Source organism: Sphingobacterium alkalisoli, from assembly GCF_005049105.1.
In the GTDB taxonomy this organism is placed as follows: Bacteria; Bacteroidota; Bacteroidia; order Sphingobacteriales; family Sphingobacteriaceae; genus Sphingobacterium; species Sphingobacterium alkalisoli.
The window spans coordinates 230,685-288,355 of the sequence record NZ_SUKA01000006.1 but is presented as its reverse complement, the minus strand read 5'-3'; the positions used below and the strand labels follow the sequence as shown (position 1 = coordinate 288,355).

The window sequence follows — 57,671 nt, the reverse complement described above, 5'->3', positions numbered from 1 at the left end:
ATAGACGATAATGTACGGGAGATGCCGCTTTGAAAAATATCATCGTCCAGTCTTGGTTCAGTAAAATATCCGTAGATCATCTCAAAAGCAGTTTTCAATCCTTCTTTATCTGACGATCCACTTATGCCTTCGCTTCGTTCTGAAATATAAGGAGAAACATTCACATTTTTACCGGTTAGATACTTTCTAAGCTCGATGGCATTTAGCTGCCCTAATCCACTACCATTTACAAAACTAGCCGCATTAGAAGCTGTCATATATTCAGCATCGGAATATAAAGAGGTTCCGCCTGGACTGAAACTAGAAATCAAGATTTGATCATTTTTAAATGTCGTCGGTTTCAAGATTACTTTCACTCCATTACTCAATACAAGTTCTTTCGCATCGATACCTTCAATATTTTTAGTAGCCGCGACAGCACCTTTAACAGGCTCTTTCGCTAAAAGGGGTAATTTAGAAACCTTGTCCTCATATGCATGGATTTCCTCTTTTTTAACCTCAGAAATCCATGCATTAACGGCATCCTCATCCGGCACCAATGCCTTATCTTTTTCGGGAGCCATGATGATTACATCTCTATTCACATCTGCATAGAATTTCTTACCCACACTTTCCACCTCTTTTAACGTCAAGGTTGGTAAGAGACGCTTCGTCAATTGATAACGGTCTTCATTACTTAGTGCAGGAGCATCATCAATGAAATTTCTCAAATAACTCTCTACATAAGCATCGGATTTCTTCTTATCACGCTCTATATAAGAGGTTTCATTCCCCTTAGCAAGAGACGATATGGCACGTTGAAATTCCGTCTCCGTAAAGCCATATTTTTCAAAACGTTCCATTTCGCGGATTAAGGTCTTTAGTCCCAGATCAAACTTACCTGGATTTGCCACAAATAGCAAAGACATATTATCCAAACCACCGAAAAGTGAGCCAATACCAACCTGCCCCTGTAAGAAAGGCGGATTAGCTTGTTGACTCAATTCACGAAGTCGCGAGTTGATTAGTTGATTAAACACGTTCTTTAACAACGCACTTCTATAATCACCTACCGTTTTTATCTTCTCTTCAGGGTGCTTGATAATAATCTGTCCAACAGTATATTGCATCTCTGGATCGGTCACCGCGATAAACTGATTTTTATTCAATAAGTCAACCTTATATTCCTTGCGTTCTTCTGGTTTTGCTGGTAAGGTCATGTCCGAAAAAAGGCGGATAACTTCCTGCTCCATTTGTACGACATCGATATCCCCTACTATAATAAGGGATTGTAAGTCGGGTCTATACCACTTCTTATGGAAATTACGGATTACTTCAGGTTTAAAGGTGGTGACTATTTCTTCTGTACCAATGGGTAAACGCTTGGAATACAAGGAACCATTTAACAGGACGGGAAGATATTTATCTTGCATACGTTGATTGGCACCTCGACTACCACGCATTTCCTCCATGATAATTCCACGTTCTTTATCAATCTCGTCTGCATCTAAAAGTGCATCTTGCGCCCAATCACGCATTACCAGGAGTCCATTCTTCAATAATTCTGGATCATCTGAAGGAATTGGAAGCTTATATACTGTTTCATCAAAGCCAGTGTGTGCATTTAAATCACTTCCAAAACGCACACCAGCTTTTTGTAAATAATCAACAAGTTCATTTTTTGGAAAATGCTTTAAACCGTTGAAATTCATGTGCTCCAAAAAATGAGCTAATCCTTGCTCTTCGTCTGTTTCCAAGATTGATCCGACCTTCATACCGAGGTACATTGTTACTCTTTTCTCCGGTTCCACATTTCTACGGATATAGTATTTGAAACCGTTCTTCAACTTGCCTACCAGTACTTCATCGTCAAACGGCAGTACCTCATCGAGAGAGATAATACTATCTTGAGATAATACCGTTCTCGCGGCCGGACTCATTTGGGAAATATAGCCTATATTGGCATCAACAGAAACAAAAGTAGCAGGTAACAAGAACGCAACTGCTAATGGTTTTAATAATCTCATACAATGTAAAGTTAATGCCGCCAATTTAGGATTAATTATTTACAAAGATTAGAACCAGATAATAAATTTACATTTTTTAACTTCGTAGCATATGGACTGGCAGACAACTAAAAAGGATTTTAAACGCTATTTGGAATTTGAACGTAACCTGAGCGGTAATTCTGTTCACGCCTATTTAAATGATGTACGTAAATTAGAAGTGTATTGTGAAGATAAAAACCTAGAGATCGAAAAGTTAACAGCACAGCATATCCAACAGTTTCTATTATGGATTAATGAATTTGCTGTATCCCCTTTTACCCAAGCCCGCCTTCTATCGGGATTAAAAACTTTTTTCAACTTCTTGCAAATAGAATATGAGCTCCCGACGAACCCGTGCGAACTGATTGAAACACCCCGATTATCCCGGAAGATGCCTTCAGTACTCAATATTGATGAAATCGATTCATTAATCAATGCGATAGATCTTTCCAAATCTGAAGGCATGCGTAATAAAGCTATAATAGAAGTCTTGTACGGTTGTGGGTTGCGTGTATCGGAACTAATCAATTTAAAAATTTCAAATCTTTTTCTTGATGTCGAGTTTATTAAAGTCGAAGGCAAAGGCAACAAAGAAAGACTGATTCCTATTGGGCAACAGGCTATCAAATATTTAAAAATCTATATGGCTGAAGTACGGGCACATCAATTTATAAAATCAGGAAAGGAAGATTTTGTGTTTTTGAATCGTCGCGGTTCTCCGTTGTCCAGAGTTATGGTATTTATTATCATTAAAGATCTGGCCCAAAAAATTGGCTTAAAAAAAGAAATAAGTCCTCATACATTCAGACATAGCTTTGCTTCTCATCTGGTAGAAGGCGGCGCGGATCTCAGGGCAGTACAGGATATGCTAGGGCACGAAAGCATCACTACCACCGAAATCTACACACATATTGATAAAGATTACTTACAATCTGTTATCACCCAATTTCATCCGAGATCTTAAAACATATTTTAACTTGCACCATTGTTGCATTTAATGTATCTTTGCCCTATTGAAAGCACTAAAAACATATTCAGCTTTAGTATTGATTTGGGCATTCTTATGCGCAAACCTATTTCAACACAACCATACCCATCACGAAGAGCACCACAGCTGCGACAGCAAGTCGCATCACGAGCACAGCCCAGACAATTGCGCCATCTGTTATCAGATTCACTTTTCGCAAGCCACAGCACCTCTTTGTAATTTTATTTATTTATCACCCATAGAGATTTGCTACAAACGTGTTTTTCAAGCGGTGAATTATGATTTACGATTAGTCGGATACGCTCTTCCTAATAGCAATAAAGGCCCTCCTTTTACAACTTCTTAATTACCAAATAGTCGTAAAATCGTGAAATAAGAAGAATTCTGTAATGAATAAAGTAGCATTAGCTTGCCTCTTTGTATTTGTTTCCGTACTACTTCATGCGCAGCAAAAGAATTGTAATATTCAATTGAGCGGGCAAATTGTAGACAAAACGGGCAACAAAGCAATAGATGGAGCCATCATATCCATATCTAAAAACCAAGGTATATCCAAAGATAAAGGAATCTTTAGTTTAAAAAACCTGTGCCTTGGATATAATAAGATACGGATAGAACATATCAGCTATCAGCCGCTAGAAATGGAAATATATCTGGAGCGTGATACCAGCATTACCTTTACACTGGAAATCGAACACATCCATATGGAGGACATCAAGATCGTTGGCTATAAATCTACCACTTTGACAAGTAGCACACACAGTTTGACTGCGCAGCAACTTGCTGAATCAAAAGGCAAAGTACTTGCAGACGCGCTTGCTGAAATTGCGGGAGTCACCACCTTAGCTACCGGAAGTAATATCGTCAAACCTGTAATCAATGGCTTACATAGCAACCGTATCCTCCTTCTAAATAATGGTGTACGGCAAGAGGGGCAGCAATGGGGCGTAGAACACGCACCGGAAATTGATCCGTTTATGTCAGATAAGATTGAGGTAATAAAGGGTGCCCAGGGGGTTCGATACGGTGCTGATGCATTGGCTGGCGTGGTATTAACTAGCCCGGCTCCTATTGACTATGAAAAAGTAATCGGAGGCCGTATAAACTTGATAGGCAATAGCAATGGCAAAGGACTATCAGGGCATGCTAGATTGGAGGGACATGCTAATAAGTTAGGATGGAGAATCTCGGCGTCTAGCAAGATACGCGGTAATACCAAAACAGCAGGCTATTACCTCGGCAATACAGGTGCGAAAGAACTAAACTATGACGGATATATAGAGTACATCTTATCTCGGGGGAAGTTCTCCGCATACGCAAGTCATTTCGGAACTGATTTGGGAATCTTTTCAGGTGCACATATCGGTACCATTGAGGATATATATGCTCGGATAGAAAACGGTAAACCTTTTGAAAGTTATGATTTCTCTTATCACATTAATTCTCCCAGGCAGCAAGTAACGCATGATCTCGCCAAACTAAACTGGTCTCATCAGGTGAACAATGGAGGTGAATTGGACTTGCAATATAGCTTCCAACGCAATCATCGGCAAGAATTCGATTTACGCCGAATAGAAAGTGATGATACGCCTATGGCAGATATGGTATTGACAACCCAATCTTTTGATGCCGCTTACACGCACCATGAGTCAACCGTTGGAATAAATGCAAACCTACAGGTGCACAACAACACAGCGGGTACTGGCACTACACCGATTATTCCTAATTTTGACAATTACACGTTGGGCATTTTTGGTATACAACAGTTTCATTTAGCAAACTATCATTTCGAAATAGGTTTGCGCTACGACTACAGGTATTTTGATGTGGCAGGCTACCGTTATGATTATAAAAACCCGAATGCGAATGGTTCGTTAAATCAATACTTACTGGAAGATACGAAGTATTTTCACAACCTCTCTGGAACGGTGGGACTATTGTATCATTTCCTGCCAAACTTAAATTGGAAAAGTAATATTGGCCTAGCGTGGCGAGCCCCATCAGCCAATGAACTTTATAGCGATGGGGTACATCATGGAAGCGGCACCTACGAAGTAGGAAATGTAAACCTGCAAAGTGAAAAAGGATTGAAATGGGTAAACTCATTATTATATAAGGACAAAGCGGAGAAAATTGACATCAGTTTAGATGTATTCGGGCAATACATCACAGACTACATCTACGCCAACCCCAATCCAGACTCTGTAAGGCAAACCATTAGGGGTACATTTCCTTTATATGCGTACAGGCAAGATGATGTCTTTTTCTATGGGGCCGACCTTAAACTGGAATATCATATCACCAAAGCAATCGACTATGGTCTCTCCGCATCAATTGTGAAAGCGATCAATACTGACACGAAGGAGTACTTGCCTTACATTCCTTCAGATAGGTTAGCACATTATCTTCAACATCAGTTCAAAGATGCGCAAGCACTGAGATCTTCTTATATTAAATTAAACCATCGGTTTGTGGCGCGACAGTCTCGATATGAAGTAAATTCGGACTACACACCTCCCCCTGCGGCTTATCATTTGCTGGATTTTACGGCAGGAACTCAACTTCATTTGAAGTCGAATACTATCGGTATTATTTTTAGTATCGATAATTTAACAAACAAACTATACAAAGACTATATGGATAGATTTCGCTATTATGCTCATCAGCTCGGTAGAAATTATTCCATTAAACTAGCTTACAATTTTTAAAAATATAAAAACACACAATCATGAAAAAAATATATTTAGTCTTACTTGCTATTCCATTGTTATTTCAAGCTTGCACAAAAGACGATCCAACTCCCGAAATAGATCAAGAAGAAGTTAGAGGCCTTACAATTACATTTACCGAAGTAGAAGGGGAAATTCATGGCGATCATTACGATTACCATGATATTGATAATCCAGAAACAGAAAGCATAGAATTTACAGGAACGGACCTGATTCCCCCCGTCGGTGCTCACGTTCATCTTGAAGTCGGAAAGTCTTATCGGTTTAACATTAAAATGCTTGATGCACACGGTAGAGAAACACAACAAACATTTGTGGACCGTGATGATATTCACTACGCTTTCATTTTAGGAGTGCCAACGGAATCACTGTATGTCGAATATGCAGATACCAAAACGGATGGCACGGAAGCAAACGTAGGTGTACAAGGTTATTTTACCGTGTTAAAGCCAACATCAACTTTTGAGATGAATTACGTGATGAGACATCTCAATGCAGGAGTAAAAGCAAACATCAATACAAGTACAGATTGGTCAGCGACTGATTACAGAAAATTCACCGGCGCAAATGACGTAGATATAAAATTTGACATGCATTTCGTTGAGGATCATAACGATGACGATCATTAATAACTAAATTATTAAATTTTAGTTTAGCTTTCGCATAAAAGTTATATTTTTGCGAAACGGTCTTCGTAGTTTAATGGATAGAATTTCAGATTCCGGTTCTGAAGATGTGGGTTCGACTCCCGCCGAGGACACATTACAAACTAAAAAGGAACTAGCTAACGAGCTGGTTCCTTTTTTTATGTCGTGGCAATAAACCTTACCTAGTTCCGTCAATCTCAATTAAAAAAACGACAAAGATATTTTCTAACGCCAGCAGTATCAAGCATGCAATCATTGGCTCTGTTCATGTTAAGCGCACGCCCTTTACTACCATAATATTTAAATTAGATCTTGATAACAAGCAAAAAAAGTCTGTTTAAATAAAAAAGCTTGGAATAATCGGGCGATCTTCCAAGCTTATAAATACCTCTTGAATGAGGTAATCAACCTAAACCTATGGCAAATATAATGATATTATTACTTAGTATCCAAATGTTAAATGAATAAATGCAAGATTATTTACTTATAAGAAAGTAAAGTTTTGATTATCAGGAAAATAAAAATAAAAAAAAGGTCTTCAAACGGGGAGAATGAAAACCTTTACTAACCAATTATAAACCTAAATTATGATGACACAAAGATAGTGTACATCCTACACTATTGCAAATATTTTTTTATTTTTTTTTAAAAGAGGCAGTAACTTTTATCTAAGTTTGTAGAAAATCCGTTTAAAATTTATGTTTACAGGTATTATTGAGACATTAGGCGTCGTTAAAAAAATCGAAAAGGAACAGACCAATATTCACTTATACATCGAATCTTCTATTTCTCAGGAGCTAAAAATAGATCAAAGTGTGGCGCACAATGGCATCTGCCTAACCGTAGTTGCTTTAGACAATTCAACACACAAAGTAACCGCTATCGACGAAACATTGAGCAAGACAAATCTAAATACTGTCAAAGAAGGAGACCTGATGAATATCGAAAGATGTACACAAGCGAACGGTCGTTTTGACGGACATATTGTACAAGGGCACGTCGATCAAACCGCTACTTGCATTGAAAAAGAAGATCAGAACGGAAGTTGGTTATTTACTTTTCGATACGATCCTTCCAAAAATAACATTACTGTAGAAAAAGGGTCTGTCACGGTAAATGGCATTAGCCTTACCGTTGTAAATTCAAGAGTTGATCGATTTTCTGTCGCGATCATTCCCTTTACGATAGAACACACAAACCTTAAACAGGTGGAAGTAGGATCGGAAGTTAACATCGAGTTTGATATCGTTGGAAAATATGTTTCAAAAATAATGGCGCTCAGAAACTAAGCGCCATCACTATTTAATTGACTATTCTAAATAGTGTCCCTGCCGTACCAACAACGCTCTGTACTTATTAAAAACAGAAGACTTAGAAACAAAACCTAGGTAGTGATTATCACTATCGGTTACGGGAAGAATCCATACATCATCTCTATTCATTTTAGACATTACAATTTCCATATTCTCATCACCTCTAATGATGTCATTAGGTTTTTGAGCGATCTGTTCGAATTTCCGACTACTATCCCCTTCCTCTCCTAATAATATCGAAAACAGACGTTCACTATAAATAACCCCCAACAACTTACCGTTTAAATCTACAATAGGAAAAATATTACGCTTTGAATGAATAATTTCTGATTGTCTGTCCTTCGGTGTCTCATCCGGACGAAGAATAACGAAATTGGTCTCTATCAGATACCTGAGCTTCATCATACTCAGCACGGTCCTGTCTTTATCTTCATACGACAGTAAATCGCCCGAATCAGCTAGGGCTTTTGTGTAAATAGAGTGCTTCATTACGGACCGGTTAATAAGATAGGAAATAGAAGCCACCAGCATCAAAGGAACCATCAAGGTATACCCTCCTGTTATCTCGGCTATCAAAAACATACCTGTCAACGGTGCATGCATGACACCACTTAACGCAGCTGCCATTCCCGCCATGACAAAGTTAGGCACATTCAGCTGCACTAGGCCTGTAAGATTCATACCATAGGCAAATGCAAATCCAATAAGACCTCCCATGACCAGACTCGGACCGAAAACGCCACCATTGCCACCTCCATTTAAGGTAAATAGAACAGCAAAGGACTTCGCAAATAGCGTAAGCACTGTATAACAGATGACAATCCAGCCAATATTTTTATAATCCGCAAACAAACTGTTCTTAACGATAGCATCAAACTGCCCATCCAAAATTTGTTGAATTGTTAAGTAGCCTTCACCATATAGTGCGGGAAACAAAAAAATCATTAACCCTAATGAAATACCGCTAAACCAAACTTTGTTATATGGGTTCGTAATAGACGAAAACCACTTTTTTACGATTTGACTAATGCGCGAAAAATAGATGGAGTAAACACCGACTATTACAGCGAGTAGAATATAAAAAAACAAAGCCTGTACTTCCCACTCCGTTACCGCAGTATGGAACAATGGTTCGCTATAGAGCAATCTTGAAACAACCGCCGCCAAAGCAGCAGAAATTAATAAAGGGATAAAAGCGGGTATGGAAAATTCCGGCAATAATATTTCAATGGCAAAAATCATCCCCGCAACAGGACTATTGAATGCTCCAGAAATACCTGCTGCGGCACCGCACGCTAGTAGCATCGTCAACTCTTTATAACTAAGCCCAAAGAATCTACCTGTGCTGGAACCAATAGCTGCTCCACTATAAGCAATAGGAGCTTCTAATCCAGAAGATCCCCCAAACCCGACCGTAATCGCGCTTGTAATGATTTGCGAATAGATATTATGCGATTCAACTTTACTCGATTTGCGTGAAATGGCATAAATAATCGGGGTAATACCATGTTCAAAATTCTTTCCTTTTAGAAATTTACGAACGTACAACACGCTCAAAAGAATACCAATCAATGGCAAAATAAGATAAAAAGAATACTTATAATGCCAATCGATGTCATCTTGTAAGGTAGAGGCTATAAAATGGGTCATTCCTTTCAACAAAGCAGCTGCAAGACCACCTATAATACCCACCACAAAAGCCAGTAATACCAAAAAATTCCGATTGGAAATTTTTCGCATACGCCATTTATTAACGCGATCGAGCTTGCGTAAAAATTTTTGTTTCATCATACAATCAGATTAGAGATCAAAACCCATTACTTCCTTTCGCTTCTTCGATTTAAATCGCTCGGGCACAATAGCTAATATTTCATTCTTTAACGCGTTGACAGCTTGCTTCTTTACAAAATTCTGAGTAGTCACTACACTAATTTCCCTCACCGGTTCAGGCGCTTTAAAATACCGTACGTGATTCAGTTGGTCCTCATCGTAATTCAATATACTTAGCTCGGGCAGGATGGTTATTCCCGCATTGATATCGACCATCCGTTTTAATGTCTCCACACTTCCTGTGTTGTATTCAAAGGTGCCTGTTGAAGACTGATTGTGCTTGTAATTACAAATATTAAGTACCTGACCTCGCATACAATGTCCTTCATTTAATAACCATAACTTCTCCTGCGCAATATCTTCCACACTAACCATCTTATTTAAATACAAATGACTTTTCTCCGATACATACGCCACAAAGGTCTCATAAAATAGAGGTGCTTCTTGAATGGCATGTTCAGATAGTGGTGTAGACAGAATTCCGCAGTCCAAGGATCCGTTCTTGAGCTCCTGAACAATCCGTTCGGTCGTATATTCCCAGATCTGAAGTTGGAGTTTTGGATATTTCTTTAAAAAAATGGTAATAACATCAGGAAGCAGGTAAGGTGCTACTGTTGGAATTACACCTATTTTAAGTTGCCCTTCCAATTCTCCCTTCTCCTCTTGTAGGATCTCATTGATCTTTTTACTTTCTGTAAGCACGACACGTGCTTGCTGAATCACCTTTATCCCTATCTCTGTAGGAATTACTGGCTGTCGACTCCGATCAAATATTTTGACACCTAGCGATTCTTCTAGCTTTTGAATCTGCATACTCAACGTCGGTTGTGTCACAAAGCATTTCTCAGCAGCAGCCACAAAACTTCTATAGGTATCTACCGCCACGACATATTCTAACTGGACAAGTGTCATGATATAAATTTTAATTATACAAAGGTATGAAATATATAAGCGCGTCCAAACCTTTAAGACAATGACAACGGGATTTCGATTCTTATTTATGAAGTTCAGTCCTAAAAGATTTTGTATTTTTGAGCATTAAACAAATGACTATGCACGTAAACTGGAAATCCGCTATACTCTGTACCTTTCTCTTTGGAATAGGAATTTTTAATTATTCAGCTTCTATTCCGGACGAGGGAATGTATCCACTTAGTGACCTGAATAGAGCGGGATTAAAAAAGGCTGGCCTGAAGATCAATGAAAAAGACATTTATAATCCCGGCCATATCGGACTGGTAGATGCACTCGTACAGGTCAGTGGCTGTACTGGTTCATTTGTATCAGCAAATGGATTAATCATAACCAATCATCATTGCGCCTTTAGTGCCGTCCAACTTGCTTCTACACCGCAGGCTAATTATTTAGAAAATGGATTTGTGGCTAATGCCTTGGAACAGGAGATCGAGGCTAAAGGACTAACGATTCGTATTACAGATTCCTATGAAGATGTGTCAAAGCAGGTGCTTGAAGCAGCTGCTACAGTCATAGATCCCGTTCAACGGATCAATCTTATTAGTGAAAAAAGAGCGGAACTCGCTAGACAAGCCGAAGCCCTAGATCCGACGATCAAAGCTGAAGTGTCTGAGATGTTTATTGGAAAAAGTTATGTTCTTTTTCGGTATAAGACCATAGAGGATGTACGCTTGGTTTACATTCCGCGTCAGGATATTGGTGAATTTGGTGGCGAGACGGATAATTGGGTATGGCCGCGACATACAGGAGATTTTTCATTTCTGCGCGCGTACGTGGCACCAGATGGTTCATCAGCCAAATATTCCAAAACAAATATACCTTACACACCAAAGAAACATCTTAAGATCAATCCTAAGGGTGTCAATGAGAATGATTTCGTATTTATCCTGGGATACCCGGGACGCACCTTCCGGCACCGACCGGCTCAATACATCGAATACCAACAGAAATATTTATTACCTTATACAGCCGCACTGTATGATTTTCAAAATCAACAGATGATTGTGGCAGGGAAAGACGATAAAGCGACTGAGCTCGCATTAGCGACCCGCATTAAACGTAATGCCAATGTAATGAAGAATTACCGTGGGAAATTGAAGGGGTTACGTAATATTGATTTGATCAATACAAAAAAACAGGAAGATAAAGCCCTGACTGATTTTATCCATTCAAAACCTGAATTAACATCCAAATACGCATCATTAATGCAGGATATTGAGAAACATTACCAGCTCGTATTTAGCGATGCCGACCGGGAGTTATGGTTTAACAACATCTATAGTGGAGTTCGTTCACTTCAAGTTTCAAGTATTCTGAATGCTTTCAAGCAGGCTATAGCCAAACAAGGTACACCTCAAACGCAGCAACAGGTTTTCGATTTAAATATAGATAAAGTTAAAGCACAGCTTGATGGCTACTATAACAGTTATCATACATCTGTAGATAAAAATATTGCCGGCCATTTATTTGCCGAAGCGTATAGGCTAAACGGGAAAAACACGATACAGTTTATAGCTACTAAGAATTTTAAATCAGCAGACGAATCCACTAAATTTATTCAAAATGCGATAACCGATTCCAAATTAAACAACAAAGAATCCGTAATAAATGAGGTACTAAAAGATGCCAAATCGATACTTGGTTATAGCGATGACCTGTTACGAACAGAAAGGGAATTGGAAAATGAATTAGAACCATTTTACACCGAGCAAAAACGAAGAGAAGGTGTGCTAAATAAACTGATGGGAGATTATGTAGCGGTAAAAGAACTTTATCAAAACAAAAATTTTATCCCGGATGCCAACTCTACGTTACGCTTGACTTTCGGAAACATTCGGGGTTACCATCCAGTAGATGCTACTTATTTAGCGCCTTTCACAACAGTAAAAGGATTGATTGAAAAAGGAAACTCCGGTAATGAGGAATTTATGTATCCAACAGCGATTAAAGAGGCTTGGCTGGCCAAGAATTTTGGAGCCTATTTCAAAAAGGAACTAAATGACGTACCCGTTAACATCTTATACAATATGGATACCACGGGTGGAAATTCGGGGTCTCCAATTATGAATGCTTACGGCGAGCTTATCGGTGTTAATTTCGACCGTTCGTACGACGCTACCATTAATGATTTTGCGTGGAATGAGAGCTACAGTCGCTCAATCGGTGTGGATATTCGATATGTACTTTGGGTAGCTGACAAGATCGATAATGCCAAATTCATCTTAAAAGAAATGGGGATATAACCATCATGAATACAACTGTATTAACCATAGCGGCCATATTTGGTATAACCGCGATAGTATTAGGAGCTTTTGGCGCACATGCCTTTAAGAAGTTGATCTCTTCGGAGAAGTTGACATCGTTTGAAGTGGGTGTACGTTATCAAATGTATAGCGCCCTAGTGCTGCTAATGATCGGATTCCAATTGGATTTCTCACATTATTCAGAAAGATTAGCCATCTACGGTATTATTAGCGGAACATTATTATTTTCAGGAAGTATATATTTTCTTTCTTTTTCGGAATATTGGAAGACTAATCTTAAGTTCTTAGGACCTATCACCCCACTAGGTGGTTTATTAATGATTATCGGATGGACATCCCTCTTGATTTCATTCTTATAAAAACCGATACGAATGTCTACACTTTGGTCGCGGGTTTACTCACATGGATTGATTAAATGGTCGACGATAATTATAGCGACGGGAATTTCTGTAGGAATTATTTCTGCGGTATTTTTATTCGCATTGAATTACGTAAGCAATTTAAGGGAACAAAATAATTGGATAGTGTTATTTTTACCACTGGCGGGATTGCTTATTGTATACTTATATAAAAATTATGGCGACCGAGCTAGTAAGGGAAATAATTTAATATTAGAGGAATACTATCATCCTTCGACGCCAATTCCATGGATAATGGCTCCATTAGTTATTCTCACCACTTTGCTTACTCACTTATTTGGAGGTTCTGCAGGACGAGAAGGTACTGCTGTTCAATATGGTGCGACTGTCGGGGAGCAGCTATCCATGCGCCTTCAACTTTCAAAAAAAGAAAGACGAATTGTTTTGTGTTGTGGTGTAGCGGCAGGGTTTGCCTCTTTATTCGGAACACCTTTAGCAGCAACGATTTTTGCGGTGGAAGTATTTCGTGTTGGACGCAAAAGATACAAAACGCTCCTCCCCGTAGTAATCACTGCCTATCTGGCGCACGGTATCTGCCTGATCTTAAAGGCACCCCATAGCCATTACCCCCAAGTTATCATTACGGATTTCATAAGTTTTGATGTCTTGTGGATCGTGGGACTAGGCTTACTCTGCGGGATAATCTCACGACTATTTATTTATTCTGGAGATCTATTTAGTCAACTATTCAAGCGTCTTCCCAATGCGTATCTGCGCATAGCAATAGGTAGTATGGTAATAATTATTTTTACAATTTGCTTGGGAACCACAAAGTATACCGGTCTTGGACTGCCAACAATAGCTGCTGCATTTCAACAACCTCAAGCACTTTATGATTTTTTCCTAAAAATACTGCTGACTACCCTAACATTGAGTATTGGCTTTAAAGGCGGAGAAGTGACCCCTTTATTTTTTATTGGGGCAACATTTGCCAGTGCCTTATCCTTATATATCCCTGTTGATATAATGCTTTTAACTGCAGTTGGCTTTGTCTCCGTATTTGCAGGTTCTACTAAAACTCCCCTAGCCTGTGCGATTATGGCGATGGAATTATTCGGTATCCCGGTAGGGATATATGCTGTAATAGGTTGCTTTTCGGCAGTTATGGTTTCTGGCCGAAAAGGTATCTATAGTAGTCAGCGGAATATTAAATTTTGAAGTAAGTCTGAAAGGTAAAGAAAAACCTTCCTCTATATAACACCTTTACAGCGTCTGATACAATTCCAGGTATTTCTGAATGGCTTCCCTTTTTTTAGGTGTTAAATGAAAATCCAACTTCTCGGTGAGATAAGATGAATAATCAAAGTTATCATACACCGGCAATCCCTTAATGACATCTTGTGGATGTGAAATTCCGTCCGCCAAGGCCTGATTAAATTCCGCAACAAAATCGGCAGGTAATTCTTTGTTGGCTACCCATACGGCAAAAGCGAAAGGCAAGCCTGTAAACGCTTTCCAATAATACCCCAGGTCGTATACATACGGTATCGTCTCCTTTTTCCCAAATGTGCGGTCACCAATCAGTACAAAAGCATCCGCTTCTCCCTCCGTTACAACGTCAACATCTACTTTCCAGTGGTATTTTAATAGAATTTGAGCTAATCCATTTGAAGTACGCGATTGATCATCTAAATGAATGGTCTTGACTTCATGAATTGGCTTCTGAGAGAATATAAATACCGAATCTACTTCGCCATCCGATCCAATGCAGTAATCGCCTATAATACGATAATAAGGCAGACTCAATAGTGCAGCTATAGGAATAATACCCATATCCACCTCATTATCGATCACCCGCTGGGCACATCGACTGGGATGATCCAGACTTAAATCAATCCGATCCATTACGGGTGAAGCCTTTATTCCTTGTAAAAATGGTAACGTATTGGTATAACTTACCGCAGAAATCTTAATCTTACTCATTTTCTAAACGCTCTAAATGTTTAGTATTGTAATAATCGACAACGCTAAAGCGTCCATTTTCATAGTCTAGAATATATAAGGCGGTATTTGTATGGGGGAATTCGTCCATCTGACAAAGCGGAAAATCAGTGAGATGGCAAAGTAAAATACGCATTGCACGACCATGCATACATACAAGAATAGTTTCTTCATCCGGTTGGGATAACATATAAGCGATCGCTTCTTTCTGCCGTGCTACAAGCTGATTAGGAGATTCACCATTTTCGATACTCAGATCCAGCTCATTGTTTCTCCAAGATGCGATCACCTTCTCAAACCCTGTCATGGTATCCTCATCTTGTTCTTTTCCTTCGTAAATACCCCAGCTTATCTCATCTAATCCTTCAATCTCTTCTACTGGAATTCCAAGTTCGAGAAAATCTGCTACTGTTTGTTTGGTTCTTAGCAGCGTAGACGTATAAATTTTATCAAATGGAACCTCTTTATAGGCTTCGAAAAATGCCTGTGCCTGTCGAAAGCCATTTACATTGAGTGGAGAATTGACTCCCCTTCCCTGCACTATTCCACGTAAATTAAGATCTGTTTGTCCGTGTCTTATGAAGTAAAATTTTTTCCTCAACTTATATTATGAATTTATTACCGGTAATGAATAATATTTCTTCTTTGTATCATCTTCAAATACGTAATCACTGTAATCTGTTACGACATTATACAATGTATCACGTTCGATAGGGTGCCTTCCTACATTCTTAATCAATTGCACCAATTCCTTTGTGCTCATCGCAGGTATCTGCTCCTCCGCTCCGGCCATACTATAGATTTTGGTTGTGTCGTCTAAAGTTCCATCAATATCATCGACTCCATAAGCCAGCGACAGCTGTGCGGTTTCGCGCGAAATCATTGCCCAATAGGCTTTTATATGGGAAAAATTATCCAAATAAATTCTCGCAATCGCATAGTTACGCAAATCCTCAATAACAGAAACCTCTGAAACATGTTCCATCTGGTTATCCTTGTTTCTGAACTTTAATGGGATAAAGGTCTGAAATCCACTTGTTTTATCTTGCAACTGGCGCAGACGTTCCATATGATCCACACGATGCCAAAATTCTTCAATATGACCATAAAGCATGGTCGCATTGGTATGCATACCTAACTTATGAGCCTGCCCGTGTATATCTAGCCATTGATCGGCTGTGCATTTATCATGGGCTATCTTCTCGCGTATCTCCGGGTGAAATATTTCCGCGCCACCACCCGGCATGGAATCTAATCCACACTCCTTAAGATACTTCATCCCTTCATAATGGGACAATTTTGCTTTTTTGAAAATATAATAATATTCTACGGGGGTTAGCCCTTTGATATGCAATTCGGGCCGGTGTTCTTTGCAGCGTTTAAAGAACTCCGCATAAAATGCCAAATTTTGTTTTGGAACAACACCTCCGGTAATATGAACTTCGGTAACGGGCTCGTTGTCATATTTTTTCACCACATCCATCATTGCATCTACATCCATTTCCCATCCCTCTTCACGTTCTTTTATCATCCGTGAATACGAACAGAATTTACAATCGTAAACACAGACGTTCGTCGGCTCGATATGAAAGTTTCTGTTGAAATACGTGTGGTTACCATGTTTTCTTTCGCGGATATAGTTCGCTAATACGCCTAAATAACTTACTTCTCCTTTTTCATATAGCATCACGCCTTCTTCAAAGGTAATACGTTGGTCAGCGCGCACCTTTTCGGCAATATGTCTTAAATCTGAATCTAAATTTTTGTTACTGATCAAAAAATTTAGTTTTTGTGTAGCATCCATTAATCTTTCCTTACTATACAAACTTAGCTAAAATTCCAGCCAAAAAACATGCTAAAATGCTATTTTAGTATACCTTCAACTAGTCTGCAAATTGCTGCATATCTATTAATCTCTTATACAAGCCATTGCGCTGGATCAGTTCCTGATGTGATCCGGACTCTATAATCTGACCAGATTCCAGCACCACAATCTTATCTGCATTTTGAATCGTACTCAAACGGTGTGCAATGACGACAGTTGTACGGTTTTCCATCAATTTATACAATGCATCCTGCACTAAACGTTCCGATTCGGTATCTAGGGCAGATGTCGCTTCGTCCAGCAACATAATCGGTGGATTCTTCAGCACAGCCCGTGCAATACAAATACGTTGACGTTGACCTCCAGATAATTTTGCCCCCCTGTCCCCTATATTCGTGTGGTATCCCTTTTCGGTCTTGGTAATAAACTCATGCGCATTGGCAATACGAGCCGCAGCTTCTACTTGCTCTTGTGTAGCAGCAGTATTGGCAAAAGCAATATTATTAAAAATCGTATCATTAAAGAGGATAGATTCTTGATTTACTACACCGATTAATGCACGAAGCGAGTCCTGCGTAAGATCCGTTAAATTAATCCCGTCGAATGTAACAGCTCCTGTATTTACGTCCATAAAACGTGGAATTAAATCCACCAGTGTTGATTTACCACCTCCCGAAGGCCCAACTAAAGCAACTGTTTGTCCTTTACGAATCGTAAAATTAATATCTTTTAATATCGGTTTTTCGCCGTAAGAGAAATTTACATTGGTGAATGTAATCTCTTCATTAAACTTGCTGATTTCAATCGCGTCCGGTCTATCAAGCAACTCATTTTTCTCATCGATCAATTCCAATACCCGCTCACCAGCTGCAATACCACTGTGAATATTACTGAATGAGTCGGTCAAAGCCTTAGCCGGTCGCATTACCTGCGAAAATAAAGCGATATAAGCAATAAATTCTGAAGCGGTTAATTCCCCTTCGCCCGTCAACACCAAATGTCCGCCATAAAGCAATATGATAGCCACCATCACGACCCCTAACAATTCGGAGACGGGAGAGCCCAGCTGTTGACGACGTACCATTCTTCGCATAATAGTGGCGTATCTACTGTTTTCCCCATTAAATCTATCCTTCACAAACGGTGCAGCATTAAATGCTTTTATAATCCGCACTCCCGAAAGGGCCTCGTCAAGATAGGATATCATATTTGCATACGACTCCTGACCAGCAATAGCTTGGGATTTCAAAGATTTTACGATTCGCGATATTAAAAAAGCGGACACCGGGATAACAGCTATCGCAAATAAAGTAAGGTTAGTCGAAAGAGCGAACAATACATATACATAAGCAATCAGTTGCAGTGGCTCTTTAAAAACAACCTGCAACGTGCTCGTCACGGAATATTGAACCACCTGTACATCTGAAGATATTTTTGAAATGACATCACCTTTACGTTGGTTAGTAAAATACCCCAATGGTAAGTCCATCACGTTGTTAAAAACAATTTTCCGAAGGTTCAATAACGTATGAATACGTAGGTTTTCCATTATCCGCTGCGAAAAATAGCGGAACAGGTTAGTGATAAATACAGATATAATAATACCGATACAAACATACTTTAATGCATCATAGGCACCGAACTGACTATGTAATGTATCTGCATAGTACGTAAACCATTCCGGAAGATCAAAGAAACTATCTGGCTTTACTGCCGGCTGCGTCACGGCAGATAGGCTTTCATCCGTACCGTCAAATAACACTTGCAGCAGCGGCGCAAGTAATGCTAAATTCAATGTGCCGAAAACCACCGTAATAATAGTACAGATGATATAAGGAATAGCATACTTTTCAATTGGCTTTGCGAACGATAAAAGTCGAAAATACGTTTTCATTTAAAGATATAAGCAACAAAAATAGCAAATTTGTATGTATATACAGCAAAGCACTATGTTATTGAATAAATATGGCAAAGAATTGATAAATTATTTATTCTAAAAATAGGGTACAATTCATGTCTAAATTCTTAATTTAGGCCCGTTAATATAAATAAAAATGCAAATTGAAGTTGCCAAAAGGCTGCAGCATACGGAAGAATATTATTTTTCAAAAAAATTGAGAGAAATTGACGAATTGAATAAAGCCGGTGCCAAAGTCATCAATCTAGGAATCGGGAGTCCCGATCTTCCACCTCACCCTGATGTAATCCAAACATTGCAGGAGCAAGCTGCTCTACCTACCACACACGGATATCAGAACTACAAAGGTGTACCTGTCTTACGCGATGCGATGTCTAATTGGTATACCCGATATTATGGTGTACAGTTAAATCCCAATACGGAAATACTTCCCCTTATTGGTTCGAAAGAAGGAATCGTTCATATTTGCATGACCTATCTCCAAGAAGGAGATGAAGCGCTCATTCCCAACCCGGGCTACCCCACTTATGCATCGGCGGTACGGTTAAGTGGCGCAACTGCGAGACCATATACACTTTCTGAAGAGCACGGCTGGCTGCCCAATTTAACAGAACTCGAAAAGCAAGATCTTTCGAAGGTAAAAATAATGTGGGTAAATTACCCACATATGCCTACTGGAGCTTCGGCCACTGAAGCTTTTTTTAATGATTTGGTTGCATTTGCACAAAGGAACAGTATCTTGATCTGTCATGACAACCCATATAGCTTTATCCTAAATGAAACCCCGCAAAGTCTGTTGGCAATAGCGGGCGCTAAGGAGGTGGCCATCGAACTGAATTCGCTCAGTAAATCATCCAATATGGCAGGATGGCGTATTGGGATGCTCGTTGCAGCAGAAGAACGCATCAATGAAATCCTCCGTTTTAAGAGCAATATGGACTCGGGTATGTTTTTACCAATGCAGCTAGCTGCAGCAAAAGCCCTCTCCTTAGAAACATCCTGGTATGATAAGCTAAATGAAAGCTATCGTAAAAGACGGGAAAAGGTGTACGAAATTATGGATATGTTGGGTTGCATCTACAGTAAAAAGCAGGTTGGACTTTTTGTTTGGGCGAAAATTCCGGATACATTTGAATCCGCTTATCAGCTTAGTGACAGCATACTCGAACGTGCAAAAGTATTTATTACGCCGGGTGGAATTTTTGGTACAGCAGGAAATCAATATATTCGCATCAGTCTTTGCGCCAAAGAGGATGTGTTAGAAGAAGCTACTGCAAGAATAAAGGAAGTCAAGCATAAAGATTAAAGAACAATGAGTTTGTATGGAGTTCCTAATACTCAATACTCAATACTCAATACTCAATACTGAACAATGAACATAGCTATTGTCGGAATTGGACTTATCGGAGGATCGGTAGGTATCCGACTTAAACAAACGAAATTCTGTAATAAGATTATTGGTGTGGATAAGAATGAATCCAACCAGAAAAAAGCCTTGGAACTGGGTTTAGTAGATGAAATTGCTACGCTGGATGAAGCTTTAGAAAACGCTAAAGTTATCGTCCTGACTGTTCCCGTAGATGCCATTATGCAGCTTACGCCATACATCCTAGATCGGATCAACGATCAAGTTGTCATCGATATGGGATCCACCAAGATCAATATCCTCAATAAAATAGTCGATCATCCTAAACGTGGGCGTTATGTTGCTGCTCACCCAATGGCGGGTACGGAGTATTCCGGACCAGAGGCTGCCGTACCAAATTTGTTCAAGGACAAGAACATGGTGTATGTAGAAGCCTTCAAATCAGACGAAGATGCCTTTGATCTCGCAGATGCCATTACGGATCAGCTAGAGATGAAATCCACATTTATGAATGCCGAAGAACATGATATGCATACCGCCTATGTATCGCATATTTCGCATTTAACTTCTTTTGCCTTGGCGCTGACCGTATTAGAGAAAGAAAAATCCCAAGGTCGCATCTTTGAATTAGCCGGCTCAGGTTTCGAATCTACCGTGCGTTTGGCAAAGTCATCTCCCGACATGTGGACGCCTATCTTTAAACAAAATAGAGAAAATGTATTGGAAGTTCTGGCTGAGCATATCAAACAGTTGAAAAAACTTCATGATAAAATCGACCAGGAAGATTACGACGGTTTGCATAAATTGATTAAAAAATCAAATAAGATTAAACGTATTATCAAGTAACATGATACCTCGGATTCCCTTATCAAATGAATTGATTGAATTAGTACCTCTTGAAAAAAGGGATTTTGATTTATTATATTTAGTAGCTTCAGACGAAGAAATTTGGGCACAACATCCTGATTTCAACAGGTACACACCCGTCGGGTTTACCCAGTATTTTAAAAAGCTCTTAGATACCAATTTACCCTACCTTATTATTGATAAAAAGATACAGCATGTAATAGGTGCTACGTCCTTTTACCAATATAATGAAGCAGAAAGATCAATCGCTATTGGATACACTTTTTTGGCCAAAGCGTACTGGGGAGGTACGTACAATCAGTCTGTTAAGCAGTTGATGATACACAACGCGCTCGAGCTTGTTGATAAGATTATTTTTCATGTCCGCGAGAAAAACTTTCGTTCCCAAGCCGCATTAGCGAAAATCGGCGCAGTTAAGGAGAAAGAATATACTGCTTCTGCCGATACCGACGCATTACAATTCGAGTATGCAATCTATAGAAATGGTTAATTGGCATAAGCGTATTTATTAATAAATTTAAGGAAGGTTTTTTTAGTCCATTTTTTTTGCCCTCATCGGCGGGCGGCTCTCCTTCTTTTGCTTGGTCAAAAGAAGCAAAAACCAAGACTTGGTCAATGTTAAGCTAAAAGCTTTTGGATTTACTAAACAGCTCTGAGACGTTGCACTTCGTAGATCTGTTCTTAACGCAAATTCAAAAGCTTTCTTAACGCTACACCGACCTAGGTCGTCCTTTAAATTCAGCTGAAGTTTAAAGGTTATATTAAAAATGCACAATCCTCACAAATCCGAAAAATGTCGCCTTAGCGGATCGACAATTGCAGGAATGGTGAACCGTCGTGTCGAGCCGGTACAGCGACGAGTTTTTGCTTCTTTTTGAGGTAAAAAGAAGGCTCCCGTCGCGGGCCAAGCGACAAAAGTACTGATGAAGAAAAACGTTCTTTTACGCTAACACATTAATCAACCATTACTCCGCTCCATTAACACTAAAAGCATTAAACTGAGCACAAAACGTTCGTCATCTACTTCCTGTTCTGTTATTTTTTCCTGTTCTGTTATTTTGTGTACGCTGAATTTTCTTCCAAAGAAAGACGGTTCTTTTTTTATCTCGAACATCTCCTCTCCGGCATCATTCCGCAAGATATAAGACGGATTGAACAAATAACCGGACAACATACCTATAAGAGGGATTTCTCCAAAGAGTCCATCCCAAAATTTAGTCCATGGGTTCTTTTCCTTAATACTATGATCTATGGAATCATTGGGATCCATCAAATTAAAGGTTGATCGCCAAAGCGACTTTAAGGTTTTTCTTCTCACCTTGCCGATCACCCGCCCTGCTCCATCCGTTATCGTAAAAGTTTGCTGAAAATCAATTAATTTATTGGAGGTTAATTCGTACAACAATTCAGATTTTGATTGATCTCGATATACTTTAATACGGTCTCTCCAAGAAAACATCTTCTCCCTGACATAATAAATTGTGTCACCAAAAGCATCAGTCGCCACAAAATCATTGGCAAGTGTAGTAACACGAAATTGAAAATGAAGGGGATAATTCAATTGCTCCATAATAACAAATTAATATTTTATTTTCAGTTTATCAAACACTTTAGACCAGAGCCAAATCGGGCCCACGGTTAATAACTTAATAAAATCATTGCCGCTAATAGGTTTGGATTCTCTTTTGGCCAATACCCAAAGAACCGATAAGCTAATAATGCTGATCATCGTACAAACCAGTACAACGCTCGGTCCGCCATCGCGTTCCACATATTCCAATTGCACAATAAAAAAGCTCATGGCAGCTATAGAAAATAAAATCGCATAAGATAAAGTCGGCGATAGCTTTAAATAGAGATATATGGCTATAGCAATAAAAAATGAACCCCAATTGAGAAAGGTGTGCATATTTAGTTTAACCAGGAAATCAAACTGCGGGAAAGGGATCATCCATATCAATCCCATGATGCCAAAAAATGCGAAGGCTAGACATACCGCATACAAACTTTTGCTTCCTCCTCCGAAAGTAGCATCTAATTCATAAAAATATTTTTCGACGGGCCGGGAAAACTCGGGTTGCTTTGTGCCTTTAGTATTCTTTTTGTTCATCTGTATATAGTTATTCATTAATATGTGCTTTCAACAGCATTATTCATTCATGATCATTTTCAAAGGAATTCATGAGCGCTTCGTGGTTACTTTGTAAGCTCACAAGACAGTCATCACTATGGCTAAGTTCATGCTGCGTTGGCGGTATGAGTGTTAGATTTCAATGGTATAGATTCGGTTATTATTAAATATTCTGCAATTGCCTTTGATACGGCTTTAGCTTAAATTCCTTAGCACGTTCAGCAGCAAGATGCAGATTATATTTTGTTTGCATATTTGCCCAAATCTCGGCAGTACCTCCAAATACCTGCGCAATCCGAAACGCCATATCTGGCGTGATATCGGATTTCTCATGGATAATATTATTTAACATTTGCCTTGAAATCCCTAATAATTTTGCTGCTTCACCAGTTTTAAGTTCGTAAGCATTGATAATATCTTCCCTTAACAATTCGCCAGGATGGATAATACGCATTTTCCTTTTCATTTCCTCTCCTCCTTAATTAATGATAATCCAAATAATCAACATCGTATACATGTTGCTCGTCAAATCGAAAGATAATGCGGTAATTCTTGTTTACCTTAACACTCCAATAATCTTTCAGATCTCCTGATAGTTTGTTAATATTCCAATTTGGAAACACGTCAAAGTCATCAGGTACTTTCGCAGCTCTATCGATCACTTCAAGCATACGTTCAATACGGGAAACCAATTCCGCGGGAAGCTTGCTTGTCTTCCCTTCCTCCCAAAGCAACCGTAACCCTTTATGCTTAAAGCTTTTTATCATATCTGGATTGTAAAATGTAAATTTACACTTGTCAATTTAGAAATACAAATATTTTTCCGAAATAGTAGAACCAAGTGTAAAAAAGCAACAAAACGATACCAATATGGTAACAAATTTTAGTATATTTGCATATGAGGGTAATAGCCATCAAGACGTTGAAGGAATACTGGAGCGAATTTCCGCAGGCGGAGCAGGCGTTACTGTCCTGGCATGAGGAGACAGATGCCGCGAACTGGAATAACCCCAACGAGCTAAAAGCTCAATATCGGAATGCTTCCATATTGACAGATAAGAGGGTTGTTTTCAATATACATGGCAATACCTACCGATTGGTCGTGGATATAGAATACCGATTGAAAATTGTTTTTGTTGTCTGGTTTGGATCCCATAAGGAGTATGATAAAATAGATGTTAAAAAAGTAAGTTATGTTAAGACCGATAAAAAATGAACAGCAATATGAAAATACCCTTGAACGGATATATATGCTGATGCAAAAAGAGATCAAAGTAGATTCCAAGGAGTCTGACGAATTGGAAATTCTTTCTATTCTGACTAAGGAATATGAAAACGAGCACTATCCGGTTCCTTCACCCAATCCACTGGAAGCAATCAAATTTAGATTGGATCAAATGAATATGTCCGAGGCCGAGCTATCAGAAATATTGGGCGGGCGCTCACGCAAGTCGGAAATCCTTTCCGGCAAAAGAAAGCTTAGTCTTTCCATGATACGCAAATTAGCTGAAAAACTGAATATCCCAGCCGGAGTACTGATACAGGCATATTAACTTTTCAATACAACCGCACACCAAAACCGGTGGAAAATCGAACATCCTACTAAAATTTTTGCTTGATCAGATCTACGAAGTCATCCACATGAACAGTCGTATCCCAAACGGCCTCTGCCGAACCATACTCGACACCCTCCAATAATTGGCGGTGCCGTACTTTTTCACTCGGCACATAGATACTGATCGAATCCGAAGGCCCATCGCATGGTTCTGAAAACGCATGGCTATAGAACCACAGATTATCTGCAATGTACGGCCGATCTGCCCTGACCCGAATAGTAAAATAGGCTACCGATATAACGAATATAATAGCAATTATTAGCGGTATAACTCTCTTCTTCTCCATGGCTTCTGTTTATAAAGAGTGACAATATCATCAAATGATAGTATAAAGATAAGAACTATATCAACCCTTGCCAAGAGCAAATCGGTATACTTGGAGAATATTTAATTCTGCCACAAACTTCACATGATGAACTTTCAAACCTAGCCATCTCTAAACGGGTATTGTATAAGGTATAATCAATTGAACTATATTTTCAGCTGACACCTTTTTGTTCATGAGTTTAACAGGTCTGCAATCCATATTTAAGCCTTCAAAATAACTTTTGTAAACTTCGTAAGTGCTAAAAAGTTCATCATACACCCAATGTAATCCACCCAATCCACCTGAGCCTAAAATCGGCTGTTTCTTTAATAAAAAGTCAGCCTTCTGCTCACCATATATACCGCACTCTTTACAACTATCATAATAAGTTGATTCTAAAAACGAGGGGTTTTGCGGTTCTGGGTATGCAAAGGCCTTAGCTCCTACAAAGTGTAAAATTTCGGCGTTATAAACCTCTTGCTTTGAGAACTCAGTACCAATTACAGAATCGTGCCACCCATTTTTAGTTATAATCTCTCTAACTTGCTTATATTCTTGAGACTTCTCATCAACATCCTTTATAAAATAACCCCATTCAAAAGATGAGTTAAAAATTTTCTCAATAATATCTTTACTGTCCTTGGTATCTAAATTCCCAAAGATCTTTCTAATAACTTTCATATTATTATCTTTATAATTCAAGCTGATATAATCGCAAGTTCAACTTCCCCTTTTATGGCCTAAGTGACAATATCAAACCCAGGCATGGTTTTACGGTTTTTCGTCTTGCCTGTTAATGGTAGTTCTGTTTTTAGATCACCTCCACCACAGCGGCACTTGCACGTTTTAGCGTGGCACGGACATTGCCGAGATGATCCGTCAGGTTATAACGGTACGAAGAGAGATTATCATCGGGATTGCGCTGCAGATAATCTTCTTTCCGTATAAACCATCTGGATGCTGTTCGATGCACTTCCGGGCTTACGGTACTCGATGCCGGTTACGTAGTCCCGCAGTGCGTACTGCCACCGATAGTAACTATCCCGTACAGTTTCGATCCCGTCGCCTCGTACAGGTAAGACGTGCTTATCCCTGTCTTCTAGGCATCATGACCATCACTTAAGGACTTCAAGACGTCCAACAATTTCCCCCTTTCAAAAGGCTTTACCTCCAAAGGGTCATGTGTAATTACAAAGACGTTACTGTCCTTATCTATCCCAACAAAATCCCCATCTTCCAGCTCTTTTAAATGAAAATATTCTTTCCCCTCAATCTTTGAAATATAGATATCTCCGGAATTCACGTAAAGCTCTTCTTCTTTGGTTAAAAGTTCTAGCACTTGCAGGCCTTCTGTATCCCCCCACATGGCAATTTTTATCCCACTCAGATCAATATTCTTATAATCGAACTCAAATTTACTCCTTGCCAAACTGGTGGAGTATGCTAGAAAAATATTACTTGCGAAATATAGAGTAATAAACATCGATTCCTTATTTTTCAAGTTATGTACTTTAATATTTTCTATCTTAAAATTTGTATCAAGTCTGTTTTCAAAATCTTTGTAAAACGAAACTGGGTAAATCAAGCTATAAAAACACGACTTGCTAGTCTCATCCATTTTAATCTTTTGGGTATATTGCATCTGTTTACTAAAAGTAGCGAATTCAACGCCCAGGTCTTCAAATATTTTTTTAAATGTTTGCTTTTCCCAATCTTGTACAAACTTGCTTTTATTCTTTAAAAATCGAAACATATTAGCAGTAGATTTACCTGATATTTAACTTTATAAATCAAATTAGGAGAGGCTTAAGCTGTTCAAAATGGCCTTTATTGATTTTTCATCACGCTCTACATCTCTCAATATCTTTGTAATCCTGTCCGTATCTTTTTCTATGATAGCCTGCACGAAATCGTCCACAAAATCTGAAACATACACCCGTTCTTTAACATTAAATCCCAAATATTTATTTTCCGAAAGACTCCTGGACACGAAGCTATCAGAAGAAGAAGCTTCTTCCAAAGTATCTTCTCTGATTTCATATGGGCAAACAAGATTAACAATAACAGATTTCCTTACCTGATTATCTAGTGTCTCCCATGATTCTATATTACTCAAATGGTATTTAATTGCATTTAACTCTTCGGGACTATCTTCGATATACCCATACTTTAACACTCCACCTCTCTTTTCTATAAGCGGAGCAAAATCCTCAATTACTCTATTAAACAGTTCTGTGGTAATAGGACTTACTGCTAACTCACTTGTCCTATCATCAATAATCTTGTATTTTATGATTGAGAATATTTTTGTAAGAATATTCAATTCATGTTCTTTATTTATTTCCATAGTTTTTACTGAATGTATTTGGTCCAATATAAAGTAAATTCCCTTCATACATTCTCTCTAATGGAGAATTTAAGTTAACTTTTGAATTTGCTTCCTGATAATTTATTAGTTTAAAAATCACCATATAGTAACCTCTAACCTTTATGAGTGGGTTGGTGTATAAATAGGGAATTAAATGCATCAGCTGGAGTAAAAATTAGTGGGGTGAAATACGCTATTCCTTTTTTATTTGCCGCAATTACTTGGGTCGAAGAAAAAGTCTCCGATTTAAAGTACCAATTCCACTGGGAAAGCTGCGCCCATTCAGGATCTCGACAGCGAAACAAAGGCACACGTATTCGCTACAATCGATGCGTTTATAAAAGCAGCAAAGCTTAAGAGCATTGTCGCTTTGTAGATATACAACAAAGCCCAATCCGATAAAGATCGGGCTTTTGTTATAATATAAACAAAAGCTATTTCAATTTTAACATTAGTGTATCCGTTCTTGGTTTCATTTGCACAGTATTAATCATCCTTAGTTCCAACGATGTATCAGACACCAAATAAGATACTAGTGAATCGTATCTTTCAAAGTTTTCAAGAACATCCTCTTTATTGCTTTTAAATTTCCTAATCTGAATATAATCAAGGCTTGTAGCATTTGATGGGACATGATATACCCTCAATTTGTATTCCTGTCCAGGAACATCAAACTCTACTAGACGTTTTACCTCACTATCAAATAAGGTGAAAGTTGACATTTTATAAATAACGAAAGCAACTGCAACAAATACAATTGTCAAGAGAACCAAACCTAATCTATTTTTTCTTTTCATAATATCTGAAGCCTGCTTTAATCCATTTTTGATCTCTTGGGTCATCACCATAAGGAGTTATCAAGGATTTTTGAACAACTACGCCACCAGAACCATCTGTTATAATTCTTCTCGTGGATTTTTGCCACTGAACTTGGGATGTACCAGCTGCCATTTGAGCATCTCCAGCCTGTCTAAGCATGAGTTCATCAGAGAATAATCCGTATGCTTTTCCGACAGCGCCAAAATGGTGATTACCTATATCTTGGGATTCCATCTTGATGCCTTGATACACAAATTGGGTTTTCCCATCATTGCCCAAACCAAAAATAGTTCCTTTGTTCGATTTAAAATCCCAAACGCCCCTATTTCTAACTCTATCTCTAAATTCAAACGGACTTATAATATCATTTGCCTCAGAGGTATTTTTATCCAAAACATTAGCGTAAATTTCATCTACATTAATCTCTCCACCTATTTCTCCAATCTTTTTACCTCCTGCTGAGGTATTTGTTAACCGATCATAGTCTTTCATCCATCCCCCTTGAAGAAAACCGTCCAAAGTCTTAGCTGCTTCATGTACATAAACACCATCATCTCCATCATCAAAATTCCCAAGTACATTTCCATACTTATCTAAATGTATAGACTCTGGCCCCATACCATCTGGATCAATGAAACGTAGAGGATTATTAAAACTATAATTGTAAGGCGAATGCCTTCTCATCTCTTCAGCCAGGGGATCCAGCACGCTCCACCTACCTATCTCCGCATCGTAAAAACGCGCTCCGAAGTCAAGCTGGTCCAGTCCTATCTCCGTCTGCTTTTCTTTCCCACTGTACTTGTAAAGGTTTATCGCTGAATTCAGGCCTGCGCCCGTATTCATCTCCATACCGAAGGCATAGTAATCCTGGATCTGCTTAACCGCCCCCGTGTGGTCTATGATGGCACGTGTGTTGCCCAGATGATCCTTGAGGAAATACTCATAAATAAAAGAACTGCCATTGGGAAGGATACGCCCTTCCTCCGTCTGAATGAACTCAAGAACACCGTTCTTATACTGGATCCCATCCACATATTGTGTCACGCCAGTGCCCAGCTGCTTGGTCAGTTTCCTGCCCGTGGCATCGTAGGTGTATAGAAGCTGTTGGGCTCCCTTAACGAACTTCCTGGGTAAATTTAGATAATTATATTCGATATTCGTAATACCCAGCCGGCTATTTGTGACCGCATTGCCATTGGCATCATAGGTAAACGTATTACTCCTTGCTGCTGTCCCGGCATCGGCCACGCCGTTTAATCTATTACCGGTGTAACTGTACTTAAAGTGGTTGTGCCAGCCTGTACTGCCGCTGCTGCGCCGTAGTGTATCGATATTGCCCATATCGGACTACTCTCCCAAAGGCGAAGGTACACGCATTATCTGGAAGAAGAAAAATGCGCCAAAAGGCAGCACCCGAAAAACCAACAAAGATTTGCTCGATCTGTTGAAACGGCGGATCAATGACGGATATTTCGAACAAAGAAGATACTATGCAGCACGCGACACGCAATGCTTGAAAAGGAATCCATTGACGAGGTGCTGAAATATTGGAGAAAAGTATAATTTTTATTCTAAAATAGCGAATCGACATTGATAACGCTTCTACATTTGTTCCTATTTTTCTTTACTCGGCTTTGCATGGCACAAATTGATGATATTTAGCCATCTTATGTTGAATCATTTGTTGCATCATTTCGTTACTAACCAAAATCCTATGAGAAGCAGAATGCCCACTGCCAAAAAATTCATTAGTTTTAGTAATATGAAAGGAATTTCCTTTTGGCAATGGAAAAAAACCATGTATACTTGGAGAATATTTAATTCTGCCACAAACTTCACATGATGAACTTTCAAACCTAGCCATCTCTAAACTAGTATTGTGTAAAGGTATAATCAATTGAACTATATTTTCAGCTGACACCTTTTTGTTCATGAGTTTAACAGGTCTGAAATCCATATTTAAACCTTCAAAATAATTTTTGTAGACTTCGTAAGTGCTAAAAAGTTCATCATATACCCAGTGTAATGTGCCCAATCCGCCAGAACCTAAAATCGGCTGTTTCTTTATTGCAAAGTCAGCCTTCTGCTCACCATATATACCACACTCTTTACAACTATCGAAATAAGTTGATTCTAAAAACGAGGGACTTTGCGGCTCTGGATATGAAAATGCCCTAGCTCCTACAAAGTATAAAATTTCCGCGTTATAAACCTCTTGCTTTGAGAACTCAGTACCAATTACAGAATCGTGCCAACCATTTTTAGTTATAACCTCTCTAACTTGCTTATATTCTTGAGACTTCTCATCAACATCCTTTATAAAATAACCCCATTCAAAAGAGGTATTAAAAATTTTCTCTATAAAATCTTTATTGTCCTTGGTATCTAAATTTCCAAAGATCCTTCTAATAACTTTCATATTATTATCTTTATAATTCAAGCTGATATAATCCGCAAGTTCAGCTTCCCCTTTTATGGCCTAAATGACAATATCAAACCCAGGCATGGTTTTACGGTTTTTCGTCTTGCCCGTTAATGGTAGTTCTGTTTTTAGATCATCTCCCCTACGCGCCACTTGCACGTTTTAGCATGGCACGGACATTGCCGAGATGATCCGTCAGGTTATAACGGTACAAAGAGAGATTATCAGTGGGATTGCGCTGCAGATAATCTTCTTTCCGTATAAACCATCTGGATGCTGTTCGATGCACTTCCGGGCTTACGGTACTCGATGCCGGCTACGTAGTCCCGCTATGCGTACTGCCACCGATAGTAGCTATCCTGTACAGTTTCGATCCCGTCGCCTCGTACAGGTAAGACGTGCTTACCCCTGTCCTAGGCATCATGACCATCACTTGAGGACTTCAAGACGTCCAACAATTTCCCCCTTTCAAAAGGCTTTACCTCCAAAGGGTCATGTGTAATTACAAAGACGTTACTGTCCTTATCTATCCCAACAAAATCCCCATCTTCCAGCTCTTTTAAATGAAAATATTCTTTCCCCTCAATCTTTGAAATATAGATATCTCCGGAATTCACGTAATGCTCTTCTTCTTTGGTTAAAAGTTCTAGCACTTGCAGGCCTTCTGTATCCCCCCACATGGCAATTTTTATCCCACTCAGATCAATATTCTTATAATCAAACTCAAATTTACTCCTTGCCAAACTGGTGGAGTATGCTAGAAAAATATTACTTGCGAAATATAGAATAATAAACATCGATTCCTTATTTTTCAAGTTATGTACTTTAATATTTTCTATCTTAAAATTTGTATCAAGTCTGTTTTCAAAATCTTTGTAAAACGAAACTGGGTAAATCAAGCTATAAAAACAAGACTTGCTAGTCTCATCCATTTTAATCTTTTGGGTATATTGCATCTGTTTACTAAAAGTATCGAATTCAACGCCCAGGTCTTCAAATATTTTTTTAAATGTTTGCTTTTCCCAATCTTGTACAAACTTGCTTTTATTCTTTAAAAATCGAAACATATTAGCAGTAGATTTAAGCCGTAAACTTACTTTATGGATTCATTTATGAATATCTTTCGAATAGGCTTTATTCCCCTTCCTAGAATACCAACATCCTCCATTAAGTCAATTAATCGAATCATTTCATTTTCAAACTCTTTTTTAGCGCCCTTATTGTCTATATAAACTTCCCACACAGCTCCCGACCCGCCCCACATTTCAATCCCATTTATACGCTTAATAAACTCTTTATCGTCTTTTATACATAATGCCTTAGCAATATTACTAACTATCTCCGCATGTTGTAACAAATCGGCCTCTTCTAGAATTTTAGCAGTATTAGCCAAAATGATTGCAAATGACTCCCTTCTATTTTCCTCCAATTTGTCTTTATTTTTTCTCCAAAAGTTAAACATATTAAAATACTTTTTTAAGTATTATATTCGAAGGTCTTCGCAACTGATTAAAGTTTTGATAGAACTCAAACGGTAAGCCCCCCTTCTTCTACCGTCCAGAGGTGCAGCAAACCACCTTCCAACCTTGATATCTTTCAACGGAACGTGCCCCTTTCGAAGATACTTTCTTTTATTAAAGTGTCTCCTCCCGATCCTTTTATGTACGCTACATCTGAAAATCCGCTTCCTAAGAAATTCCTCAATTATATAGAGGTTTTCGCTATTAAACAGATTCATCGAATCATGCTCGATGCTCATTAGTTCAGGAATATCTATTAAACTTTCTTTGCGAAAGCAACTAAAAATAATTTCCTGTCCGAAGGTAAACTCACCTCCTAAGAATTCCTTAAAAAAGATAATATTATTTCTATTCGTTAGATCTGAATCCAAATGAACTATTAGATTTCTAAAAATCAGTAACAAGCAAATTTCATAAAATAATTTTGCTGAAATATTTTATCGTATAAGTTTCTAGGACGAATTACCCTACGTGTTGCCCAATGTTGTGTGCACGACTATGGAACAAAATCTGAAAAAATTGGGATCCATTTTAATCAACTAAGTTTCCTCCCTCGAATATCAATCGGTATTTTTGAATATAGAGGCATGGCTAATATTATTGGCAACCAATTACTAACAGAATTTCTTATCATTTCGTCATCAAAGCGTACCATTGTAGGATCTGATTTTAAAACCATAAAACCAATGTCAAGATACTCTTCAGTTGTTAAATTTGTTGTCCCTAGATCTACATTCGTCTTCAATAGTTCAAAGACCACCCTCAAACGAAGGATATTCTCCGCATATATTTCAATCCCTTCAAGATGCTTGACGTAGTCATATTGTGATTTTATACCTGCTAAAATATGGTAATTTCCTTTATCCATATAAAACCATTTACCTTCATTAGAGTAAATATCTCTGGGACTATATTTTAAATCAGGCAAATCTTCCGCCGAAAGTTCTATATTAAATTTCTTGACTTTGATACACTTTAATTGCCCTCGCGTTGGCAAACTATATGAAACAACTCCACCATATAACAGTTCTCGTGTCAATAAGTCTACATTGTCTATATCATTATCAAACACATTATACACATCAACAAGAAATGTATCTAGTTTCATGAAATCTCTTATTGAAATTGCACTACAACAAATATATCTGTGATCAAATGATTCAAGAGATTTTATATCGCAAAAAGGAATATTAAACAGTGGTAATTTATATATATATTTCTCTAACAACATATCATTCTAATAAATCTTTCCAATTAGGATAGATTGAAGAGGGTAAACTTCGGCAGCAAGAACAGCAAACAGCCCGTTAAAAGCCCCTACTTCTAAGTTGAAATTCCATTCTATGTTTGGTCAAAACACTCCAAGCGGCTCTGCTCAAAATATTTCGATGCAGGCATAATTTCTAACCCCATTAATACTCCATTCTTCCCAAACAGTAAACCTATTTCATCTTTTAACTCTGTTGGCCAAATCTCTTTTTCAAAATTACCCTTCTCCTCTTCAATATCCTCCACAAACCAGATATATAGTCCGTCAACCTCTTTATCATATTCGTATTTCATAACTCTTATATTTTACGGTAAGTAAAAACCCTTTTCAGGTCTTATGCTCATTATTACTTTCGCGGTCTCATCTACAGCTACTTTTATTCCATTATGGTTAAACACTTTTATTACGTGTCCAGCAAATTGACCTGTTCCAACTTCCGGCACAACAGTACCAGCCTTTTTCGCCCCATCAATCACCCCACTAATTAATTCTTCTGTAGCCCCTCTACCTAAACCACTTTTTCTCCACGCATGATTAGAAACCTTGAATCCTTGTATAACAGATTGTTTTGTAAGTGCAGTACCTACAGTTTTAGTTGCAGTAAGAAAGTTTTTAATACTATTTACTATCTGGAGCACATCTTTAGGGCTGGCTTTCATCATGCCAGGGCTCGGTGCTATCCCTGCAATTGGAACAACGCCGGTTGAATTCCCTTGTCGATCATACATGTATCCATCATGGGAATTCCCTCCTAATAAGTAATAGTCGACATTACCCCAAAATCCCGAAACAGGATCCCGCTTCGGCCCTGCTAAATCAATAGGTTCAAGGTCAATGGAGTAATCTATCTGATTACCATTGCCGTTAGGAACACTTGTTCTACTTCTAGTGCTAAACAGATTCGTAAATTTCTTCCACAAGTCTGGAAGATCGGGCCACATACCGTCAGGATCTGTATAAAGTATCGGATTATTAAAGGCATAGGTATAGGAAGATATCTCAAAACCCGCTTCCGCCAGGGGATCCAGCACGCTCCACCTACCTATCTCCGCATCGTAAAAACGCACTCCGAAGTCAAGCTGGTCCAGTCCTATCTCCGTCTGCTTTTCTTTCCCACTGTACTTATAAAGGTTTATCGCTGAATTCAGGCCTGCGCCCGTATTCATCTCCATACCGAAGGCATAGTAATCCTGGATCTGCTTAACCGCCCCCGTGTGGTCTATGATGGCACGTGTGTTGCCCAGATGATCCTTGAGAAAATACTCATAAATAAAAGAACTGCCATTGGGAAGGATGCGCCCTTCCTCCGTCTGAATGAACTCAAGAACACCGTTCTTATACTGGATCCCATCCACATATTGTGTCACGCCAGTGCCCAGCTGCTTGGTCAGTTTCCTGCCCGTGGCATCGTAGGTGTATAGCAGCTGCTGGGCTCCCTTAACGAACTTCCTGGGTAAATTTAGATAATTATATTCGATATTCGTAATACCCAGCCGGCTATTCGTGATCGCACTGCCATTGGCATCATAGGTAAACGTATTACCCCTTGCTGCTGTCCCGGCATCGGCCACGCCGTTTAATCTATTACCGGTGTAACTGTACTTAAAGTGGTTGTACCAGCCTGTACTACCGCTGCTGCGCCGTAGTGTATCGATGTTGCCCATACTGTCATAGGCCAGCTCTTCGTTGAAGAAATTATTCTTGCCCGTGGCGCTGTAGGCGGCTTTCTTTAGCCTGTTGAGCGGATCATATGTATAGATATAGCTCTGCAACGGGGTCTGCGTTTGCGTGGTTGTTACCTTGGTGTTCCACACGATGGAACCGATGTTACCGTTGTACGCCTGTGGATTGTTGGCATAGTTGAGCTGCATCGCAAAGCGGCGTTTGTCCGTAAGCACATTCGGATTGTTGATCCCTGTGGTCCAGCCCCGCTCATTGTAGGTATAATATATTTCCTGCTGGTTGGTCGCTCCGTTTACATGCAGGTTCTTCTGCTTCAGCTGTCCGATCTCGTTGTACACCAGCTGGCTCTGCACGATCTCCGTCTGCGTGTTCACCTTCTTTCTGGTCTCCTTCAATCTGCCGACGTGGTCGTAGCTATTGGTCGTGACGATGGTCGTCGCAGTTCCGGATGCCGATGGTCTATGTACACGTGTGCTGGTCAGCAGTTCTCCGGGAAAATTGTAGGTATTGGTAATATAATCGGTACCTCCGGTAAACTGGTTCTGCCCGGCCGACTGGATCAACCGTCCCTGGTCGTCATAATAATTTACTGTCAGCAGCGGGGATGTTCCATCGTCCTTATACACCTTCGTCCCTGTGAGCAATGTTTTGACCTTACCGCTCCCGGAGATGCCCGATGCGGGAAGCTTATAGGCGCCCTCAAAGCCATAGTTATCGTAATAGCTGACCAGATGTGGTACGTATCCCGTAGTGGGAAAGGCTGTGTTGCTGTAGACCGAATCCTGACGGGATTCCCATTTCAGGGTTACACCTTCAACTGCAGACTGGGCGAGTTCCCGTGTACTCAATGCCGGATTCGTATAGATGCCCGTGGATACTTCGCGGCCGAGTACATCGTACTTCCGATAGGTCCATCTCCCACTGCTACGCTGCAGGGCATCCTGTGTCAGTACGACCTGATCATTTGTATTGTATACGATCCATTCCCAACCCTTGCCCGGTATCTTTTTTGCCACAAGGCGGTTCAGCCCGTCATATCTGTACGCATAGACATATTCCCGGAAAGCAACATCATGGGGATCTCCGCTAAAGTCTTCCGAAACCAGCGTACCGGTCACGCCGGGAGGGATCACATAGATCAGGTTGCCCGACCGATCGTACAGATAATAGGTATCCAGAGATTGCGCGCTGCTCTGCCATATCCGCCGAAGCACCACCCGGTTCTCAAGATTACGGAATTCCTCAATGGATCCTGCTCTGATCCTCTGGGGATTGTTCTCATCATAGCTTGTCGTCTTGATAAGTCTTCCCGGCGGATAGTCGCCGGACGTTGCCACACCTGAACTGCCATACATACTCCAGAGCCCCACCTCACCGGTACCGTTGAAGCTGTACTCCATGCCCACCGTATGGCCGGAACCCGCGATGGTATCCGACAGCGGCTGCCAGATCTGCCCCGGAAACCCGGTCTGTACCGACCGGTCCAACGGGCTATTTTCAAAGACTGTCCTGGTATATGGATATGCGGTCTTCTTCACGTGCGTATCCCAGCTCCCGCTACCGGCATAATAGGCTGCCTGTCTATTCCCGGCCGCCGCCACAAAGGAAGCATTGTTGGCAGTCTGCTCGCTATAGGGTAAATATTTTTTACTCTCACGGCCGTTGGCATCGTATTCTATGTGCTGTACAATATCCTTCTTTGCCGTACTGCCCTGCCACTGTATCTCCTGCAGGGGGCGGCCGATACCGTCATAGTAGCGGACCATCCGGTTCACCGAATCCACGGGCTTGCCCGTTAGGGATGCCGCGCTGCTATAGGGACGCCGTGTGACGGTCTCCACGGTATAATTTTGATTGCTGGTCTGTCCCTGTGTACCATTCCACAAAAATACGGATACGGTGGCCAGCAGAAGGGAAAGGATTCTGTCGATCTTCATAGCTGAATAGTCTTATCGGTTTGCATGTTGTTCTTCATCGCCCTGTACTAAAAATTGGTAAGCCAGAGTTCGTATGAATTCCCCGTTGCGAAAGTATAGCTGCTCCCGTGCTGGACGACCGATGAACTGCTCGTTGTCCTGTTGTCTATCTCAAAGTTCGCGAAGAAGCCGTCCTCATATTTGGTGGACGGATCGACCCGGAAACTCAGCGTATACGTACCGGCCGGTACGCGCAAGGTCAAGCTGCTGATCGGATAATCATAAACATCATTGAAGAACAGCTTCCGCGACACCACCACATGTCCATTCTGGACAAGATCCACATAGGCGTATTTTGGATAGTCGTAGTAATAGGAATGGAATACATTGACGAATTCTATCTCCACAAATGGATTGCCCGGGGATTCCTTGATATACAGCGTAGTGTCGGAATAATCGAGGTTATAATAAGAGGCGTTCAATAATTCTTCCCTAGCTTGTGCAGTCGCCGACTCAATATTGCTCGAAAACGTTTTTCCTCCGTAGAACACCGAATTGTACAGGTGCCATACCGTCCCTTGCCATCCGATGGATTCCATTACCGGGCGGCTAAAGGATGGGATCCCCCCGGTGGAGGTCCAGTTGAAGAAACTGTATTCATGGGTCTTTATTATACGGTTTTCGTGATCCCTCACTTCCCTGAGCCTATCTAGACCGTCGTAGGAATAGTGTGAGGTCAGTAGTTTTTCATCTGTGAGCGTCATGAGGTTGCCGTTAAAGTCGTAGGTGAAGTATTTCACATAACTGTTTTGTCCGTACATCGTTCCGTGGTTTGAAACCAGGAAATTATGCAGTGCAGAATGGGAGGCCGGATTGTTTATGGTGGCATGTGTACGGTATGGATTTGTTGAATAATGTGCATTTCGGGCCATGATCACCGGCCGGGTATTGTTGTACCCCCATACGACGCTTACCGGAATGCTGTCCCTCCCGCGATATTCCAGTATATTTCCATAGGCGTCATACAGTTCATAGGCCCCCACCGTACGATAAGCCCCGCCGTTACTGGATTCCCATATCCGCTTGGGTGCATAAAACGTATTCAGCATATTGTGTTCACCGTATTCCACTTTGGTCCTAAGGATTTCTTCATTATCTATACGCTTTAAAGTTTCGATGACGGGATCCAGTATATTTCTGTTCTTTAAGGCGAGATTCAGCGGATCGTTGAAATCATAGCTATACCAGCTATTTGTAAGCACCGTACGCCCTTCGCTATCCGTCGTCTGCACCGAAGATGGTTTCATATAGGGCAGCATGGCATAGCCATAACTTTTTTCTGTGGATACCGAATCGCCCAGCTCATCATAGCTGGTCTCGGCTTCCCACTCCAGCAGCATTCGCCCCGAATGGATATTGTACTGCGCACGATAAAAAAGGTCATACGGATATCCCGGCCCCAGACCAGATGCCGGGTTATACGGATCGTAATTATAAACATCATCGCTATAGGGCGCATTGCTATCCAGCGCACGGAAAATATACTTGGGACGCGCCAGCGCCGTTCTTATGACCAGGCCGTTCTGATACTTGGTATAGGCATACCGTTTCTGGTTTAATTTTCTAAATCGCTGTGCTGCATCGGTATGCCTACCGAATACTGTTACGGACTTCAGCAGGCCCATCGTGTAGGGAATCTTCAGATATCCCACGTCGAAGCCGGGCACTTTGTACTCGGCAAAAAGCGCACGTTCGTAAGGATCCATGTAATGGTCCGGGGGATAATATTCATATACCGTCTTACCGTTGCCCTGTCCGTAATCCTGCACATACCTTGTTACATGGTTGTAATGCACCGGAGAACCATTGGGCATCGTGTAGTTATGATAGTTTCCGCTCCGGTAACGATACACGGTATCCATCGTGATATATACACCATATGCATTTGGAGGGGTATGCATATTCCTACTGTAATACACCTGGTAGGTCGGATCGGATATGATGCCCACAAAGTTCATCGCCCGATGGGCCTTGGAACGGGGCGGTTTAACAAGCGCCACGCCGGTCCCATCTTCATGGAGACCGTAAACATAATTCTCCTGCTTGATGAACCTGTTACCGTTGAGGTCGCCGTAATTGATGGTACGGATACGGAGTCCTCCCGCTTCAACGGCGACGGATTGAGATACATATTCTTTCGAATAATTTTCCCGGTACTGATGGGGTTCATAATCGAATTCGGTAAAAAGCCCTGTGGGATATACAATAAACTTTAACATTCCTTTTAGCAGACCTGTGCGGTCCGGGTGCAAAAGATGCTGTGAAGAATGATGTCCTATGGGGACAGTGGTATTGGTAACCATGACCTGATTTGCATTATTCAGGTAACTGCCGACAGGAAGCTGTTGACGGGGAATGGTACCGAGATTGTATTGATAATACCCTGCGGCATCAAACGTTACATCATTTACAAATCCCCACATATCTGTCCCCTTCATATAGCTTCCAAACACAAACTTGCTGTAATATTGGAGGCCATAACGCTCTTTGGCCAGTGTGTCTGCCCCGTAAGTGTGGAGCGAATCAAGGTATCGGGTGGGCATCGGGTAGCCTTCGCTATAACTAGAAGCCGATGAGGCAAAGAGATCCACGGTCTTGATTAATGTGCCATTGGATCTTTTGCGTAATATTTTGGTCATTTCATCCGCTCCCAGAAATTCTATAAATTCTGTTCTGGTTATTATCTTCCGGAGTGAAAGTCCCCTGATCTGCGAATGTGAATAGTTGTTTTCCGTTTGATCATCGACGGCCTTGAAATCAAGATTTCCCGTCGTATAATTATAATACGGTATCTTATAAACAACATGATCGGAATATCCGCCGTACCTTTCTTCGATTAGTGGCTTGGAAAGATGTCCTATTTTATAATCCTTTGCCGGCAGTATCTGATACCAGTCTGTCCAGGGAGAAATGTTCATATTGTTCCCTTCAAACCAGTCCTGGTTTGAAGGATGGTACGATTCGTTCTTGTACACCACCACTTCATCATCCGAATTTCCGGCATACTCGACCTGTTTGTTCTCATACTGGAATGTAATCTCGTTGAATCCTTTTGCCGATATTATCTTATGGCACTTCCAGGTCGTGATACTCCCTCCGGTCAGTTCGATCAGATGCTGGAGCACACTTTCGTCACTCACATTCAGCGGCCCCACTTCACTGTTCTTTCTGCCAAATTTATAAACCGTACCATCTGTATCCACGACCGTAAACTCGCCGTCACTGAAACTGATCTTCATATTGTCATACGGGATGGTCACAAATTCGTATCCTGTGCCATAGAAATCTTTCTGCGCCACAAAAGTCCCTGATTTACCTAATAGGCTATAGCTGAATTTATCCGGGCTTCCGTCCATATCTTGAAAATACATCTGGTATAGGTTACCGTTAATATAAGAATTATCGGCCGGAAAGTCGTTCAAATAACCTTCCGCCCCTTTGATCAACTCATTGTTGACATACCCTTTTACACCAAAATCATCCTTATCGTTGATGACACGGCTAATTTGCAGATCACAGCTCATGCTCCAGCCCAGCCCTACACGGGTCGCCCGTTCGTCTTTCCGGAATCCGCCCGCATGGTAGCTGAGCGCAACTGGTACGACCAGGTCTCCGATCCCCATCTCCATAAGGGGGATACTGATGTTGACCAGACCCCGGCTGAGATCGACCGGATATTCGGTCTGCTTGATAAGCGCAGAGGCTTCGGGGCTTACCGGAACCTTAACAAAATCCTGGCACAGTGCTATATGCGCAAACGATAGGAAAACAGAAAATAATAATGCGTATCTTTTCATATTAGGGTATTGATAATGGTTTAATATGAGAAATGGAGATGCCCCAACATCACTTTATCGACTCCTGCCTAGCAATACCACTCTGTAAATGTATTCGGATAAAATGGAAATTGGCGACCATCTGACAACTCGTGCTCAATCCCCTTAGGTTAATAGCATAATATATTACTAATATAGTGTTTTTTTAAATAAAAAAGAAAAAATATTAATAATTATATATTGGCATATAGTGTAATATGTTATAAATACAATCTGAAGGAGATAGTATAACACCTCGTATTCTTATAATTGTGCGAAGCAAGTGCTTCTGATGCATGGACATGGAAATCGCCTTATCAAATTAATTTCGAAAATATGGGTATAGTAGACCTAAATGTGAGGCAGGAAATAGACGCTAAAGACAAGAAAGCCACCTGATCGGTGGCTTTCTCGTTTACTTTGTGAAAGTAGTGGTAGTTTTATTTACTTCCCCTCCTTCAATTTTTTGACCTCATGGGCTAGATCCAATACGGCTTTGCTTAATTCGGCAATAGACTGAGTTTTGACACGGTCCTCTTCAATAAACTTCTCCAATAGTGCTACCAGTTTATCTGCCCCGTCGTTATGAATTGTTGGTTGATTATACTGTTGATTACTTGAACTGGTATCCTGATTAGTCTGTATATTATAGATTACGTTCTCATCTTTAAAATTTTGCACAAATTCGGGAGTCACGCCCAGTGCGGCAGCTAGCTCTTCCAAAAGAGGCTCGTCCAGAGCAACCATATTTTCGAAATCTGAAATGCGTTGTTGCGAATACCTGTTACGGCAAAGTTGGCCGAAGGCTTCCTGTTTAATACCCTGGATTTCACGGATGCGCTTGATGTTATGACCGATATGCATGGTGTCGTTTTTTTCTTTAAAAATAGTATTCATAACCGATGAAAATTACCGTTTGGTTTTTTACCGGTAAATCGGTACAATACCAAACCAAAAAATAAAATATAATCAAATAACTTTGGCTTAAAGTTACGGATTATTGTAACGAACAGCAATAGCTGAATGTTCTTTGACGTATTGGTATTGAAAATTAAAAAATCAAAAGGAAAAAGCCAAAAGCATTTTTGACTGTATAATGAGGCTGCTTGTGAAGCCGTGGGGTGAGGACAAAAGTCACTCACTAAATATCCTTTGTTTTTGGGAGTTCGCAATGTTCTTCGTCGTGCCACTCATTAAATTTAACGAAGGTATGCGCAACAGTCTCGTTCACAAAATTTTACACTTTATTAAGAAGAGAAAATACTATAAAAGAAAATATAGAGGCTACTTGTGACGCCATAAGGTGAGGATAAAGGTCACTCACCAAATACTTTTTGAGATATACAATGTGCTTGGTCGTTCCGATTGACAATATTTAAAAAACACTTTTTTTACATAGGGTATTAAAAAGAATACACAATAACCTCGTAACGAAATCTGAGATCTTGTCGTATTCTAGCTGGCAATCAGAAAGTTTACACAATTAAGGCGTGAGAACTTCAATAGGCACAACAAAACCGCTAATTTCCCATCTAACATAAATTTTTCTAAACTATTTCAATGAGATAGGTATACACAACGCGTCCGCTTACTCGTTTAGAACAATTTACACAACAAGCCGTCAATTTCCCTAGAAAAAATTATGATATCCTAAGCGAATTTTTCGGGCTAAAACGCATGGATATGATCAAACTGAATACACAAAGGATGGCTCCCTGTTGATAAAATTATTAAATTAAATAACATTGAGGCTGCTTGTGACGCCGTAGGGTGAGGACAAAAGTCACTCACTAAATACTATTAATTGCAACAGAGCGATAGATTACAGCTCGGGTATACGCAAAGGGTGGGTCTTATTGTGATATGCTTGTACTTGTATAGTTTATTGTACGCAAAGGGCTGCTGTAAATCCGAAATTTAGGTACACAATCTAGTCACCTTCAGGTCACCTTATTTGTAGGGAAAATAGTTTACACAACTAGTTTCTCACGCGCTGAGCCCCAATACATGTATATGCGATAGAGGTGGGCTTACTCTTTATTGATAACAACAGATATTTTATACACAACTGGGCTCTCTCCGCGTTCGAGTGGTTACTTACTAATATGTATTCAACCAAGAAAGTATTCACAACGAGGTCGGTTTTTGATTAATATGAAAGGTATGTGTAACAATCACCAATCAATACCAATACATCAACGTTCTATGCAGCTTTAAAATAAGCCTATCACAAGATCTCGGTTGCCGCAAAAATCCGTCAGGCCGGCCGAGATCTATGTAGGTGTTTAACCAAAACGTTGATTATGAATAAAACTTTACAACAACATCAAACCGAAAAACATGTATCCCTACTTCAACAAGGAGACGAACGGGGGTTGAATTTTTTCTACAAGCGCTTTTACGGGTATCTTTTTGCAAGAACATTTCGCGCTACGCAAGATGACTGTGCGGCTAAAAGTATAGCACAGGAAGTACTATTGCGATTATGGTTATTCCGCAGACATGCTAAGGATACAGAAGGTATCCTAATCTTTTTAAAAACGCAGGTTAAATTAGCTATACATGCATTCTTCAACAAAACACAAAATAGATTCCACCGGAGCCTGTTGCAGTTGGATAGCATAGAAGATTATCAAGAGTTTCTGCTCGGCTATGAAATAGAAGAAGAGGAGGAAGAAGAAGAGGACCTGATCTATTTGGAGAAACTCGAGGAAGAAAAACAGCAACGGCTTGACAAACTCAACAAGGTATTGCCTATCCTTAACCAACAGCAGCAGCTGTTCATCAAACTCTGTTTAAAATACAGCTTTAACTATGAACGTATTGCCTATTATCTGGGTGGTATATCCGACTACGAGGTGAGCTTACAGGTGGAGAAAACGATAGACACACTTCGTTCGGTATTCAACAGTTCGCAGAAAATGGAACTGCTGAATAGCCCGTCAAAGATTATTCTCCAAGGTGAGTTCAATGACCAACAGGCAGAGATCTTTCACATGCGCTATGAACTGCAGTTATCTTTTGGACAAATTTCGGAAGCACTGCAGTTGAACCCGTCTATGGTCAAGCAACTGTTTGTACAAGCGCATGCGAAAATCAAATCCGCAAAGAAAACAGCATAATAAGAGAGAGTATTATGGAAAAAGATACCATCATTTTAACAAGGAAAATCCAAATTTACTTAGATTGCGAAGATAAAGAGCAACGTTCGGAGTATTACAAAAAGCTATTCGAATGGCAGGATATGGTTTATCGTGGATCCAATATGGTTTTGACACATCAGTATATACAGGAACAGATTAAAGACTTGATCTACTTGCGGGACGACATCAAGGTAAAATTGGCTGATTTCAAAAAAGATCCGGACGGCATATTCACTTCTTCGAAAATGAATACGACATACCGCATACTATCGCTATATTTTAAAGGAAAACTACCGTCAAATATTATTTCCGCAATGAACATGACCTTGAACAGGCTGTTTAGTGCAGAACGATCGGCATACTGGAAGGGCGAAAAGTCTTTAAGAAACTATAAGAAGGATATGCCAATCCCTTTTTCCGGGGATCAGGTAAAACTGAATAATGACGAGAAAGGACGGGAGTTTAAACTGACACTCTTCAAGATGCCGTTTCGCACCTATTTGGGAAAAGATCGATCGGATAAAAGAGTACTGCTACAGAGAGCACTGGTCGGCCAAATCAAAATCTGTACTAGCTCCATAAAGATTGTAAAGGGAAAAATCTTTTTGCTATTAGCTCTTGAGCTACCAAAACAGCAACACGAACTAAAAGAACATATCATTGCTGAAGCATCGCTATCCGTAGAACATCCAATTACTATATCTATTGATAAGGACAGCTACCAAATCGGAAATAAAGAGGAGTTTCTATACCGTCGTATGGCCATTCAGGCTGCAAGGCACCGTATACAAAAAGCTGCCGCCTTCAACAAAGGTGGTCATGGCCGCAAGAAAAAGCTGAAAAGTCTGGAGCATTTCAGCGAGAAGGAAAAACGCTACGTAGATAGTCGTCTGCATCTCTATAGTCGCAGGCTGATAGATATATGTGTAAAATCCGAAGCAGGCACCCTACTATTGGTTAACCAAACAAATAAAGAGGAAGTAGCTAAGGAGGATGAATTCCTGTTGCGCAACTGGAGTTATTACGGTTTGATCGAAAAGATAAAGTATAAAGCGAGCATGGCTGGTATAAATGTGATCGTAGAATAAGTACCAACTGAGGCATCCTCCATCCTGATCGTACTAAACTACATCACGAATACGACAAACGGTATACCGATTGAGACATCCTCCATCACCTTCGAGGTATTTTTATTCAATTTTCTTTTGTCGCTTGGACCGCGACGGGTCTACACTTTTGACCGCAAAAGTGTCCAAAACTCGTCGCTGTACCGGCTCGCCATAACGGATCACTATTCCTACTATTGGCGACCCGCCAAGGCGACATTTGTCGGGTATGTAACGATAGTGCTTTATCTTAAATATTACTTTATGCTTCTGCTGAATTGAAAAAATATGGCCTTAGCGGATTTGGACGAGTAGGCAGCAGATGATGTGATGCAGAAAGATTCGAGTTTGTACTTTCCAAACAGGTCTCAGCCTTTGGCTTGGGACAAAGCGATGGAGGCCTAAGAGCTGCGCGCTGCATCATTGCGTCGCCGAAACGACAAATACGATACTGCCCTGATTTTTGCTTCTTTTCATCAAAGGAAAAGAAGTCGCTCTGCGCCGGCGAAAGAGGCGAAAAGAAATTTGTTTAAGAAAACCCTTCATTTTTATTAACATCATAACCTAAACATAATCATATAAAAAAAGGGGATCTCCTATGACAAACATAGAAGATCCCCTCTTAAATAACGTATAAAAGCAAATTACTTCGCGTACGAAACCGATCTCGTTTCACGGATGACCGTCACTTTGATCTGACCTGGATAAGTCATTTCCGTCTGTATACGGTTAGAGATATCGGCAGCTAGTACTTCTGCCGCTGCATCACTGATACGTTCCGACTCTACCACGACACGCAACTCGCGGCCAGCTTGGATGGCGAAAGTTTTCTCTACACCGGGATACGATAAGGCTAGTGCTTCTAGTTCCTTCAAACGCTTGATGTAACTTTCAACGACTTCGCGACGTGCACCCGGGCGAGCACCAGAAATAGCATCACAGGCCTGTACAACAGGAGAAATCATGGATGTCATTTCTATTTCATCGTGATGGGCTCCAATAGCATTACAAACATCTGGGTGTTCCTTATATTTTTCGGCCAATTGCATACCCAATATCGCATGCGGCAGTTCTGGATTATCATCAGGCACTTTACCAATATCGTGTAAAAGACCTGCACGCTTAGCCATTTTCACATTTAACCCTAGCTCCGCCGCCATAGTTGCAGCAAAATTTGCTACCTCGCGCGAGTGTTGCAACAGATTCTGACCGTAAGAAGAACGGTAACGCATACGCCCTACCATACGAATTAATTCGGGATGCAAGCCGTGGATACCCAAATCGATGACCGTACGCTCCCCAATTTCAACAATTTCATCCTCGATCTGCGTACGCGTCTTAGCCACTACCTCTTCGATACGAGCTGGGTGAATACGACCATCCGTAACCAGTCTATGCAACGATAAACGGGCGATTTCCCGACGTACCGGATCAAATCCCGACAAAATAATAGCTTCAGGTGTATCATCTACAATAATCTCAACCCCGGTTGCGGCTTCGAGGGCACGTATATTACGACCTTCCCGACCGATAATACGTCCTTTGATTTCGTCATTTTCGATGTTAAAAATAGAAACGGTATTTTCAATTGCAGATTCCGTAGCTGTACGTTGAATAGTTTGTATAACTACTTTTTTAGCTTCTTTAGATGCCGTTAGTTTTGCCTCGTCTACAATGTCTTTAATTTGCATAATAGCCTGCGAGCGGGCTTCCTCTCGTAGTGAAGACACCAATTGCTCTTTAGCTTCGTCGGCAGTCAGCCCTGCAATTGTTTCCAATTGTTGGATATGTTGATTCTTCAATTGATCAACCTCTTCACTTTTCTTTTCATTCACCTCAATGAGTTGTTCCAATTTTTTACTTTTGACATCCAACTCCTGTTTTTCTCGATTTAAAGTTTCTAGTTTTTGGTTTATAGACTGCTCTTTTTGACGGATGCTGTTTTCCTTCTGCGCTACCGTATTATTACGTTGATTAACCTCTTTTTCGTGCTCTGCCTTAAGTTGAAGAAACTTTTCCTTAGCTTCCAATTGACGTTGTTTCTTGGTATGTTCGGCATGTTTTTCAGCCTCATTAATAATACTTTCCGCTTTCAGATTGGCAGCTTGTTCTTGCTTCTTGAACAGTAATTGTAAAAAATACCGTCCAATAACAACGCCAATAAGAAGTGAAATTATTATTGAAATTGTCGTTGATAACTCCATTTTATTTATTGTATATATTTAGTTTTTAATAATTTTTCAGCAAAAAAAAACCGCAATTAAATTTTAACAGGCTCCATGTATTATTAAACTTCGATTACACATGATTTGAGCGTATGATTATGACCTAGATGGCTTTCGCAAAATGGCCTATATCTTTGTATTGCTCGTGATATTGAAGCGTTAAGTTTAAAATAGTGACAACCCGAATTTAATTGCGGCAAATTCGTCGTTAAACAGCTCTTATAAAGAACGATCTTATTTTTTAAAGAAATCTGTCAATAAATTATCCAATTCATGAACTGTTTGCTCTAAGCCTATGTCTTGATTCTGTGAATTACGCTCGGCTTTAATCATACCTGTAGCATATTGTAATACACACATAGACAGCAAATCCTGCTTATCACGAACTGCATAATTGTCTTGCAATTCCTTAATTTTTTCATTTATCAATTTCGCAGCGTGTCGTATCACCTCTTCCTCATCTGTTTCTACACGCAACGGATACACGCGATCTGCGATATTTATTTTTATGGAAATATCTCCCATTTTCTTGAGCTTAATAACGTAATAAACCTCTACCCTTAGTCATCTTACCTATCCCACTATTTCAGTAAGTTTATACATTTGTCTATTTCTCGCACAAAATCGTTAATTTTTTGCTTTGTGTCAAGTATTTTTTCATTTACAGCATCTTTATCTACATCAGACTCATCCAAGGATTTTGCTACCGTCATCACTTTTAGCTTTTCCTCAAGCTGTTGAACTTTACCTGAACTCGTCTCAAAAGCGACTTGAACAGATTGAAGCTCTAATTTTAGTAGGTCATTCTCCTCTTGTAAGGCTTCGCACAACTGAATTAAATTTTTCGTTTTCTCAACGATAACATTCATTTGTGATGATAATGACGCCATATATTACTTCGCAATTACTATTTATATCTTCCGACTAACGCACTACTGCGCCAGTCTCTTTCTCAAAGTTAAGAATTAATTTTTTAATTATACTATCAATTTGTTTGTCATTAAGCGTTTTTTCTTCATCCTGAATGGTAAAACTCAGTGCGTAAGACTTTTTGCCTTCTGGCAATTTCTCTCCCTTATACACATCAAATATGTTTACTTCCTTCAAAAGTTTGCGTTCCGATTTAACAGCAATACTTTTAAGCTGCTCGAAAGTGACCTCTTCATTTACCAATAGTGCTAGGTCCCTTCGTACGGTTGGAAATTTAGAAACTTCTCTATACGTAATTGTATTTTTGCGAATAGTCTTCATAACTAGATCCCAATCAAAATCCGCAAAGAAAACAGCACCATCAACATCAACTTTATTCAACGTTTGTACCGAAACAGCTCCGAATGATACCAGTACTTTTTGTCCCTTTAAATAATCTAGTCCGTAAGCTAAATGGGGATTGACCGTTTCTACAGGTTGAAGATTCTCTATTTTCAATCGCTTCAAAATAATGTCTACTGCCGCTTTCAGATTATAGAAATTGTTAACTTTTGTGTCATTGTTCCACTGCTCAAGTGATTTTTTACCAGCGATCCCCAGCACCATATGCTGCTTTTCTTTATACCCTTCTTCCAACAGATGGTAGGTCTTTCCGTATTCAAAGAACTTAACATCGACAGATTTGCGTTTCTGGTTGTATTCTACCGCCGTTAAAACGGAAAAAATCATATTCTGACGCATGGTATCTAAGTCTGTACTCAAAGGATTAAGCAGTTTCACAGCCGAGTGCTCGTCATCCGAATACGCTCCTTTAGTCAATGAGTTGGACAGGATCTCTTGATAACCGTTTGCGATCAATAGATCGGCAACCTGATTCAAGACGACCTCTTTATCCGGCTTTTCGGAAGTATTCAATGAAGCCTTAATCTGCGATTTCAACTCAATGTTATTGTAGCCATAAATGCGCAATACCTCCTCAATTACATCTACCTCGCGAGTTACGTCCACTTTATAGGCTGGCACGTGCACCGTGAAGGTATTGTCACTTTCTTTAGAAATATCGATGCCTAATGCCAATATAATCTCCTTAATTTCCTTGGTGGGAATATCCTTACCGATCAAGCGTTGTACATTTTTGTAGTTTACCTCAAAAGAGAATGCATCAACCTTAGATAGATAAATATCCGTAACTGGGGCGTCAATCTGTCCGCCAGCAACTTCCTGTATTAATAAAGCAGCACGCTGAAGCGCATATACCGTTATATTCGGATCTGTACCACGTTCGTATCGGAATGAGGAGTCCGTTTTTAAACTATGGCGTTTTGCTGTCTTGCGGATGGATACGGAATTAAAATAGGCCGATTCCAAGAAGATATCAGTTGTGTCTTCAGTTACTCCAGAATGTGCTCCACCAAAAACCCCTGCCAGGCACATGGCTTTCTGTGTATCCGCTATTACTAGATCCTCCGAAGACAACTTACGTTCTACGCCGTCCAACGTCGTGAACAGTTCGCCTTCGTGTGCTAATCGGACAACGACTTTATTACCACCTATTTTATCTTTATCAAATGCATGTAGCGGTTGTCCCAAATCGTGCAACACATAATTGGTAACATCCACAATATTATTGATCGAACGGATGCCTATCACGTTTAACTTCTCTTTTAGCCATTCAGGGGATTCACCTACTGTTACGCCAGAGATATTTATACCCGAATAGCGCGGGCATGCTGCGCTATCTGCTACGACAACTACCGTGGCATCTGGATTTTCTTTTTCCTTGAATGCACTTACATCAGGCAGTGTATATGTACTTCGAAAATACGCCGCCAAATCACGGGCCACCCCTAAATGCGAAGCCGCATCTGCACGATTGGGTGTAAGACCGATTTCAAACCTATAGTCGTCTTGAATGTGATAATAATCTTTTACCAAAGAACCTATCTGTGCATCTGCATCCAGTTCTACAATACCGGCATGTGAGGACCCCAAACCTATTTCATCTTCACCACAAAGCATCCCTTCCGACACCTCTCCTCTGATTTTTGATTTTGTTATCTTAAAGGATTCTCCAATTGTAGGATGACAGGTGGCACCTACTTGCGCTACGATCACCCTAAGCCCTACCCTTACATTTGGAGCTCCACATACGATATGCAATAATTCCGAACCACCTACATTTACGGTAGTGACCTTTAACTTGTCCGCATTGGGATGCTGTTCGCACGTCATCACTTCTCCTACAACCAATCCGTCCAAACCTCCTGGAATAGATTGTATAGTTTCGACTGCTTCCACCTCTAGCCCGATATCCGTCAAAATCAAAGAGAGCTCCTGCGGTGTCTTATCTATATTTACGTAATTCTTAAGCCAATTATAAGAAATATTCATTATCTATTGTTTTTTAAAGGAACAAAGATAGGATTTTGTCAGCGAGCAAAAAAATCTAATAAAAGGTATAAAAGGGATCTATTGTTCAGCGCAAAAAAAGTAGATTCGCCTAATCGGATAACCATAGCTATTACTTTTCATCTATGTGACTACCTTTTTGCATCCATGAATATTATATACAAAATATTCCGTAAATTTGTACTTTAATTTGAAGAACGTTCAAAACACACGAAAATAATGATTCAATTCTTTGAGAACCCATCGAGCACCGTATATGGTGTTCAAAGCGTAAACTCTTTATCACAAGAAGACATTAATAAACTCAATTGGCTTTTTGGAAATGCACAAAAACTTGACGACCAAACGTTAAACCATCACTACATAGGTCCTCGTGCTGCAATGATCACCCCATGGAGCACGAATGCTGTTGAAATAACGCAGAATATGGGAATTCAGGGTTTAATCCGAATTGAAGAATTCCACAAAGTGGATGAAAACTATAACGAATTCGACCCTATGATTTCACAGAAGTACGCCGCTTTAACACAAGATATGTATACCATTGATATTAATCCAGAACCTGTTTTGGAGATCGAAGATATCGAGATGTACAATAAACAGGAAGGTTTGGCGCTGAACCTGGAAGAGGTCCAGTATTTGGATAACTTATCAACTAAGCTAGGCCGAAAGCTGACGGATTCTGAGGTTTTCGCGTTCTCGCAAGCTAATTCGGAGCATTGCCGCCACAAAATATTTAATGGGACATTTATCATCGATGGCGAAGAACAAACTTCTTCCTTGTTCAAACTCATTAAAAAAACTTCAGAAACCAACCCCAATGATATTATTTCGGCTTATAAAGACAATGTTGCTTTTGTAAAAGGTCCACGCGTTGTTCAATTCGCACCGAAATCGGCTGACAAACCCGATTTTTATGAAGAAAAAACATTCGACTCTGTTCTGTCCGTAAAAGCCGAAACGCACAACTTTCCGACGACCGTTGAACCCTTTTCGGGTGCAGCTACCGGTTCAGGAGGAGAAATTCGCGACCGCCTAGCGGGTGGCCAAGGTGCCTTGCCGTTGGCGGGTACAGCTATCTATATGACGTCGTATTCCCGATTGAAAGATCCATTCGACGATGCACAGAGCCGTCCATGGGAAAACGGAATGGCAGAGCGCGATTGGTTGTACCAAACGCCGATGGACATTTTAATTAAAGCTTCAAATGGTGCTTCAGATTTTGGCAATAAATTTGGTCAACCTTTAATTACAGGTTCTGTCTTAACCTTCGAGCATGAAGAGGGTACGCGTAAATTAGGATACGACAAAGTCATTATGCAAGCGGGTGGTGTAGGCTACGGCAAACTAGATCAAGCAAAGAAACACACACCTCAAACAGGCGATAAAATCGTTATTCTGGGTGGAGAGAACTACCGCATCGGTATGGGTGGAGCTGCTGTATCCTCAGCCGACACTGGCGCTTTCGGATCAGGCATCGAATTAAATGCCATCCAACGTTCTAACCCAGAAATGCAAAAACGTGCAGCTAATGCCGTACGTGGTATGGTAGAATCCGATAGCAATCCGATTGTATCGATACACGATCACGGTGCCGGTGGCCACTTAAACTGTCTTTCTGAATTAGTAGAAGATACCGGAGGATTGATCGATCTGGATACGCTACCTGTTGGTGACCCTACCCTATCTGCGAAGGAAATTATCGGTAATGAATCTCAAGAACGAATGGGATTAGTTATCGCCAATAAAGACATCGAGGTCTTAAAACGCGTAGCTGACCGTGAACGTGCACCGATGTACACCGTCGGGGACGTGACAGGCGACCACCGCTTCACCTTCGAATCTAAAACTACCGGTGAAAAGCCCATGGACTATGCGTTAGAAGACTTCTTCGGATCTTCTCCAAAAACGTATATGAAAGATAACACCATCGTCAGAAATTATGCCGATATTGAATATACTAAAGATCAAATCCCGACTTACTTAAAGCAAGTTCTACAACTGGAAGCCGTTGCATCCAAAGATTGGTTGACAAATAAGGTAGACCGTTGCGTAGGTGGTCGTGTCGCAAAACAACAATGCGCTGGTCCACTGCAATTGCCGTTAAACAACGTTGGTGTCATGGCGCTGGATTTTAAAGGTAAAGAAGGTATCGCGACAACCGTGGGACACTCCCCTGTGGCGGCTATCGTTGATCCTGCCGCGGCAAGTAGAACTGCTATTGCAGAAGCGTTGTCAAACTTAGTCTTCGCTCCTATCAAAAATGGTTTAGCTGGTGTGTCACTTTCGGCCAACTGGATGTGGGCATGTAATAATGAAGGCGAAGATGCTCGTCTTTACAAAGCTGTCGAAGCATGTTCGGATTTTGCTATTGAATTGGGGATCAATATCCCGACGGGAAAAGATTCACTTTCGATGAAGCAAAAGTACCCCAACGGCGAACATGTGATCGCTCCAGGAACATTGATCATCTCTGCGGCAGGAAACTGTACAGATATTAATAAAGTAATAGAGCCAGTTCTGAATAAAAATGCAGGCTCGATCTACTACATCAACCTATCGCAAGATAGCTTTAAATTAGGTGGATCGTCCTTTGCCCAAATCTTAAATAAGATCGGAAAAGAAGTGCCCACGATTCAGGACAGCGCCTATTTCAAAAATGCGTTCAATACCATACAACAATTGGTGAATACAGGGTTAGTCGAAGCTGGTCACGATGTCGGTTCAGGAGGTCTTATTACCACCTTGTTGGAAATGACTTTTGCTGATGTGGATTTAGCAGCCCATTACGATCTATCGGGATTGAATGAAACCGACTCGGTAAAGGCCTTATTCAACGAGAATATCGCAGTTGTATTACAGGCGAAAGAAGATAGTGTCTTCGAGAAAATAGTGAAAGAAGCCGGAGTAGAGGCATTAAAAATCGGCCAAGTAATTGAAGGTAAAGACGTCACCTTGAAAAACAACACAGATAGCTTTACGTTCAATGTCGCTGAAACACGTGATATTTGGGGCAAAACATCCTTTCTCTTGGATCAAAAGCAATCTAAGAATGGAATGGCCGCGGAGCGTTACAACAATTACAAAAATCAGCCACTAAAATATGCTTTTCCTAGTCACTTCACAGGTAAAAAGCCCGTTGTGGACACCTCTAAATCTCGTCCAAAGGCGGCGATTATCAGAGAAAAAGGGTCAAACTCCGAACGCGAAATGGCAAATGCGATGTTCTTAGCAGGATTTGATGTGAAAGATGTGCATATGACAGATTTAATTTCTGGTCGTGAGACATTAGAAGATATCCAATTTATCGGAGCTGTGGGAGGCTTCTCAAATTCCGATGTATTGGGCTCGGCAAAAGGCTGGGCTGGGGCTTTCCTATACAACGACAAAGCAAAAATGGCATTGGATAAATTCTTCAAACGCCCAGATACACTTTCTGTAGGAATATGTAACGGATGTCAGTTATTCATGGAATTGGAGTTGATCAATCCTGAACACGATGTACACGGAAAAATGCACCACAATACTTCTCAAAAACATGAATCAAGCTTCTCTTCCGTTACGATTCAAGAGAATAATTCGGTTATGCTATCCACGCTAGCTGGCACCACGCTTGGTGTTTGGATTTCGCACGGTGAAGGAAAATTTAACCTACCCAAAGAAGAATCACAATACCATATCGTAGCGAAATACGCATACGATCAGTATCCACACAATCCGAATGGTTCAGATTACAACACAGCGATGCTATGCGATGCTACAGGCCGTCACTTAGTAACAATGCCGCACATCGAACGTTCTACATTTCAGTGGAACTGGGCTAACTATCCACAAGGCCGACAAGATGAAGTCACTCCTTGGTTAGAGGCGTTTGTTAATGCCAGAAAATGGATTGAAAATCAGGGCAAGTAAGACGCAATATGAGAGTGTCTCAAAAATACAACATCGTCGAACCGAGACCGTCATCGCTGACCTGAGGTATGAAGATGATGCGATCTTAAAAGATTGGTTTACTTCGCACCTGCCTTCGGCGGTCGTCATTCTTTCTCGCAATTGACGCGTTTTTTTGTAACAAAAAATCCCGGGACTATCGTCCCGGGATTTTTTGTTTTATGATTTAATAACGATTAATGCTTCACCGCCATTTCATCTACGTAGTCTTTATTTTCTTCGTAATCGGCAACTATAAGTTCTTCATAGTTCGTTTTTTCTTTCTTTCCAAAGCGTCTTCCCAAACTGTCAAAAATAGAATATACGACAGGGACAACAACGAGTGTCAGTAATAACGAGGACAACAGTCCACCGATAATAACAATAGCCAGACCTCTGTTTGTATCTGCGATACCACCTGTAGCCATTGCAATAGGAATCATCCCGAATACCATGGCGATGGTTGTCATTAAGATTGGACGAAGACGAGCATGGTTAGCAGCGACTAACGCATCATGTGTATTATCACCAGCATCTTTTCTGTGGTTAGCGAAATCGACCAGTAAAATCGCATTCTTCGCCACCAAACCAATCAACATGATGATACCCAATATAGTAAAGATGTTCAACGACTGATTCGTCAATGCCAACAACAATAAAGCTCCGATAAAAGACAATGGTATGGAGAATAATACGACAAATGGAGTTACAAAGTTATCATATAAAGATACCATAACCAAGTACACCAAAATAATGGACGCCAATAGGGCAATACCCAACGTACCAAATCCTTCAGATTGATTTTCCATATTACCTCCCCATACATACGAAACGCCGGGCTTACGTTCTAACTCCTTGAACTTTTCTTCCCATTCCTGCGCTACAGTACCCGCAGGACGACCAATCACTTGGCCCTGTACAGATACAGCTGGCGATTTGTCACGACGCTCCAATAAAGAAGGACCTGATCCATAACCTACCTCCGCAAATTGTTCCAATGAAATGGTGGCACCTTGATTGTTAACAAATTTAAGCGCCCGCACATCATCTATCCCTGTACGACCTTTATCATCAAATTGAATATTGATATCATACTCGTTATCTCCTGCACGGAATTTATTATCTGTATTTCCCGAAAAAGCAGTCTGCATCGTCATACCTACGGTCGCCACATTCAGGCCTAAGGAAGTCATCTTCTCGCGGTCTACTTTCACATTAATTTCCGGGTTACCATCTTCCGAAGACAATTTCAGTTGAGAAGAACCTGGTACATCTCTTAGTAGATCCAATGCTTTGTTTGCAAATTCCAATGCATCCTCCGGCGACGCCCCGATAATGGTCAGTTTTATCGGAGCCTCCTCCGCTCCCATTAATCCCATATTCACCGTTTTGACTTTCGCTCCGATCAGTTCATTTTCTAACTCACGCTTCAATTTTGCGGAATACACTTTCGAATTTTCTATTCCAATGTATTCATCCTTCATAATCACGTGAATTTCGGATTTATACCGAGAACCTGCTATTCCCGAAAAACCACCGTCGCTGGACTGTCCTACCGAGGTAATTAAACGTTTGATCTCCGGCTTAGCTGCAATAAAATGTTCTGCCCGCTGGGTTAGTAAATTTGTCGTTTCTAAAGAGGCATCTTTTTCTAACTCAAACTGCACGAGAAATTCGCCTTTATCATTCGCCGGAAAGAAGTCAGATCCAATATACCCCATTCCAACTAACATAATGGAACCAAAGAATAAAACAACCGCCAAAAGAAGGGTTAATACCTTGTTCACTCTCGTGCGGAGAGACCATTTCAGAACATTAGATACCCAATTGGTAAATTTCGTTAGTCCTCTTTCAAAGCTTACAATTATTCCACCAAAGAAAGACTTAGGATTAACATGTTCTAACCTTCCAAACCGAGAATACAACCAGGGAACAACAGTAAAAGAAACCAATAACGACAACAACGTTGAAATAATAACTGTCACACAGAATTGAGCCAAGATATTAGCTACCAACCCCGTTGACATGGCAATTGGTAAGAATACGACCACAATAACTAAGGTAATGGCAGAGACTGTAAAACCGATCTCTTTAGCGCCGTCATAAGCCGCACGCACCCTATTCTTGCCCATTTCCATGTGTCTATGTATATTCTCAATAACCACAATGGCATCATCCACCAAAATACCTACTACTAGGGAAAGCCCTAGCAAAGACATCAAGTTGAGCGTATAGCCCATCAAAAACATTCCGATAAAAGTTGCAATCAATGACAACGGTATTGCTACCATCGTAAACGCTGCATTGCGTAAGCTATGGAGAAAGAAAAGCATGATAAAGCCTACAAGAACGATGGCTAGTACCAAATCTTTCATCACATGGTTAGCCGCATTCAAGGTGTATTCACTTGAATCATTTGCTACCAAAACTTTGATATTATTATCCTTGTAATCGTTTTCTACTTCTGAAATTGTGTTTTTTACTGATTCAGAAACCGCCACGGCATTGGCATCGGATTGCTTAAACACCTGTAATAGTATCGTGTTTTGGCGATCTAAACGTGCAATTTTTTCAATATCAGCAATACCATCTTGTATATCCGCTACATCACGTAAAAACACAGTTGCTCCTGTAGAAGTAGTTAGTGGTAAATTCCTTAATTCATCAATGGACTCCACTTTACCAGCCAGACGAATAGTCGTGCGCTTTTCGCGGGAAGACACACTTCCCGTCGGGAAATCCAAATTGGATGACGCGATTACCTGTTGTATCTGGGTAATGGATAATCCGTAACCTTCTAACCGCTCAGGATCTACCCTTACCTGAATCTCCCGTTCTTCTCCCCCGATCATATCAACCTTAGCAACCCCATTTACACGGGCAAAAACAGGC

General features: G+C 40.3%; 46 protein-coding genes and 1 tRNA gene (2 of these 47 cut by a window edge). 16 read left to right on the top strand and 31 right to left on the bottom strand.

The features are described from left to right. Positions 1 to 2,006, bottom strand: partial view of a M16 family metallopeptidase gene (locus tag FAZ19_RS18570; RefSeq protein ID WP_136822252.1) — the 5' portion only. Its footprint begins 862 nt before the window's first position; only the first 2,006 of its 2,868 coding nucleotides appear in the window; its start codon is at positions 2,004 to 2,006; its stop codon lies off the left edge, out of view. Positions 2,007 to 2,097: 91 nt separating this feature from the next. Here FAZ19_RS18570 and xerD point away from each other — a divergent pair, with 91 nt between their 5' ends. The 5 genes from xerD to FAZ19_RS18545 all read left to right on the top strand — a co-directional run bounded on the left by xerD (position 2,098) and on the right by FAZ19_RS18545 (position 7,680). After that, positions 2,098 to 2,991 carry a site-specific tyrosine recombinase XerD gene (gene xerD / locus FAZ19_RS18565; protein WP_136822251.1) on the top strand — a complete coding sequence of 298 codons (894 nt, stop codon included), beginning with the start codon at positions 2,098 to 2,100 and terminating at the stop codon, positions 2,989 to 2,991. Between the two features lie 413 nt (positions 2,992 to 3,404). Continuing rightward, positions 3,405 to 5,723, top strand: coding sequence for a TonB-dependent receptor (locus tag FAZ19_RS18560; RefSeq protein WP_136822250.1), 2,319 nt, complete (start codon positions 3,405 to 3,407; stop codon positions 5,721 to 5,723). Positions 5,724 to 5,743: 20 nt separating this feature from the next. Beyond that, positions 5,744 to 6,373, top strand: coding sequence for a hypothetical protein (locus FAZ19_RS18555; protein ID WP_136822249.1), 630 nt, complete (start codon positions 5,744 to 5,746; stop codon positions 6,371 to 6,373). A 59-nt stretch (positions 6,374 to 6,432) separates the two neighbouring features. Then, positions 6,433 to 6,504: transfer RNA gene (locus FAZ19_RS18550), tRNA-Arg, on the top strand. Positions 6,505 to 7,089: 585 nt separating this feature from the next. Further along, positions 7,090 to 7,680 carry a riboflavin synthase gene (locus FAZ19_RS18545; RefSeq protein ID WP_136822248.1) on the top strand — a complete coding sequence of 197 codons (591 nt, stop codon included), beginning with the start codon at positions 7,090 to 7,092 and terminating at the stop codon, positions 7,678 to 7,680. 21 nt (positions 7,681 to 7,701) lie between these two features. Here the strand turns inward: FAZ19_RS18545 and FAZ19_RS18540 are convergent, their stop codons facing one another. Both FAZ19_RS18540 and FAZ19_RS18535 read right to left on the bottom strand, forming a co-directional pair. Further along, positions 7,702 to 9,495, bottom strand: coding sequence for a chloride channel protein (locus tag FAZ19_RS18540; protein ID WP_229707638.1), 1,794 nt, complete (start codon positions 9,493 to 9,495; stop codon positions 7,702 to 7,704). Between the two features lie 9 nt (positions 9,496 to 9,504). Further along, complete coding sequence (locus FAZ19_RS18535) at positions 9,505 to 10,446, bottom strand: hydrogen peroxide-inducible genes activator (RefSeq protein WP_136822247.1); 942 nt, start codon at positions 10,444 to 10,446, stop codon at positions 9,505 to 9,507. Positions 10,447 to 10,586: 140 nt separating this feature from the next. On the opposite strand from FAZ19_RS18535, the gene FAZ19_RS18530 reads away from it, so the two are divergent. From FAZ19_RS18530 to FAZ19_RS18520, 3 genes are read left to right on the top strand one after another with little or no spacing between them, the layout of a single operon-like run. Next, positions 10,587 to 12,752 (top strand): S46 family peptidase, encoded by a 2,166-nt coding sequence (locus FAZ19_RS18530; RefSeq protein ID WP_136822246.1) that lies wholly within the window; start codon positions 10,587 to 10,589, stop codon positions 12,750 to 12,752. A 5-nt stretch (positions 12,753 to 12,757) separates the two neighbouring features. Continuing rightward, a complete protein-coding gene (locus tag FAZ19_RS18525) occupies positions 12,758 to 13,132 on the top strand; it encodes a DUF423 domain-containing protein (RefSeq protein ID WP_136822245.1) in 375 nt (124 codons plus the stop codon). Positions 13,133 to 13,144: 12 nt separating this feature from the next. Then, complete coding sequence (locus FAZ19_RS18520) at positions 13,145 to 14,350, top strand: chloride channel protein (protein WP_136822244.1); 1,206 nt, start codon at positions 13,145 to 13,147, stop codon at positions 14,348 to 14,350. A 45-nt stretch (positions 14,351 to 14,395) separates the two neighbouring features. On the opposite strand, the gene FAZ19_RS18515 is transcribed toward FAZ19_RS18520, so the two are convergent. The 4 genes from FAZ19_RS18515 to FAZ19_RS18500 all read right to left on the bottom strand — a co-directional run bounded on the left by FAZ19_RS18515 (position 14,396) and on the right by FAZ19_RS18500 (position 18,852). Continuing rightward, positions 14,396 to 15,115, bottom strand: a complete 720-nt coding sequence (locus FAZ19_RS18515; protein WP_136822243.1) for a menaquinone biosynthetic enzyme MqnA/MqnD family protein — start codon at positions 15,113 to 15,115, stop codon at positions 14,396 to 14,398. Next, positions 15,108 to 15,734 (bottom strand): histidine phosphatase family protein, encoded by a 627-nt coding sequence (locus tag FAZ19_RS18510; RefSeq protein WP_136822242.1) that lies wholly within the window; start codon positions 15,732 to 15,734, stop codon positions 15,108 to 15,110. The genes FAZ19_RS18515 and FAZ19_RS18510 overlap by 8 nt, the downstream gene beginning before the upstream one ends. 6 nt (positions 15,735 to 15,740) lie before the next feature. Further along, positions 15,741 to 16,937, bottom strand: coding sequence for an aminofutalosine synthase MqnE (mqnE, locus tag FAZ19_RS18505; protein WP_136822241.1), 1,197 nt, complete (start codon positions 16,935 to 16,937; stop codon positions 15,741 to 15,743). Between the two features lie 79 nt (positions 16,938 to 17,016). Then, positions 17,017 to 18,852 carry an ABC transporter ATP-binding protein gene (locus tag FAZ19_RS18500; protein WP_136822240.1) on the bottom strand — a complete coding sequence of 612 codons (1,836 nt, stop codon included), beginning with the start codon at positions 18,850 to 18,852 and terminating at the stop codon, positions 17,017 to 17,019. A gap of 160 nt (positions 18,853 to 19,012) precedes the next feature. On the opposite strand from FAZ19_RS18500, the gene FAZ19_RS18495 reads away from it, so the two are divergent. The 3 genes from FAZ19_RS18495 (at position 19,013) to FAZ19_RS18485 (ending at position 21,599) form a co-directional block, all read left to right on the top strand. Beyond that, positions 19,013 to 20,182 (top strand): pyridoxal phosphate-dependent aminotransferase, encoded by a 1,170-nt coding sequence (locus tag FAZ19_RS18495; protein WP_136822239.1) that lies wholly within the window; start codon positions 19,013 to 19,015, stop codon positions 20,180 to 20,182. A 66-nt stretch (positions 20,183 to 20,248) separates the two neighbouring features. After that, positions 20,249 to 21,088: a prephenate dehydrogenase gene (locus FAZ19_RS18490; RefSeq protein WP_136822238.1), complete on the top strand. Its 840-nt coding sequence runs from the start codon at positions 20,249 to 20,251 to the stop codon at positions 21,086 to 21,088. Between the two features lies 1 nt (position 21,089). Beyond that, positions 21,090 to 21,599 carry a GNAT family N-acetyltransferase gene (locus FAZ19_RS18485; protein ID WP_136822237.1) on the top strand — a complete coding sequence of 170 codons (510 nt, stop codon included), beginning with the start codon at positions 21,090 to 21,092 and terminating at the stop codon, positions 21,597 to 21,599. A gap of 468 nt (positions 21,600 to 22,067) precedes the next feature. Here FAZ19_RS18485 and FAZ19_RS18480 read toward each other — a convergent pair whose 3' ends face one another. The 4 genes from FAZ19_RS18480 to FAZ19_RS18465 form a co-directional block, all read right to left on the bottom strand. Further along, positions 22,068 to 22,679, bottom strand: coding sequence for an LURP-one-related/scramblase family protein (locus FAZ19_RS18480; protein ID WP_136822236.1), 612 nt, complete (start codon positions 22,677 to 22,679; stop codon positions 22,068 to 22,070). Between the two features lie 9 nt (positions 22,680 to 22,688). Beyond that, the gene (locus FAZ19_RS18475; protein ID WP_136822235.1) at positions 22,689 to 23,219 is read right to left on the bottom strand and encodes a hypothetical protein; all 531 of its coding nucleotides are present in this window, start codon (positions 23,217 to 23,219) and stop codon (positions 22,689 to 22,691) included. A gap of 184 nt (positions 23,220 to 23,403) precedes the next feature. Beyond that, complete coding sequence (locus FAZ19_RS18470; protein WP_136822234.1) at positions 23,404 to 23,706, bottom strand: HigA family addiction module antitoxin; 303 nt, start codon at positions 23,704 to 23,706, stop codon at positions 23,404 to 23,406. A 16-nt stretch (positions 23,707 to 23,722) separates the two neighbouring features. Then, a complete protein-coding gene (locus FAZ19_RS18465; protein WP_136822233.1) occupies positions 23,723 to 24,007 on the bottom strand; it encodes a type II toxin-antitoxin system RelE/ParE family toxin in 285 nt (94 codons plus the stop codon). 131 nt (positions 24,008 to 24,138) lie between these two features. On the opposite strand from FAZ19_RS18465, the gene FAZ19_RS18460 reads away from it, so the two are divergent. Both FAZ19_RS18460 and FAZ19_RS18455 read left to right on the top strand, forming a co-directional pair. Continuing rightward, positions 24,139 to 24,456 (top strand): type II toxin-antitoxin system HigB family toxin, encoded by a 318-nt coding sequence (locus FAZ19_RS18460; RefSeq protein ID WP_136822232.1) that lies wholly within the window; start codon positions 24,139 to 24,141, stop codon positions 24,454 to 24,456. Then, a complete protein-coding gene (locus FAZ19_RS18455) occupies positions 24,434 to 24,793 on the top strand; it encodes a helix-turn-helix domain-containing protein (protein ID WP_136822231.1) in 360 nt (119 codons plus the stop codon). The genes FAZ19_RS18460 and FAZ19_RS18455 overlap by 23 nt, the downstream gene beginning before the upstream one ends. 49 nt (positions 24,794 to 24,842) lie before the next feature. Here the strand turns inward: FAZ19_RS18455 and FAZ19_RS18450 are convergent, their stop codons facing one another. The 15 genes from FAZ19_RS18450 to FAZ19_RS18380 all read right to left on the bottom strand — a co-directional run bounded on the left by FAZ19_RS18450 (position 24,843) and on the right by FAZ19_RS18380 (position 41,933). Next, the gene (locus FAZ19_RS18450; protein WP_136822230.1) at positions 24,843 to 25,142 is read right to left on the bottom strand and encodes a hypothetical protein; all 300 of its coding nucleotides are present in this window, start codon (positions 25,140 to 25,142) and stop codon (positions 24,843 to 24,845) included. Between the two features lie 150 nt (positions 25,143 to 25,292). After that, positions 25,293 to 25,844, bottom strand: coding sequence for a hypothetical protein (locus FAZ19_RS18445; protein ID WP_136822229.1), 552 nt, complete (start codon positions 25,842 to 25,844; stop codon positions 25,293 to 25,295). A 130-nt stretch (positions 25,845 to 25,974) separates the two neighbouring features. After that, positions 25,975 to 26,136: a hypothetical protein gene (locus FAZ19_RS23960; protein WP_169305700.1), complete on the bottom strand. Its 162-nt coding sequence runs from the start codon at positions 26,134 to 26,136 to the stop codon at positions 25,975 to 25,977. Between the two features lie 126 nt (positions 26,137 to 26,262). After that, positions 26,263 to 26,916 (bottom strand): hypothetical protein, encoded by a 654-nt coding sequence (locus FAZ19_RS18440; protein WP_136822228.1) that lies wholly within the window; start codon positions 26,914 to 26,916, stop codon positions 26,263 to 26,265. Positions 26,917 to 26,958: 42 nt separating this feature from the next. Beyond that, complete coding sequence (locus FAZ19_RS24140; RefSeq protein ID WP_211245535.1) at positions 26,959 to 27,510, bottom strand: hypothetical protein; 552 nt, start codon at positions 27,508 to 27,510, stop codon at positions 26,959 to 26,961. 455 nt (positions 27,511 to 27,965) lie between these two features. Further along, positions 27,966 to 28,328 carry a hypothetical protein gene (locus FAZ19_RS18425; RefSeq protein ID WP_136822227.1) on the bottom strand — a complete coding sequence of 121 codons (363 nt, stop codon included), beginning with the start codon at positions 28,326 to 28,328 and terminating at the stop codon, positions 27,966 to 27,968. Continuing rightward, positions 28,312 to 29,691, bottom strand: a complete 1,380-nt coding sequence (locus tag FAZ19_RS18420) for an RHS repeat-associated core domain-containing protein (RefSeq protein WP_136822226.1) — start codon at positions 29,689 to 29,691, stop codon at positions 28,312 to 28,314. Before FAZ19_RS18420 ends, FAZ19_RS18425 begins: the two co-directional genes overlap by 17 nt. Positions 29,692 to 29,974: 283 nt before the next feature. Beyond that, positions 29,975 to 30,769, bottom strand: a complete 795-nt coding sequence (locus tag FAZ19_RS18415; RefSeq protein ID WP_136822225.1) for a hypothetical protein — start codon at positions 30,767 to 30,769, stop codon at positions 29,975 to 29,977. Between the two features lie 416 nt (positions 30,770 to 31,185). After that, the gene (locus tag FAZ19_RS18410) at positions 31,186 to 31,839 is read right to left on the bottom strand and encodes a hypothetical protein (protein ID WP_136822224.1); all 654 of its coding nucleotides are present in this window, start codon (positions 31,837 to 31,839) and stop codon (positions 31,186 to 31,188) included. A 26-nt stretch (positions 31,840 to 31,865) separates the two neighbouring features. Beyond that, positions 31,866 to 32,234 carry a hypothetical protein gene (locus tag FAZ19_RS18405; RefSeq protein WP_136822223.1) on the bottom strand — a complete coding sequence of 123 codons (369 nt, stop codon included), beginning with the start codon at positions 32,232 to 32,234 and terminating at the stop codon, positions 31,866 to 31,868. A 593-nt stretch (positions 32,235 to 32,827) separates the two neighbouring features. Continuing rightward, positions 32,828 to 33,400, bottom strand: a complete 573-nt coding sequence (locus FAZ19_RS18400; RefSeq protein ID WP_136822222.1) for a hypothetical protein — start codon at positions 33,398 to 33,400, stop codon at positions 32,828 to 32,830. A 233-nt stretch (positions 33,401 to 33,633) separates the two neighbouring features. Further along, entirely contained in the window at positions 33,634 to 33,855 is a 222-nt protein-coding gene (locus tag FAZ19_RS18395; RefSeq protein ID WP_136822221.1) for a DUF2283 domain-containing protein, read from the bottom strand. 12 nt (positions 33,856 to 33,867) lie between these two features. Further along, positions 33,868 to 37,182 (bottom strand): DUF6443 domain-containing protein, encoded by a 3,315-nt coding sequence (locus tag FAZ19_RS18390; protein ID WP_136822220.1) that lies wholly within the window; start codon positions 37,180 to 37,182, stop codon positions 33,868 to 33,870. A 47-nt stretch (positions 37,183 to 37,229) separates the two neighbouring features. Then, entirely contained in the window at positions 37,230 to 41,018 is a 3,789-nt protein-coding gene (locus FAZ19_RS18385; protein ID WP_136822219.1) for an RHS repeat domain-containing protein, read from the bottom strand. Between the two features lie 462 nt (positions 41,019 to 41,480). After that, positions 41,481 to 41,933 (bottom strand): helix-turn-helix domain-containing protein, encoded by a 453-nt coding sequence (locus tag FAZ19_RS18380; protein ID WP_136822218.1) that lies wholly within the window; start codon positions 41,931 to 41,933, stop codon positions 41,481 to 41,483. 1,406 nt (positions 41,934 to 43,339) lie between these two features. Between FAZ19_RS18380 and FAZ19_RS18375 the strand changes: the two genes are divergently transcribed. Both FAZ19_RS18375 and FAZ19_RS18370 read left to right on the top strand, forming a co-directional pair. Then, complete coding sequence (locus FAZ19_RS18375) at positions 43,340 to 44,158, top strand: RNA polymerase sigma factor (RefSeq protein ID WP_136822217.1); 819 nt, start codon at positions 43,340 to 43,342, stop codon at positions 44,156 to 44,158. 14 nt (positions 44,159 to 44,172) lie between these two features. After that, positions 44,173 to 45,267, top strand: a complete 1,095-nt coding sequence (locus tag FAZ19_RS18370; protein ID WP_136822216.1) for a hypothetical protein — start codon at positions 44,173 to 44,175, stop codon at positions 45,265 to 45,267. A gap of 662 nt (positions 45,268 to 45,929) precedes the next feature. Here FAZ19_RS18370 and rny read toward each other — a convergent pair. The 4 genes from rny to pheT all read right to left on the bottom strand — a co-directional run bounded on the left by rny (position 45,930) and on the right by pheT (position 50,831). Next, the gene (gene rny / locus FAZ19_RS18365) at positions 45,930 to 47,489 is read right to left on the bottom strand and encodes a ribonuclease Y (RefSeq protein ID WP_136822215.1); all 1,560 of its coding nucleotides are present in this window, start codon (positions 47,487 to 47,489) and stop codon (positions 45,930 to 45,932) included. Between the two features lie 255 nt (positions 47,490 to 47,744). Next, complete coding sequence (locus FAZ19_RS18360) at positions 47,745 to 48,035, bottom strand: cell division protein ZapA (RefSeq protein WP_136822214.1); 291 nt, start codon at positions 48,033 to 48,035, stop codon at positions 47,745 to 47,747. A 56-nt stretch (positions 48,036 to 48,091) separates the two neighbouring features. Further along, positions 48,092 to 48,400, bottom strand: a complete 309-nt coding sequence (locus FAZ19_RS18355; protein ID WP_136822213.1) for a hypothetical protein — start codon at positions 48,398 to 48,400, stop codon at positions 48,092 to 48,094. Positions 48,401 to 48,434: 34 nt separating this feature from the next. Further along, positions 48,435 to 50,831, bottom strand: a complete 2,397-nt coding sequence (pheT, locus tag FAZ19_RS18350; protein ID WP_136822212.1) for a phenylalanine--tRNA ligase subunit beta — start codon at positions 50,829 to 50,831, stop codon at positions 48,435 to 48,437. 237 nt (positions 50,832 to 51,068) lie between these two features. Between pheT and purL the strand changes: the two genes are divergently transcribed. Then, on the top strand, positions 51,069 to 54,761 hold the full coding sequence (gene purL, locus FAZ19_RS18345) for a phosphoribosylformylglycinamidine synthase (RefSeq protein ID WP_136822211.1): 3,693 nt from the start codon (positions 51,069 to 51,071) through the stop codon (positions 54,759 to 54,761). 215 nt (positions 54,762 to 54,976) lie between these two features. Here purL and FAZ19_RS18340 read toward each other — a convergent pair whose 3' ends face one another. Next, positions 54,977 to 57,671, bottom strand: partial view of an efflux RND transporter permease subunit gene (locus tag FAZ19_RS18340; RefSeq protein ID WP_136822210.1) — the 3' portion only. 482 nt of this gene lie beyond the right edge of the window; only the last 2,695 of its 3,177 coding nucleotides appear in the window; its start codon lies off the right edge, out of view; it ends in the stop codon at positions 54,977 to 54,979.

What these genes read in the sequence shown, in the direction of transcription:
- FAZ19_RS18375 (WP_136822217.1), top strand. Translation starts at nt 43,340, where the DNA reads ATGAATAAAACTTTACAACAACATCAAACCGAAAAACATGTATCCCTA.
- FAZ19_RS18405 (WP_136822223.1), bottom strand. Translation starts at nt 32,234, where the DNA reads ATGTTTAACTTTTGGAGAAAAAATAAAGACAAATTGGAGGAAAATAGA.
- FAZ19_RS18400 (WP_136822222.1), bottom strand. Translation starts at nt 33,400, where the DNA reads ATGAAACTAGATACATTTCTTGTTGATGTGTATAATGTGTTTGATAAT.
- FAZ19_RS18355 (WP_136822213.1), bottom strand. Translation starts at nt 48,400, where the DNA reads ATGGCGTCATTATCATCACAAATGAATGTTATCGTTGAGAAAACGAAA.
- FAZ19_RS18370 (WP_136822216.1), top strand. Translation starts at nt 44,173, where the DNA reads ATGGAAAAAGATACCATCATTTTAACAAGGAAAATCCAAATTTACTTA.
- FAZ19_RS18440 (WP_136822228.1), bottom strand. Translation starts at nt 26,916, where the DNA reads ATGTTTCGATTTTTAAAGAATAAAAGCAAGTTTGTACAAGATTGGGAA.
- pheT (WP_136822212.1), bottom strand. Translation starts at nt 50,831, where the DNA reads ATGAATATTTCTTATAATTGGCTTAAGAATTACGTAAATATAGATAAG.
- FAZ19_RS18520 (WP_136822244.1), top strand. Translation starts at nt 13,145, where the DNA reads ATGTCTACACTTTGGTCGCGGGTTTACTCACATGGATTGATTAAATGG.
- FAZ19_RS18390 (WP_136822220.1), bottom strand. Translation starts at nt 37,182, where the DNA reads ATGAAGATCGACAGAATCCTTTCCCTTCTGCTGGCCACCGTATCCGTA.
- FAZ19_RS18555 (WP_136822249.1), top strand. Translation starts at nt 5,744, where the DNA reads ATGAAAAAAATATATTTAGTCTTACTTGCTATTCCATTGTTATTTCAA.
- FAZ19_RS18530 (WP_136822246.1), top strand. Translation starts at nt 10,587, where the DNA reads ATGCACGTAAACTGGAAATCCGCTATACTCTGTACCTTTCTCTTTGGA.
- FAZ19_RS18425 (WP_136822227.1), bottom strand. Translation starts at nt 28,328, where the DNA reads ATGAAAAGAAAAAATAGATTAGGTTTGGTTCTCTTGACAATTGTATTT.
- rny (WP_136822215.1), bottom strand. Translation starts at nt 47,489, where the DNA reads ATGGAGTTATCAACGACAATTTCAATAATAATTTCACTTCTTATTGGC.
- FAZ19_RS18540 (WP_229707638.1), bottom strand. Translation starts at nt 9,495, where the DNA reads ATGATGAAACAAAAATTTTTACGCAAGCTCGATCGCGTTAATAAATGG.
- FAZ19_RS18360 (WP_136822214.1), bottom strand. Translation starts at nt 48,035, where the DNA reads ATGGGAGATATTTCCATAAAAATAAATATCGCAGATCGCGTGTATCCG.
- FAZ19_RS18415 (WP_136822225.1), bottom strand. Translation starts at nt 30,769, where the DNA reads ATGAAAGTTATTAGAAGGATCTTTGGAAATTTAGATACCAAGGACAAT.
- mqnE (WP_136822241.1), bottom strand. Translation starts at nt 16,937, where the DNA reads ATGGATGCTACACAAAAACTAAATTTTTTGATCAGTAACAAAAATTTA.
- FAZ19_RS18490 (WP_136822238.1), top strand. Translation starts at nt 20,249, where the DNA reads ATGAACATAGCTATTGTCGGAATTGGACTTATCGGAGGATCGGTAGGT.
- FAZ19_RS18420 (WP_136822226.1), bottom strand. Translation starts at nt 29,691, where the DNA reads ATGGGCAATATCGATACACTACGGCGCAGCAGCGGCAGTACAGGCTGG.
- FAZ19_RS18535 (WP_136822247.1), bottom strand. Translation starts at nt 10,446, where the DNA reads ATGACACTTGTCCAGTTAGAATATGTCGTGGCGGTAGATACCTATAGA.
- FAZ19_RS18500 (WP_136822240.1), bottom strand. Translation starts at nt 18,852, where the DNA reads ATGAAAACGTATTTTCGACTTTTATCGTTCGCAAAGCCAATTGAAAAG.
- FAZ19_RS18460 (WP_136822232.1), top strand. Translation starts at nt 24,139, where the DNA reads ATGAGGGTAATAGCCATCAAGACGTTGAAGGAATACTGGAGCGAATTT.
- FAZ19_RS18495 (WP_136822239.1), top strand. Translation starts at nt 19,013, where the DNA reads ATGCAAATTGAAGTTGCCAAAAGGCTGCAGCATACGGAAGAATATTAT.
- FAZ19_RS18525 (WP_136822245.1), top strand. Translation starts at nt 12,758, where the DNA reads ATGAATACAACTGTATTAACCATAGCGGCCATATTTGGTATAACCGCG.
- FAZ19_RS18545 (WP_136822248.1), top strand. Translation starts at nt 7,090, where the DNA reads ATGTTTACAGGTATTATTGAGACATTAGGCGTCGTTAAAAAAATCGAA.
- FAZ19_RS18450 (WP_136822230.1), bottom strand. Translation starts at nt 25,142, where the DNA reads ATGGAGAAGAAGAGAGTTATACCGCTAATAATTGCTATTATATTCGTT.
- FAZ19_RS18475 (WP_136822235.1), bottom strand. Translation starts at nt 23,219, where the DNA reads ATGAACAAAAAGAATACTAAAGGCACAAAGCAACCCGAGTTTTCCCGG.
- FAZ19_RS18385 (WP_136822219.1), bottom strand. Translation starts at nt 41,018, where the DNA reads ATGAAAAGATACGCATTATTATTTTCTGTTTTCCTATCGTTTGCGCAT.
- xerD (WP_136822251.1), top strand. Translation starts at nt 2,098, where the DNA reads ATGGACTGGCAGACAACTAAAAAGGATTTTAAACGCTATTTGGAATTT.
- FAZ19_RS18465 (WP_136822233.1), bottom strand. Translation starts at nt 24,007, where the DNA reads ATGATAAAAAGCTTTAAGCATAAAGGGTTACGGTTGCTTTGGGAGGAA.
- FAZ19_RS18480 (WP_136822236.1), bottom strand. Translation starts at nt 22,679, where the DNA reads ATGGAGCAATTGAATTATCCCCTTCATTTTCAATTTCGTGTTACTACA.
- FAZ19_RS18380 (WP_136822218.1), bottom strand. Translation starts at nt 41,933, where the DNA reads ATGAATACTATTTTTAAAGAAAAAAACGACACCATGCATATCGGTCAT.
- FAZ19_RS18410 (WP_136822224.1), bottom strand. Translation starts at nt 31,839, where the DNA reads ATGTTTCGATTTTTAAAGAATAAAAGCAAGTTTGTACAAGATTGGGAA.
- FAZ19_RS18515 (WP_136822243.1), bottom strand. Translation starts at nt 15,115, where the DNA reads ATGAGTAAGATTAAGATTTCTGCGGTAAGTTATACCAATACGTTACCA.
- FAZ19_RS18455 (WP_136822231.1), top strand. Translation starts at nt 24,434, where the DNA reads ATGTTAAGACCGATAAAAAATGAACAGCAATATGAAAATACCCTTGAA.
- FAZ19_RS18560 (WP_136822250.1), top strand. Translation starts at nt 3,405, where the DNA reads ATGAATAAAGTAGCATTAGCTTGCCTCTTTGTATTTGTTTCCGTACTA.
- FAZ19_RS18485 (WP_136822237.1), top strand. Translation starts at nt 21,090, where the DNA reads ATGATACCTCGGATTCCCTTATCAAATGAATTGATTGAATTAGTACCT.
- FAZ19_RS18445 (WP_136822229.1), bottom strand. Translation starts at nt 25,844, where the DNA reads ATGAAAGTTATTAGAAAGATCTTTGGGAATTTAGATACCAAGGACAGT.
- FAZ19_RS18395 (WP_136822221.1), bottom strand. Translation starts at nt 33,855, where the DNA reads ATGAAATACGAATATGATAAAGAGGTTGACGGACTATATATCTGGTTT.
- purL (WP_136822211.1), top strand. Translation starts at nt 51,069, where the DNA reads ATGATTCAATTCTTTGAGAACCCATCGAGCACCGTATATGGTGTTCAA.
- FAZ19_RS24140 (WP_211245535.1), bottom strand. Translation starts at nt 27,510, where the DNA reads ATGGAAATAAATAAAGAACATGAATTGAATATTCTTACAAAAATATTC.
- FAZ19_RS18470 (WP_136822234.1), bottom strand. Translation starts at nt 23,706, where the DNA reads ATGAAAAGGAAAATGCGTATTATCCATCCTGGCGAATTGTTAAGGGAA.